58 protein-coding genes (1 of these 58 running past the window's edge) are annotated in these 54243 nt (G+C 73.4%); 14 read left to right on the top strand and 44 right to left on the bottom strand.

The window, feature by feature from the left end:
* Positions 1–30: 30 nt before the first annotated feature.
* The 3 genes from ACQP00_RS17540 to ACQP00_RS17530 all read right to left on the bottom strand — a co-directional run bounded on the left by ACQP00_RS17540 (position 31) and on the right by ACQP00_RS17530 (position 2719).
* Positions 31–501 carry a hypothetical protein gene (locus tag ACQP00_RS17540; protein ID WP_433220285.1) on the bottom strand — a complete coding sequence of 157 codons (471 nt, stop codon included), beginning with the start codon at positions 499–501 and terminating at the stop codon, positions 31–33.
* A 122-nt stretch (positions 502–623) separates the two neighbouring features.
* Positions 624–1853 carry an SLC13 family permease gene (locus tag ACQP00_RS17535; RefSeq protein ID WP_433220283.1) on the bottom strand — a complete coding sequence of 410 codons (1230 nt, stop codon included), beginning with the start codon at positions 1851–1853 and terminating at the stop codon, positions 624–626.
* Positions 1854–1906: 53 nt separating this feature from the next.
* Positions 1907–2719 (bottom strand): endonuclease/exonuclease/phosphatase family protein, encoded by an 813-nt coding sequence (locus ACQP00_RS17530; RefSeq protein WP_433220281.1) that lies wholly within the window; start codon positions 2717–2719, stop codon positions 1907–1909.
* 35 nt (positions 2720–2754) lie between these two features.
* Between ACQP00_RS17530 and ACQP00_RS17525 the strand changes: the two genes are divergently transcribed.
* Positions 2755–3402: a YdcF family protein gene (locus tag ACQP00_RS17525; protein ID WP_433220279.1), complete on the top strand. Its 648-nt coding sequence runs from the start codon at positions 2755–2757 to the stop codon at positions 3400–3402.
* Positions 3356–4027, top strand: coding sequence for a glycosyltransferase family 2 protein (locus tag ACQP00_RS17520; protein ID WP_433220277.1), 672 nt, complete (start codon positions 3356–3358; stop codon positions 4025–4027). The genes ACQP00_RS17525 and ACQP00_RS17520 overlap by 47 nt, the downstream gene beginning before the upstream one ends.
* Here ACQP00_RS17520 and ACQP00_RS17515 read toward each other — a convergent pair.
* Complete coding sequence (locus tag ACQP00_RS17515; RefSeq protein WP_433220275.1) at positions 4014–4580, bottom strand: TetR family transcriptional regulator; 567 nt, start codon at positions 4578–4580, stop codon at positions 4014–4016. The genes ACQP00_RS17520 and ACQP00_RS17515 overlap by 14 nt on opposite strands.
* A gap of 64 nt (positions 4581–4644) precedes the next feature.
* Between ACQP00_RS17515 and ACQP00_RS17510 the strand changes: the two genes are divergently transcribed.
* Positions 4645–5607, top strand: a complete 963-nt coding sequence (locus ACQP00_RS17510; protein ID WP_433220273.1) for an aldo/keto reductase — start codon at positions 4645–4647, stop codon at positions 5605–5607.
* A gap of 8 nt (positions 5608–5615) precedes the next feature.
* On the opposite strand, the gene ACQP00_RS17505 is transcribed toward ACQP00_RS17510, so the two are convergent.
* From ACQP00_RS17505 to ACQP00_RS17470, 8 genes are all read right to left on the bottom strand, one after another.
* Positions 5616–6389: a D-Ala-D-Ala carboxypeptidase family metallohydrolase gene (locus ACQP00_RS17505; protein ID WP_433220271.1), complete on the bottom strand. Its 774-nt coding sequence runs from the start codon at positions 6387–6389 to the stop codon at positions 5616–5618.
* 32 nt (positions 6390–6421) lie between these two features.
* Positions 6422–7336, bottom strand: a complete 915-nt coding sequence (locus tag ACQP00_RS17500; protein WP_433220270.1) for an anti-sigma factor RsbA family regulatory protein — start codon at positions 7334–7336, stop codon at positions 6422–6424.
* Positions 7333–8145 (bottom strand): MEDS domain-containing protein, encoded by an 813-nt coding sequence (locus ACQP00_RS17495; RefSeq protein ID WP_433220268.1) that lies wholly within the window; start codon positions 8143–8145, stop codon positions 7333–7335. The genes ACQP00_RS17500 and ACQP00_RS17495 overlap by 4 nt, the downstream gene beginning before the upstream one ends.
* Before the next feature lie 17 nt (positions 8146–8162).
* Positions 8163–10418 carry a putative bifunctional diguanylate cyclase/phosphodiesterase gene (locus tag ACQP00_RS17490; protein ID WP_433220267.1) on the bottom strand — a complete coding sequence of 752 codons (2256 nt, stop codon included), beginning with the start codon at positions 10416–10418 and terminating at the stop codon, positions 8163–8165.
* Positions 10419–10448: 30 nt separating this feature from the next.
* A complete protein-coding gene (locus ACQP00_RS17485) occupies positions 10449–11663 on the bottom strand; it encodes a cupin domain-containing protein (protein WP_433220265.1) in 1215 nt (404 codons plus the stop codon).
* Between the two features lie 77 nt (positions 11664–11740).
* Positions 11741–13183 (bottom strand): glutamate--tRNA ligase, encoded by a 1443-nt coding sequence (gene gltX, locus ACQP00_RS17480; RefSeq protein WP_433220263.1) that lies wholly within the window; start codon positions 13181–13183, stop codon positions 11741–11743.
* A gap of 14 nt (positions 13184–13197) precedes the next feature.
* Positions 13198–14187 (bottom strand): hypothetical protein, encoded by a 990-nt coding sequence (locus ACQP00_RS17475; RefSeq protein WP_433220262.1) that lies wholly within the window; start codon positions 14185–14187, stop codon positions 13198–13200.
* Positions 14188–14225: 38 nt separating this feature from the next.
* On the bottom strand, positions 14226–15611 hold the full coding sequence (locus ACQP00_RS17470) for a GH1 family beta-glucosidase (RefSeq protein ID WP_433220260.1): 1386 nt from the start codon (positions 15609–15611) through the stop codon (positions 14226–14228).
* Positions 15612–15703: 92 nt separating this feature from the next.
* On the opposite strand from ACQP00_RS17470, the gene ACQP00_RS17465 reads away from it, so the two are divergent.
* On the top strand, positions 15704–17611 hold the full coding sequence (locus ACQP00_RS17465) for a HAMP domain-containing protein (protein ID WP_433220258.1): 1908 nt from the start codon (positions 15704–15706) through the stop codon (positions 17609–17611).
* Here ACQP00_RS17465 and ACQP00_RS17460 read toward each other — a convergent pair.
* The 16 genes from ACQP00_RS17460 to ACQP00_RS17385 form a co-directional block, all read right to left on the bottom strand.
* A complete protein-coding gene (locus ACQP00_RS17460; protein WP_433220257.1) occupies positions 17570–18502 on the bottom strand; it encodes an HAAS signaling domain-containing protein in 933 nt (310 codons plus the stop codon). The genes ACQP00_RS17465 and ACQP00_RS17460 overlap by 42 nt on opposite strands.
* On the bottom strand, positions 18499–18843 hold the full coding sequence (locus ACQP00_RS17455) for a PadR family transcriptional regulator (protein ID WP_433220255.1): 345 nt from the start codon (positions 18841–18843) through the stop codon (positions 18499–18501). Before ACQP00_RS17455 ends, ACQP00_RS17460 begins: the two co-directional genes overlap by 4 nt.
* 36 nt (positions 18844–18879) lie before the next feature.
* Positions 18880–19242: a fluoride efflux transporter CrcB gene (crcB, locus tag ACQP00_RS17450; protein ID WP_433220253.1), complete on the bottom strand. Its 363-nt coding sequence runs from the start codon at positions 19240–19242 to the stop codon at positions 18880–18882.
* Complete coding sequence (locus ACQP00_RS17445; protein WP_433220251.1) at positions 19239–19688, bottom strand: fluoride efflux transporter FluC; 450 nt, start codon at positions 19686–19688, stop codon at positions 19239–19241. The genes crcB and ACQP00_RS17445 overlap by 4 nt, the downstream gene beginning before the upstream one ends.
* A gap of 85 nt (positions 19689–19773) precedes the next feature.
* Positions 19774–20805: an MSMEG_0565 family glycosyltransferase gene (locus tag ACQP00_RS17440; protein ID WP_433220249.1), complete on the bottom strand. Its 1032-nt coding sequence runs from the start codon at positions 20803–20805 to the stop codon at positions 19774–19776.
* Positions 20802–21623, bottom strand: coding sequence for a carbon-nitrogen hydrolase family protein (locus ACQP00_RS17435; protein WP_433220247.1), 822 nt, complete (start codon positions 21621–21623; stop codon positions 20802–20804). Before ACQP00_RS17435 ends, ACQP00_RS17440 begins: the two co-directional genes overlap by 4 nt.
* Positions 21620–22453: a carbon-nitrogen hydrolase family protein gene (locus ACQP00_RS17430; RefSeq protein WP_433220245.1), complete on the bottom strand. Its 834-nt coding sequence runs from the start codon at positions 22451–22453 to the stop codon at positions 21620–21622. The genes ACQP00_RS17435 and ACQP00_RS17430 overlap by 4 nt, the downstream gene beginning before the upstream one ends.
* Positions 22450–23823 carry an MSMEG_0567/sll0787 family protein gene (locus ACQP00_RS17425; protein WP_433220243.1) on the bottom strand — a complete coding sequence of 458 codons (1374 nt, stop codon included), beginning with the start codon at positions 23821–23823 and terminating at the stop codon, positions 22450–22452. Before ACQP00_RS17425 ends, ACQP00_RS17430 begins: the two co-directional genes overlap by 4 nt.
* Positions 23820–24872 carry an MSMEG_0568 family radical SAM protein gene (locus tag ACQP00_RS17420; protein WP_433220241.1) on the bottom strand — a complete coding sequence of 351 codons (1053 nt, stop codon included), beginning with the start codon at positions 24870–24872 and terminating at the stop codon, positions 23820–23822. The genes ACQP00_RS17425 and ACQP00_RS17420 overlap by 4 nt, the downstream gene beginning before the upstream one ends.
* A gap of 1 nt (position 24873) precedes the next feature.
* Positions 24874–25386: an MSMEG_0572/Sll0783 family nitrogen starvation response protein gene (locus ACQP00_RS17415; protein ID WP_433220239.1), complete on the bottom strand. Its 513-nt coding sequence runs from the start codon at positions 25384–25386 to the stop codon at positions 24874–24876.
* A gap of 32 nt (positions 25387–25418) precedes the next feature.
* Entirely contained in the window at positions 25419–26228 is an 810-nt protein-coding gene (locus tag ACQP00_RS17410; protein ID WP_433220237.1) for an amidohydrolase family protein, read from the bottom strand.
* Positions 26225–27523, bottom strand: a complete 1299-nt coding sequence (locus ACQP00_RS17405) for an MSMEG_0569 family flavin-dependent oxidoreductase (protein ID WP_433220235.1) — start codon at positions 27521–27523, stop codon at positions 26225–26227. Before ACQP00_RS17405 ends, ACQP00_RS17410 begins: the two co-directional genes overlap by 4 nt.
* Before the next feature lie 174 nt (positions 27524–27697).
* Positions 27698–28534 carry a hypothetical protein gene (locus ACQP00_RS17400; protein ID WP_433220234.1) on the bottom strand — a complete coding sequence of 279 codons (837 nt, stop codon included), beginning with the start codon at positions 28532–28534 and terminating at the stop codon, positions 27698–27700.
* Entirely contained in the window at positions 28531–29865 is a 1335-nt protein-coding gene (locus ACQP00_RS17395) for a hypothetical protein (protein WP_433220232.1), read from the bottom strand. Before ACQP00_RS17395 ends, ACQP00_RS17400 begins: the two co-directional genes overlap by 4 nt.
* Positions 29862–30152: a DUF6403 family protein gene (locus ACQP00_RS17390; protein WP_433220230.1), complete on the bottom strand. Its 291-nt coding sequence runs from the start codon at positions 30150–30152 to the stop codon at positions 29862–29864. The genes ACQP00_RS17395 and ACQP00_RS17390 overlap by 4 nt, the downstream gene beginning before the upstream one ends.
* Positions 30153–30201: 49 nt before the next feature.
* Positions 30202–31317 (bottom strand): magnesium transporter CorA family protein, encoded by a 1116-nt coding sequence (locus ACQP00_RS17385; RefSeq protein WP_433220228.1) that lies wholly within the window; start codon positions 31315–31317, stop codon positions 30202–30204.
* 92 nt (positions 31318–31409) lie between these two features.
* On the opposite strand from ACQP00_RS17385, the gene ACQP00_RS17380 reads away from it, so the two are divergent.
* Entirely contained in the window at positions 31410–32126 is a 717-nt protein-coding gene (locus ACQP00_RS17380; protein ID WP_433220226.1) for a VOC family protein, read from the top strand.
* A 2066-nt stretch (positions 32127–34192) separates the two neighbouring features.
* On the opposite strand, the gene ACQP00_RS17375 is transcribed toward ACQP00_RS17380, so the two are convergent.
* A complete protein-coding gene (locus ACQP00_RS17375; protein ID WP_433220224.1) occupies positions 34193–34558 on the bottom strand; it encodes an STAS domain-containing protein in 366 nt (121 codons plus the stop codon).
* 218 nt (positions 34559–34776) lie between these two features.
* On the opposite strand from ACQP00_RS17375, the gene ACQP00_RS17370 reads away from it, so the two are divergent.
* Genes ACQP00_RS17370 through ACQP00_RS17360 form a run of 3 tightly spaced genes read left to right on the top strand, consistent with a single transcriptional unit; the run spans position 34777 to position 37093 of the window.
* The gene (locus ACQP00_RS17370) at positions 34777–35751 is read left to right on the top strand and encodes an AraC family transcriptional regulator (protein ID WP_433220222.1); all 975 of its coding nucleotides are present in this window, start codon (positions 34777–34779) and stop codon (positions 35749–35751) included.
* 2 nt (positions 35752–35753) lie between these two features.
* Positions 35754–36701 carry a helix-turn-helix transcriptional regulator gene (locus ACQP00_RS17365; protein ID WP_433220220.1) on the top strand — a complete coding sequence of 316 codons (948 nt, stop codon included), beginning with the start codon at positions 35754–35756 and terminating at the stop codon, positions 36699–36701.
* Positions 36698–37093 carry a hypothetical protein gene (locus ACQP00_RS17360; RefSeq protein ID WP_433220218.1) on the top strand — a complete coding sequence of 132 codons (396 nt, stop codon included), beginning with the start codon at positions 36698–36700 and terminating at the stop codon, positions 37091–37093. The genes ACQP00_RS17365 and ACQP00_RS17360 overlap by 4 nt, the downstream gene beginning before the upstream one ends.
* 3 nt (positions 37094–37096) lie before the next feature.
* On the opposite strand, the gene ACQP00_RS17355 is transcribed toward ACQP00_RS17360, so the two are convergent.
* The 7 genes from ACQP00_RS17355 to ACQP00_RS17325 are packed head-to-tail and all read right to left on the bottom strand — an operon-like array spanning position 37097 to position 43001.
* Entirely contained in the window at positions 37097–38791 is a 1695-nt protein-coding gene (locus ACQP00_RS17355) for an Hsp70 family protein (protein ID WP_433220216.1), read from the bottom strand.
* Between the two features lie 14 nt (positions 38792–38805).
* Entirely contained in the window at positions 38806–39615 is an 810-nt protein-coding gene (locus tag ACQP00_RS17350) for a hypothetical protein (protein ID WP_433220214.1), read from the bottom strand.
* A gap of 57 nt (positions 39616–39672) precedes the next feature.
* The gene (locus tag ACQP00_RS17345) at positions 39673–39999 is read right to left on the bottom strand and encodes a hypothetical protein (protein WP_433220212.1); all 327 of its coding nucleotides are present in this window, start codon (positions 39997–39999) and stop codon (positions 39673–39675) included.
* A gap of 10 nt (positions 40000–40009) precedes the next feature.
* On the bottom strand, positions 40010–40522 hold the full coding sequence (locus ACQP00_RS17340; RefSeq protein ID WP_433220210.1) for a DUF1360 domain-containing protein: 513 nt from the start codon (positions 40520–40522) through the stop codon (positions 40010–40012).
* A gap of 45 nt (positions 40523–40567) precedes the next feature.
* Positions 40568–40963 carry an MmcQ/YjbR family DNA-binding protein gene (locus ACQP00_RS17335; RefSeq protein ID WP_433220208.1) on the bottom strand — a complete coding sequence of 132 codons (396 nt, stop codon included), beginning with the start codon at positions 40961–40963 and terminating at the stop codon, positions 40568–40570.
* Positions 40964–40972: 9 nt separating this feature from the next.
* A complete protein-coding gene (def, locus tag ACQP00_RS17330) occupies positions 40973–41494 on the bottom strand; it encodes a peptide deformylase (RefSeq protein WP_433220206.1) in 522 nt (173 codons plus the stop codon).
* A 10-nt stretch (positions 41495–41504) separates the two neighbouring features.
* Complete coding sequence (locus ACQP00_RS17325) at positions 41505–43001, bottom strand: long-chain-fatty-acid--CoA ligase (protein WP_433220204.1); 1497 nt, start codon at positions 42999–43001, stop codon at positions 41505–41507.
* A 75-nt stretch (positions 43002–43076) separates the two neighbouring features.
* Between ACQP00_RS17325 and ACQP00_RS17320 the strand changes: the two genes are divergently transcribed.
* Both ACQP00_RS17320 and ACQP00_RS17315 read left to right on the top strand, forming a co-directional pair.
* Complete coding sequence (locus tag ACQP00_RS17320; protein WP_433220202.1) at positions 43077–43841, top strand: alpha/beta fold hydrolase; 765 nt, start codon at positions 43077–43079, stop codon at positions 43839–43841.
* A 143-nt stretch (positions 43842–43984) separates the two neighbouring features.
* Positions 43985–44458, top strand: a complete 474-nt coding sequence (locus ACQP00_RS17315) for a hypothetical protein (protein ID WP_433220200.1) — start codon at positions 43985–43987, stop codon at positions 44456–44458.
* On the opposite strand, the gene ACQP00_RS17310 is transcribed toward ACQP00_RS17315, so the two are convergent.
* The 3 genes from ACQP00_RS17310 to ACQP00_RS17300 are packed head-to-tail and all read right to left on the bottom strand — an operon-like array spanning position 44445 to position 45797.
* Positions 44445–45311: a fructosamine kinase family protein gene (locus tag ACQP00_RS17310; RefSeq protein ID WP_433220199.1), complete on the bottom strand. Its 867-nt coding sequence runs from the start codon at positions 45309–45311 to the stop codon at positions 44445–44447. The genes ACQP00_RS17315 and ACQP00_RS17310 overlap by 14 nt on opposite strands.
* Complete coding sequence (locus tag ACQP00_RS17305) at positions 45308–45628, bottom strand: 2'-5' RNA ligase family protein (protein ID WP_433220197.1); 321 nt, start codon at positions 45626–45628, stop codon at positions 45308–45310. The genes ACQP00_RS17310 and ACQP00_RS17305 overlap by 4 nt, the downstream gene beginning before the upstream one ends.
* Positions 45597–45797 carry a hypothetical protein gene (locus ACQP00_RS17300; RefSeq protein WP_433220195.1) on the bottom strand — a complete coding sequence of 67 codons (201 nt, stop codon included), beginning with the start codon at positions 45795–45797 and terminating at the stop codon, positions 45597–45599. Before ACQP00_RS17300 ends, ACQP00_RS17305 begins: the two co-directional genes overlap by 32 nt.
* A gap of 29 nt (positions 45798–45826) precedes the next feature.
* Here ACQP00_RS17300 and ACQP00_RS17295 point away from each other — a divergent pair, with 29 nt between their 5' ends.
* Positions 45827–46108: a hypothetical protein gene (locus ACQP00_RS17295; RefSeq protein WP_433220193.1), complete on the top strand. Its 282-nt coding sequence runs from the start codon at positions 45827–45829 to the stop codon at positions 46106–46108.
* On the opposite strand, the gene ACQP00_RS17290 is transcribed toward ACQP00_RS17295, so the two are convergent.
* From ACQP00_RS17290 to ACQP00_RS17270, 5 genes are all read right to left on the bottom strand, one after another.
* Complete coding sequence (locus ACQP00_RS17290; protein WP_433220191.1) at positions 46074–46745, bottom strand: DUF6891 domain-containing protein; 672 nt, start codon at positions 46743–46745, stop codon at positions 46074–46076. The genes ACQP00_RS17295 and ACQP00_RS17290 overlap by 35 nt on opposite strands.
* 220 nt (positions 46746–46965) lie before the next feature.
* Positions 46966–47781: a carbohydrate ABC transporter permease gene (locus ACQP00_RS17285; RefSeq protein WP_433220189.1), complete on the bottom strand. Its 816-nt coding sequence runs from the start codon at positions 47779–47781 to the stop codon at positions 46966–46968.
* Positions 47781–48794, bottom strand: a complete 1014-nt coding sequence (locus ACQP00_RS17280; RefSeq protein WP_433220187.1) for a carbohydrate ABC transporter permease — start codon at positions 48792–48794, stop codon at positions 47781–47783. The genes ACQP00_RS17285 and ACQP00_RS17280 overlap by 1 nt, the downstream gene beginning before the upstream one ends.
* The gene (locus ACQP00_RS17275; RefSeq protein ID WP_433220185.1) at positions 48794–50014 is read right to left on the bottom strand and encodes an extracellular solute-binding protein; all 1221 of its coding nucleotides are present in this window, start codon (positions 50012–50014) and stop codon (positions 48794–48796) included. The genes ACQP00_RS17280 and ACQP00_RS17275 overlap by 1 nt, the downstream gene beginning before the upstream one ends.
* Before the next feature lie 19 nt (positions 50015–50033).
* On the bottom strand, positions 50034–51020 hold the full coding sequence (locus tag ACQP00_RS17270; RefSeq protein WP_433220184.1) for a LacI family DNA-binding transcriptional regulator: 987 nt from the start codon (positions 51018–51020) through the stop codon (positions 50034–50036).
* Between the two features lie 175 nt (positions 51021–51195).
* Here ACQP00_RS17270 and ACQP00_RS17265 point away from each other — a divergent pair, with 175 nt between their 5' ends.
* The 3 genes from ACQP00_RS17265 to ACQP00_RS17255 all read left to right on the top strand — a co-directional run.
* Positions 51196–53127, top strand: coding sequence for a glycogen debranching N-terminal domain-containing protein (locus ACQP00_RS17265; RefSeq protein WP_433220182.1), 1932 nt, complete (start codon positions 51196–51198; stop codon positions 53125–53127).
* Between the two features lie 19 nt (positions 53128–53146).
* A complete protein-coding gene (locus tag ACQP00_RS17260; RefSeq protein ID WP_433220180.1) occupies positions 53147–54121 on the top strand; it encodes a hypothetical protein in 975 nt (324 codons plus the stop codon).
* 80 nt (positions 54122–54201) lie between these two features.
* Positions 54202–54243: the start of a hypothetical protein gene (locus tag ACQP00_RS17255; RefSeq protein ID WP_433220178.1), read on the top strand. The gene runs 1389 nt beyond the window's last position; 42 of the gene's 1431 nt are visible here — the first part of the coding sequence; its start codon is at positions 54202–54204; its stop codon lies beyond the right edge, outside the window.

Here is a 54243-nt window from a genome sequence, read left to right as displayed (position 1 = left end):
AAACACCTCACAGATCGCACCCACACCGATCTACGTTGGTCGGCCAAACGGCTCCTCAACCAACGATGCAGGCAGTTCGTGGGGCACCATTACGGCCTGGCCGAACGCAGCTCGCAGGTCGGCATAATCAGCCCGTGCCGACCACACGATCCAGAAGCTGCTGTCCAACATGATGAACTGCAACTGCGGTGCACCACTGTCCTGGAACCCTACGAATTCACCATCCAGAATCTGCGCGTCCGTCCCAGCCAGCGCGGTCATCTGCGACCAGCTGATCGACAAGCCCTCCGACTGCCGTGACTGCGCCTCGATCTTCTCATGCCCCTGCTGCCACACCGCGCGGACATCACCGATGAAGTCGACCCAGAACAGTCGCCACCGCAGCGCGCCACCGTCGCCGACCAGGTGCATGAGGTCGCCAAGACCGATCAGCGCCTGGTCCACCCAGCACGGCACCCGAAGAGCCTGCACAGCCCCACCGGGCCTTTCCACCTCTGTCACCGCGACAGCTTGAGACCACGCACGCCGCGCGGCTGGGAGGCCGGGCGGCGTGTCACCCCAACACCGCGAAGGTTCGTGGTCAGAGCACTACGTTGGGGTGCGCCAGCGCCCGACATATTGCGCTAAAGCCCCGCGATCCGCAGCCCCGCCCACAACGCCGCCACCGCCGCGACCAGCCCCAACGGCACGGTCAACGCACCCAGCCGGAGAAACTGCGTGACCGACGGAGCCGCGTCCCGCGCATGCAGGATCTGCCGCCAGAGCAGGGTCGCCAGCGAGCCCACGTACGTCAGGTTCGGCCCCACGTTCACCCCGATCAGCACCGCCAGCAGCAGCCCCGGCGAGTGCTGCACCGCCGGGACCAGCACCAGCGTCGCCGGCAGGTTGTTCAGGACGTTGGCCAGCACCGCGGCCAGCGCCGCCACCGCCAGCAGGCCCAGGAACGTCGCGTCGCCCGGGGTCAGGGCGTCCACCAGGCGGCCCAGGCCGTGTTCGCGGACGGCGAGCACGACCACGCCCAGGCCGAGCACGAACGCGCAGAACGCCGGGTTCGCCGCCCGCACCACCGCGGGTACGCGCAGCTTCCGCACGATCGGCACCGCCAGGGCCAGCGAGCCGGCGACCGCGGCGAACGCCGGGTGCACGCCCAGCGGCTGGCCGACCGCGAAACCGGCCAGGGTCAGGACGAGCACGACCAGGGCGTACCGCGGCGCCTTGATCGGGTCCGCGGCCGGTGGGGGTGCGGCCACGGCGAGGTCGGAGGCGAAGAAGCGGCGCAGGACCAGGTACTCCACCCCGACCACGGCCAGCCACGGCGCCGCCATCAGGCCGGCGAAGGCGGCGAAGCCGAGGCCGCTGGCGGCGAAGGCGAGCAGGTTGGTGAGGTTCGAGACGGGCAGCAGCAGCGAGGCCGAGTTGGCCAGGTGGGTGCAGGCGTAGACGTGCGGCTCGGGCCGGGCGCGGATGCGCAGCGCGGCGGCGAAGACCACCGGGGTGAGCAGGACCACCGTGGCGTCGAGGCTCAGCACCGCCGTGACCAGTGCGGCGGCGGCGAACACGGCGCCGAGGAGGCGTTTGGGGCGGCCCTGGGAGTGCTGGGCGGCCAGGTCGCCGATGTACGCGAAGACGCCGTGCAGCTCAGCGAGGTACGACAGCAGCAGCACGGCGGCCAGGAAGCCCACGGTCGGGCCCAGCTCGCGCACCTCACCCCAGGCGTCGCCCCACGTGACCAGGCCGAACAGCACCGCGAGGAGCCCCGCGGGGACCGCCGCCACGGCCTCGGGCAGGCCGAACGGGCGCGCCACGGCGAAGCCCAGCACGGCGATCAGGAGGACGACGGCGACGACCAGCACGGCGGCAGCCTACGGCCATGATCGGCGGCACGCAGCGCAGGTGGCGGCAAACCTCACGGAGCGGGAAACAGGGTGACGAGCAGGCCGGGGTGGTCGGTCGCCTGCTGCAGGTCGAGGGCGGTGCTGCCGACGAGCGTGTGGTCGGGCGTGGCGATCACGTACTGCACGGCCCCGTCGTCCGCGCGCACGTACGCGCCGTCGGGGACGCAGCCCTGGGCCCGGTCGAGCAGGTTGAAGTCGCCCGCGGCCACCGTCGGGGCGTAGCCGGCCCGCGTGTGCAGGGCGGGGATGGCGGTGCCGAACAGGTACCGGCACTGCGCGACCGCCACCGCCGGCACCGTGTTGGCCAGGTGCGTCGTGCACGCCTGGTACGCACCGCGGGCGTGCACGCAGACCCACGCGCGCTCCTCGGGGTCGTTGGTGTCCTGGTCGGGGTAGAGCCCGCCGTTGATCACGGTCGGCCGGCGCGGACCGGCGACGCGGGCGAGCAGGCCGATGCCGTACCGCTGCCCGTTCACGCACGCGTAGGCCCCGCCGCCGGTGCGCCGGTCGCCGGCGGCCTGGAACGCGCGCACGATCGTGTCGCCGGGGAAGATCTCCTGCAGCACGGCGCCGAGGGCGTCGACGTCGCCGTCGCAGATCTCGTTGAGGGTGACCACGTCGGGCCGGTTCGCGCGCATCGTGGCCGCGGCCACCGGGATCGCCCGGCCGCTGTAGCAGCCCGCGTACCCGCTGTCGCACAGGTTGAGCTGCAGCACCCGCAGCGGCACCCGGGACGCCTCGCCCGGCGTGGGGGCGGCCCCGAGCACGGCGGCGGCGACGCAGGCCAGCATCGCCACGGTGCGCCGCACCACGCGCCCCCTCATGCCGCGGAGTCTATCGATCGGGTTACCGTCGCGTCATGCCCTCGTACGCCGCCACGCTGCTCGTCTTCGGCCGCGGCGTCGTCGAACGGGACAACCGGTACGAGCTCACCGCCGACAGCCTCGCGCGGGTGGCGGCGGCCGTCGCGCACACGGCGACGGCGGGCGCACCCGATCGGATCGTGTTCACCGGCGGCTGGGCCGGCGCCTCCGAGGGCGCGCCGGAGCCACCGCCGGGCAGCCGCGAGGGCGACCTGATGCTGCGGGCGGCCGAGGAGGCGGGCCTGGCCGAAACCACCAAGTTGTACGCCGAGACCCGCTCGACCAGCACCCTCGAGAACCTGCTCAACCTGGTCCAGGACGGGCTCGTCGGCGGCCCGTACTCGGCCCGGGAGCCGCTCGGCCTCGTCTCCCACGCCTGGCATCTGCCGCGGGTCCGGTTCCTGGCCGGCAAGATCCTCCGGCTGCGCGGCGCGGCGCTGCTCGACGTGCCGGCCGACGGGCCGTGGCAGTCGGAGCGCCTGCTGCGGCTCGGCGCGCGGCTGTGCTTCCTGGGCGCCTCCCGCGACACCACCCTGCGCCGCCGGGAACGGCTCCTCGTCGCGTTCATGCGGCGGGCCGGCGGGGTATCGACGAGGGATGATCCTGCTGCTGCCGGTGTACCGCCCGAGCTTCCACCTGCCTGAGCTGCTCACCGCCGTCGGTGGCGAGACGCCGGCGGTCGTGGTCGACGACGGCAGCGGTCCACAGGCGACCGCCGTGCTGGACGCGGCCCGCGCGCTGGGCGCGACCGTGCTGCACCACCCGGCCAACCGCGGCAAGGGTGCGGCCCTCAAGACCGGCTTCGCGCACCTCGCGGAGCACCGGCCGGACGAGGTCGTGGTGTGCGCCGACGCCGACGGCCAGCACAGCGCCGCGGACATCGCGCGCGTCGCGGGGCACACCGGGGTCACCGGGCACATCGCGCTGGGTGTCCGGACGTTCGATTCGGGGGTACCGCTGCGAAGTCGTTTCGGCAACGGCCTGACCGCCGCGCTGTTCCGGGCGGCAACCGGCCGAAGCCTGCGCGACACGCAGACGGGCCTGCGCGCGTTCCCGCCCGGCCTGCTGCCGTGGCTGTGCTCGGTCCCGGGCGAGGGCTTCGACTACGAGATGCGGGTCCTCATCGACGCCGTGCGGGCCGGCCATCCGCTCGACGAGGTCGAGGTGGCCACCACCTACCTCAACGGCAACGCGTCCTCGCACTTCGACCCGCTCGGAGATTCCGCCCAGGTGTACCGTCCGCTGCTCGAAGGGCTCATCCGGCGCTGACCCCCGCGAACGCCAGGTCGAGCACGTCGCCGAAGGCGCCGGTGCCGTCCCAGCCCGCGTAGGCGGCGTCGAGGCAGGACAGCGCGGCGAACACCACGGCCTGCGCGGGCACGTCGCCGCCCGGCCCGTCGCCGAGCCGCGCGCGCATGATCGGGGTGAGCAGCCGCGACCACATCAGGTGCTTCTCCAGGTGCCGGGCCCGCAGCGCGGCGGAGCCGTTGACCACCCGCATGACCCGCACCGTGCGCTCCGCGTTGGCCTGCGACAGCTCCACGATCGGCTGCAGGGCGGCCCGCATCGCCCGCCACGGGGACTCCCCCGCCGGCCGGGCGGCCAGGGTCTCGGCGACCAGGTGCCCGGCGGCCGCCGAGTCGCCGATGACGGCGTCCTCCTTGGCCGGGAAGTACCGGTGGAAGCTGCGCCCCGAGATGCCGGCCGCCGCGGCCACGTCGTCCACGCTGGTGGCGTCGAAGCCGCGGGCGTCGAACAGCTCGAGCGCGCGCTCGGCGATCGCCGCGCGCACCGCCGCCCGGGTCTGTTCCCGCAATCCCACGTGATCAGGGTAACCCGCCGCCAAACTTGTCAGCCACTGACAGATTCGGCGTAGGCTGACAGTCATGCAGACACGCACACTGGGCCGGCAGGGGCTGACCGTCTCCGCGATCGGGTACGGCGCGATGGGCATCCACCTCGCCTACGGCCCCGGCGACGAGCAGGAGGGCATCGCCACCATCCGGCGGGCCCACGAGCTGGGCGTCACGTTCTTCGACACGGCCGAGCTCTACGGCTGGGGCGAGAACGAGAAGACGGTCGGGCGGGCCGTCAAGGACTTCCGCGACGAGATCGTGATCGCGACCAAGTTCGGCTTCACCCGCGACTTCGGCTTCGACAGCCGCCCGGAGCACATCCGCGAGGTCATCGACAACAGCCTGCGGTACCTCGGGGTGGACCACATCGACCTCATGTACCAGCACCGCGTGGACCCGACCGTGCCGATCGAGGACGTCGCCGGGACGGTCAAGGAATACATCGACGCGGGCAAGGTGAAATACTTCGGGCTGAGCGAGGCCGGCCCGGAGACGATCCGCAAGGCGCACGCCGTGCAGCCGGTCTCGGCCCTGCAGACCGAGTACTCCCTGTTCGAGCGGGACGTCGAGGCGATCTTCCCGACCCTGACCGAGCTCGGCATCGGCTTCGTGCCCTACTCGCCGCTCGGCCGCGGGTTCCTGACCGGCACCGCGAAGCCGGCCGACCAGTACGACCCGAGCGACATGCGCCGCACCGACCCGCGCTGGCAGCCGGGCAACTACGAGAAGAACCTCGAGGCCGTCGAGCGCCTCACCAAGCTGGCCTCGTCCAAGGGCGCGACCGTCTCCCAGCTCGCGCTGGCCTGGCTGCTGACCCGGGGCGAGCAGGTGGTGCCGATCCCGGGCACCCGCAGCGTGGCCCGGGTCGAGGAGAACACGGCCGCCGCGGACCTGACGCTGAGCCAGGAGGACCTCGCCGCGATCGACGAGATCCTCCCCACCGGTGGTTTCGGCGCCCGCTACGCCGGCGGCCGCACCCCCACCTGGGTGTAACGCAGCACTCAGTCGTCGCCGAGCGGGTCGAGGCCGCCGACCAGGCCGGACACGCCGCAGTTCGGGGCCGACCAGAAGCGGGACGGGCGGCCGTCGACGTGGGTGTGGTCGTTGTGGTCGGGGTAGCCGGGTCCGAGGATGCCGGCGAACCCGTGGTTACGGGCCTCCTGGGCGAGCTGGCACAGCGTCCGGGAGCCCGACACCAGGTCGGCGGCGTCACCGTACAGGTGGCGGCTGCTGGACGCACCGCCGACCGCGGCGTTGCACGAGGTGCTGCGGAACCCGCTGGTGACCGTGATGGGCACGTCGCCCAGGGCGTGCCGCAGGGCCTGCAGCTTCCACATCGTGACCAGGGCGTTGGCCTTGGCCGTGGCGGCGGAGACGTTGCCGCCGGCCCAGGTGCTGTTGCAGCGGTTGAGCTCGCCGTAGGCGAAGTTGACGGGCGTGCAGTCGTCGTCCTGCAGGGCGTAGATCTTGGCGAAGGTCTGCGGGCCGGCGATGCCGTCCGCGCTCAGGCCGTACGCGCTCTGGAAGCGCTGGACGGCGGCTTTCGTGCCGGGCCCGAACTGCCCGTCGAGGGCCAGCACGCCACCGGAGCCGGGGTAGCCGGACACGCGGATCTGCAGCTGGCGAACGGCCTCGCCGGACGAGCCCTGGGCGAGCGAGCCGCTCCAGGTGTAGCAGCCGTCGGCGAGTGCGGGGGTGGCGGACACGGCCAGGACCGTGCCGGTGGTGCCGAGTGCGAGCATGACCGCGGCGGCCAGGCGTCCCAATCCAAGCATGCGTGGAAGTATTCAGATGTATCGATCAAACGTCAATGTCCCATGTGGACACGAATGGTGGTGCCGGAGGGGTCGGTGCGCACCTGGACGAGGTCGCACATCTGGTGGGTCAGCAGCAGCCCGCGGCCCCGCTCGCTGGTCGGGTCGACCGGGAGCCGGCCCGCGAGGGGGTCGAGCAGGTGGCCGCCGTCGGTGACCTGGCAGACCAGGGTCTCGCCGTCGGTCCACAGGTGCAGGGTGCCGCCGCCGCTGGTGTGCCGCAGCGTGTTGGTGGCCAGTTCGGTGACGACGAACTCCAGGTCGGCCGCCCGCTCCCCCGGCAGCCCGGCGGCCGCGGCGTGCTCGGCGACCGCGCGGCGCAGCAGCCGCAGGCCGCCCACCGCGTCGTAGGCCATCGCGGCCGCGTGGGCCGGCGCGGGCAGCGGCCGGTTGTGCTCGGCCAGGGCGGCCGTCGGGGCGAAGCCGGCGCCGGACTCCCCGACCCCGGCCCCGGTCAGGTGCGGGTGGGTGCGCCGGGCGTCGTCGACGTCGGAGGCGTGCAGACCCGAGATGTCGTACGGGCAGAGCGCCGTCCCGTCCACGCCCGCCAGGGCCGCGTTGACCAGCGCCTCGTGCACGATGACGGCGGAGCGCTCGGCCCCGGTCCGCCCGACCCACATCGGCTGGCCGAGCAGGGCGGGACGGCGGCCCGGGTGGCGGGCGCAGTAGTCGAGCAGCGCCGGAATGATCCGCCCCGGGTTGCGCGAGGTGGCCTCGGCGTCCCAGAACGTCACGTCGCCGCCCGGTCCGACGCCGTCCCGAATCCGCTCCAGGTCGGCCCCGCGGACGGCGACGAGCACCGGGCGGTCCTCGTCGCGGGCGGCCCGCACGTACGTCACGGCGGTGTCGAGGTACTCGGCGGCGCTCGCGTACAGCAGCGCGGTGTGGGCGAACCGGGTGTCCGTCATGCGAACTCCACCGGTCCCAGGTCGCACATGGCCACGATCCGCCGCAGGGTCGGGCCGGCGCCGACGAGACGCAGCCCGCCGGGGACCGTGCCGGCCGCGCGCACCAGCGTCCGCAGCGCGCCGAGGTCGGCGAACTCCAGCCCGGCCACGTCGACGACGAGGGGCGCCGCGTCGGCCCGGGCGGCGAGGCCGGCGAGCACCGGCTCGAGGCAGCCGCCGTTGGAGGCGTCGATCTCGCCGGTGAGCCGCAGCCCGAGCGGCTCGTCGGTGGTGGCGACCCGGGCCAGGGGCCGGTCGCCCTCGCCGCCGGGGTGCGCGGTGTCGGGGTGCACCCGGCCGATCGCGCCGAGCACCGCGGGCTCGAACCGGCGGACGTCATAGAGACAGAGCCCGATCGCATCGGTACCGGCGTACAGGGTGTTGATCTCCCGCTCGTACGCGAGCAGCTTCTCGTCGGCCAGGTGCCCGCGCGACCAGACCATGTCGCCGGCGAAGCGGACGCCGGTCCAGCCGTCTTGGCGGGCCGCGTCGATGATCTCGGCCAGCATCGCGATCCAGGCGCCGGCGTCGAACGGGCGGCTCCGGTCGACCGGCTCGGAGGTGAACTGGCCGGTGCGGCGGGCCTCGGCGGTGCCGGGAAGGTCGGGCTCGGCCGCGTCTGCGCGATAGTGCACGATCTTCTGCCCGGCGCGCAGGCCGCCCTGGACGTATCCGGTCAGCGCCGCCCGGTGGCCGGCGTCGTCGGCGTATCGCCAGCACACGTGGTCGCCCGGGGTCAGCTTGGCGGCGGCGAGTGCGTGCGCCCTCATGCCGCCAGGATAATCGCTCAGACCCGGAGGCTCGACCGAGGCATCGACGGCTGCGGGCGCGCGAACAGGTAGCCCTGGGCCTGCCCGCAGTGCAGCGCGCGCAGCCGGGCCGCCTGCCCCTCGTCCTCGACGCCCTCGGCGACGCAGGTCAGGCCCAGGCCGTGGGCGAGCCCGACGATGGCTTCGACGAGCACCGCGGAGCCGTCCACGCCGTCCAGGTCGCGCACGAACGAGCGGTCGATCTTGATGATGTCGACGGGCAGGCGGCGCAGGTAGGACAGGGAGGAGTACCCGACGCCGAAGTCGTCCAGGGCCACCCGGACCCCGAGCCGGCGCAGCTCGCCGAGGCTCCGGGCGGCCGCGTCCAGGTTGTCCACCAGGGCCGTCTCGGTGACCTCGATCACCAGGGCGTCGGCGGGCAGGCCGGCCGCGGTCAGCTCCCGGCGGACGTCGGCGGCCAGGGTACCCGCGGCCAGGTACTCGGCCGAGACGTTGACGTGCACGTGGTGGTCGGGCTCGACGGCCCGGTGCGCGGCCAGCGCGGTGACCGCCTCGGCGAGCACCCAGCGGTCGACGGCCGGCAGCAGCCCGGCGGCGCGGGCGGCCGGCAGGAACTGGTCCGGGGCGACGAGGCCGAGGCGCGGATGCTGCCAGCGCACCAGGGCCTCCGCGCCGACGGTACCGCCGGCGGCGAGGTCGACGATCGGCTGGTACACGAGACGCAGCTGACCGCCGGGGACCGCCGCGCGCAGGTCCTCCTCCAGCATCCGCCGCTGCTGCAGGCGGGCCGCGAGCTCGTCGTCGAAGATCCGGTAGCCGCCCTTGTCGAGCTCCTTGGCCTGGTAGAGGGCGGCGTCGGCGTCGCGCAGGAGGGTCTCGCCGTCGCCGCCGGAGCGGGCCCCGGCCACGCCGATGCTGGCCCGCAGCTCGACGTGGCCGTCGGTGAGGCGCACCGGGGCCGAGAACCGGGCGAGGATGTCGCGGGCTAGGGCGGTACCGCTGCCGGCACTGGAAATCAGGACGGCGAACTCGTCGCCGCCGAGCCGGGCCGGGGTCGCCCCGTCGCCCAGGGGAACGGTCGCCGCCCGAAGCCGCCGCGCGGTCTCCCGCAGCAGTTCGTCGCCGGCCGCGTGCCCGCGCGTGTCGTTGACCGCCTTGAAGCCGTCGAGGTCGACCAGCAGCAGGGTCGCGCCCGGGCCGGCGGTGTCGAGCGCGGCCTGCAGCCCGGCCCGGTTCGGCAGCCCGGTCAGCGGGTCGTGCACCGCGTCGTGCGCGAACCGGGCCCGCTCCCGGTCCAGATCGCGGGCCAGGGCGGCGTTCGAGCGCAGCGCGAGGAACTGGCGGCCGAGTACACCGAAAAGCATGACGACGGCCGCAATCACCACCTCGGGGTCCAGCCGGCCGCGGGTCGCCGTGTGCGCGACGACGGCGACCAGGCCCGCCACCGGCAGGTACGGCAGCGCCGAACCCGACGTCGCCGTGGCCTCGGCCCGGGCTACCGCCTCGGTGTGCTCCGGCAGCGGCAGGAGCGGGGCGACGGCCAGCAGCGCGACCGCGAGCACGTAGCCGCCGCGGGTCCACGGCTCGTACCAGTCGCCGTTGTCCGCCGCCCAGGCCGCGACCTCGACCAGCAGGGTGGCGGTGAGCACGACCACGCCGCCGCTCATCACGGTGAGCGCGTTGCCGCGACGGACCGGCTGCCCGGCCAGCACGGTGAAGCCCGTGGACAGCACGGCGATCGCGCCGAGCGGGTAGGCCAGGTCGACCATCGCGCCCACGGAGTCGCCGGTGACCCGGGTCAGCGGGCCCAGGATGAGCAGCCAGGCGATGCCGAAGAAGGCGCTGACCGCGACCAGCCCGTCGAGCGTCATCCGGGCCTTGCCGGCGGCGGTGCGGGGCGCGGTCGGCACGCTGACCATCGCGATGACGGCGAGGGCGAGCGCGCAGAAGTTGGTGATGTCGGCGAGGTTGCTGTGGACACCGGCGGTACCGGTGAGGAGCGTGGGAACGCCGACCGTCCACTCGCCGCAGGCCCAGCAGGCCAGCCCGGCGGCGGTGAGCCACCAGACGCGGGGCACCCGGCCGCGCCGGCGCCAGGCGTAGCCGGCGTGCCAGGCGGCGCCGCCCGCGGTCAGCACCATCATGCAGACGCTGTAGATGCGCAGCATGGTGGCGCCACCGAGATGCAGACCGGCCTCGGCCGCGGCGAGCAGCACGATCCCGGCCACGACGGCGAGCCGGGTCCGATTCACGTGCGTCAGATCGGCGCGCACCCGGCCCAGCTGAGGCGCGGTGCCTGTGAGTTAGGCCAACACGAGCGCGGCCTCGCGCAGCAGCCGGCGGGCGAGGACCTTCCGGTCGTCGTCGTCGAGTCCCGGGAGGTCACCGATGCGGTGCGGGCGGCCGTCCAGCACGGTGCGCAACGCGTCGGCGCAGGACTCGGGCAGGTGCAAAGTCCGGTCCGGCAGGTGTACCGCGACCCGCCCGCCCGCGGGATCGTCCAGCCGGAACGGCAGCCCGGGCCGGACCGTGACCAGGACATCCGGGCCGAGGCCGGACAGGGCGGCGGCCTGGGCGACCGGGCGCAGCGGGGCCGGCCGGGCACCCGCCCACGCGTCCCGGCGCAGCTCGGCCGCGAGGTCCTCGGGCGTGAGCGTGTCGAGCCACTCGTGCAGGGCGGCGACCGTCTCGGCCAGGGCCGGGGCGACGGACTTGGCGTCGGCCGGGTCGAGGCCCATCGGCAGCCCGGCCCGCAGCGCCGGCGCGGTCACGGCGAGGCGGGCGAGCGCGTCGACGAGCGTGAGCCGGGTCGGGGCGTGGATGCCGACGGTCAGGTGCAGCGACCACTCCCCCTCGGTCGTCGCCGCGTGCACCCACCCGCGGGGCAGGTACAGCGCGTCGCCGGGGGCGAGGACCGCATCGATCGCGGGCTCGGCGCCGGCGGCCGCGGCGACCTCCTCGGCCACGCCGCCCCACGGCTGGCGGGGCACCGGCGCGTCGAGCACGGGCGCGTGCACCCGCCACCGCTTGCGCCCGCTGACCTGCAGGACGAACACGCCGTGGGTGTCGTAGTGGGGGTCGAAGCCGCGGCTGTCGGGCGGGGTGAGGTACGCGTTGATCTGGACCGGCGTGCCGAGCTCCTGGCGCAGCAGGGTGGCGAACGCGACCAGCGGGGGCCACATGCGGTGCAGGCCCTGCAGGACCAGGGTGGCCCCGTCGGCCAGCAGGGCGAGGACCTTCTCGTCGTGGACCTGGTCGGCCACCTCGGCCCCGGCCCCGCCGCTGCCGGTGTAGCGGGCGGCCGGGATGACGTGGCCGTCCTTGGCCATCCGCACGAACGGGGTGCGCAGGGCCCGGCCGCCGAGCAGCTCGTCGACGCCGTCGAGGGAGAGCAGGTCGCGATAGTCGCCGTGGGCGGGGGTCAGCAGGGGGCGGCGGTCCCAGTACCGCTCGGCGAACTCCGCCTTGGCGACCGGAACGCACCGCGCCAGCGACGATCCGATGGCATCCTCGATCATCGCGGTCTCCTCCTGGGCACGTCCGGACGGGGTGACTCGGGGTTACCCACGCCGGACGGTCCCAATCGGATCGTTGCTCAGCCCTCGATGGACGCCGCCGCCTGGCGCAGGCGGGCGGCGGTGCGCTCGGCGCCGAGGGCCACCATCGTGTCGTCCAGCGGCGGCGAGACGGGCTTGCCGACGAGGGCCAGGCGGGCCGTCATGAACGAGCGGCGCCGGTTGGACCCGGACTCGGCCACGACGCGGTCGAGGGTGGCGGTGATCTGCTCCTTCTCGAACGGGTCGAGCTGCTCGAGGTTCTTCGCGAACGCCTCCAGCACCGCGCGCGCGTCGTCGGCGGGCAGGCCGTGCTTGGCCAGGTCGGCCGGCTGGACCGTCACCGTGTCGGCCGCGAGCCACTCCAGCTGCTCCGGCAGCTCGGCGAGCTTCTTGGTCCGTTCCCGCAACGGTACGACCAGTGAGCGCACGTCCTCGCTCGTCAACCCGGCCGGCAGGAACGGCTCGGCGGCCCGAAGGAACGCGTCGTCGTCCAGGGTGCGCAGGTAGTGACCGTTGAGCCAGTTCAGCTTGTCGATGTCGAAGACCGGCCCGACCGGGTTGACGCGGGCGAAGTCGAAGGACTCCACCATCTCGTCGAACGTGAAGATCTCCCGCCCGTCCGGCATCGAGTAGCCCATGAGAGCCAGGAAGTTGACGAGCGCCTCCGGGAGGTACCCCTCCTCCTGGAACCACTTGAGCCGCGCCGCCGGGTTCTTGCGCTTGGAGATCTTCGAGCGGTCGATGTTGCGCAGCAGCGGCATGTGCGCGTAGATCGGCGGGGTCCAGCCGAGCCAGCCGTACAGCAGGATGTGCTTGGCCGTGGAGCTGATCCACTCCTCGCCGCGGATGACGTGGGTGACGCCCATCGCGTTGTCGTCGACGACCACGGCCAGGTGGTAGGTCGGGAACCCGTCGGCCTTCAGGATGACCTGGTCGTCCGGCTCCGGCGGGGTGATCTTGCCGCGGATGAGATCCTCGAACGAGATCTTGGCGTCGGCCGGCACCAGCATGCGGATCACCGGCACGTCGGTGAACCCGGGCAGCTCGGCGCGCTCCTCGCGGGTCTTGCCGTAGCACATCCGGTCGTACCCGGTGGGGATCTTCAGCTGCTGCTGGCGGGTGCGCATCTGGGTGAGCCGCTCCGACGAGCACCAGCACTGGTAGGCGTGTCCGTCGGCGACGAGGCGCTCGGCGACTTCGCGGTAGCTGGGCAGCCGCTCGGACTGCCGGTAGGGCGCGGCGGGCCCGCCGACGTCCGGCCCCTGGTCCCAGGCGAACCCGAGCCAGTGCAGGGTGTCGAAGACCTGCTCCTCGCTGCCCTCGATGTAGCGCGTGCGGTCGGTGTCCTCGATGCGCAGGATGAACTCGCCGCCGTGCTTGCGCGCGAACGCCTCGTTGAACAGCGCGGCGTACGCGGTCCCGACGTGCGGATCCCCGGTCGGCGACGGGGCGATGCGGGTGCGTACCTCGGAAGTGCTCACCGTCCGAATTTAGCCTACGGCCGGTCCTGGCCTGCCCTCGGGCCGTTACGGGCGGCGAGCCCGTGGAAGAGCCGCTTCGGCTCCCAGTGCCCGTCATCGAAGGTCCGCACCACCGCGTACGAGGCCAGGTCGAGATCCCGCACCGGGTCGTCCGCGCGGTACGGAAGCTGGGGCGCCGCAAACGTGAACACGAACGCCCCCGCGGCGCCTTCGGCGTCCAGGATGCGCAGCAGGTCGAGCACTTCGCGGGCCTGGAGCTCCTCGTCACGCTCGTAGTGCCCGTTGAGCGTCTCGCCGTCCGGCCCGAGGATCGCCCACGCCATGGCCCCGCGCTCCTCGGCCCCGCGGTAGGCGCAGCACCCGACCTCGGTCGCGTAGACGGGCTTCCCGTACGCGAGGTGCCTCCGGAACCGCTCCCCGAAGTCGTCCCGGTTCCGCTTCCCCCGGTAGGTGTCCACACAGACGAAGTCGAACGGCGCCCAGTCCACCTTCTCGATGGGCGCGGAGGCGTAGGACACCCGCCCGTCGAACACGGCCCGCACTTCCCGCGCGGCCTTGCCGAGGAACGCGTTGAGCGGCTTGTTGTGCGCCCCGAGCAGCCGCATGCGGAGCAACTGCTGCGGTCTGAGCCGTTCCGCGAGCGTGTCGCCCTTGAGAATCCCCCGCATGAACAACGTCAACTCACACCCGACGAGGAACACGATCCGCCGGCTGCCGAGCTCCTCCGCCGCCCGCGCCAGCGCAACGGCGTTGGCGAGGGTCTCGTCGGCGTCGGCGTCGTGCACCTGGGGCGACAGCCAGACCTCGAGCCCCAGCTCCAGCGCGATCTCCGTGGCCGCGAGCAACCGCTGACTGTCCGTCCCGGAGACGCGGACGGCATCGCAGTGCAGCTCGTCGCGGATGACCGTGAGATCCCGGCGGGTCTCGTCGAGGTCGAACGCCACCCGCGACAGGTACCGCCCGGTCCGCGTCCCGACGTCGTAGTTGATCCCCCGGAGCGCCATGCGTCAACCTTAGTTGACACGATGCGCACGGGCAACGGTCAGGCGTCGATGGCGTTGCCGGCGATGACCTTCTTGTACCAGTCGGCGCTGGCCTTGTGGGTGCGGCGTTGTGAGGCGAAGTCGACGTTCACCAGGCCCCAGCGCTGGGTGTACCCCTCCGCCCATTCGAAGTTGTCCATCAGCGACCAGACGTGGAAACTCTCCAGCTTCACGTTCGACTGGATCGCGCGGTGGGCGGCCGCGAAGTGGTTGCGCAGGAACGTGATCCGGTCGTCGTCGCGCAGCGGGTTCGTGGTGGCCATGCCGTTCTCGGTCACCGTCAGCGGGACGTCGCCGTAGTCGCGTTTGATGCGGGTCAGCAGGTCGTACAGGCCGTCGGGGGAGATTTCCTGCCACGTGGCCTGGGACGTGGGGTGGACGAAGACTCTGGCGCCCGTACCGGTGACGTGGGTTGTTCCGTAGTAGTTGACCCCCAGCACGTCGTTCTGGGCGCTGATGACGGCCAGGTCGCCGCCCCGGATCGCCTTGCGGATCGGGGCGTCCGGGGCCTGGGACGCCAGCCAGTCCTGGGGGTAGCGGCCCTTGAACAGCGGGTCCAGCCAGCGGCGGTTCTCCTCGCCGTCCGATACCGCGGCCTGGTGGGCGGCCGCGGCCGAAGCATCGGCCGGGTACGTCGGGGACAGGCTCAGGGCCGCGCCGATGCGGGACTTCGACGTGGTGGCGCGCAGGGCCTGCACCGCGAGGCCGTGGCCCAGCAGCAGGTGGTGGCCGACGACGTTGGCCAGGTTGCGGTCGCGCTTGCCGGGGGCGTGCGTTCCCGCGGTGTACCCGACGTCGACCACGGTCTTCGGCTCGTTCAGCGTCAGCCAGGTCGGGACGCGGTCGCCCAGGGCCTTGAACATCACGGCGGCGTAGTCGGCGAACCACTTGGCGCAGTCGCGGTTCTCCCAGCCGCCGCCCTGGTCCTGCAGGGCCTGCGGGGTGTCCCAGTGGAACAGGGTGACGACCGGGGCGATGTCGCGCTCCAGCAGGCCGTCGACCAGGCGCTGGTAGAAGTCCAGGCCCTTGGCGTTCACGGTGCCGCGGCCGGTGGGCAGGACGCGGGGCCAGGAGACCGAGAAGCGGTACGACTGCAGGCCCAGATCCCGCATCAGGTCGAGGTCCTGGACGTAGCGGTGGTAGTGGTCGGCGGCCACGTCGCCGGTGTCCCCGTTGCGGATGCGGCCGGGCTGGTGGGCGAAGACGTCCCAGACCGAGGGGCCACGGCCGTCGTCCCGCGCCGCGCCCTCGATCTGGTATGCCGACGTTGCGGCGCCCCAGGCGAAGGACGAGGGGAAGGCCGTGCGCGGGGAGTCGAGCAGGCCCCGGGTGGAGACGGCGACGGTACCGGCGGCGGAGAGCTGCAAGAGGTGGCGGCGACGCATGCGGCGAACCTAGCTCGCCCCGTACATACCTACAAGAATCGCCCCAATCACCTCGTATCCGGGGAAGTCAGACGCTTATGCAAGGGGGACTCATGGCCCGGCTCGTCGGCGGGTTGCTGCTGTACCTGCTGGCGATGGGCGGGGTGGCCACCGTCGTGCTCGCCGCCGTCGCCGAGCAGCGGACGGCGGACAGGTACACGGCGCGGGCCGAGTGGCTCGACGAGGCGGCCGGCGGGGTGGAGCAGATGCTGCTGGACCTCGACCGCACCGAGCGGGGCTATCTCGTCACCCACGACGAGCGGATGCTGGCGGACTGGGCGCAGCAGCGGGACCGGCTCACCGGCGGGATCACCGTGCTGCACGGGCACATGCGCGACCCGGCCCAGGCCGAGCAGATCCGCACGCTCACCCGCGACAGCGACGCCTACCTGCGCGACCACGCGGCGCACCGGACGGACCCGGCCGCCGTGCGGGAGGGTGACCGGACCGTCGCCCACCTGCGGGCCGAGCTCGACGGGCTGGCCAATGCGGACAAGGACCGGGCGGCCGAGCACGAGCACGACGCCCGCTCGCTCGCCCGGGTCGCGGCGGTGGCGGTGGTCGCCGGCACCGTGGCGTCCGTCGTGGTGGGGGCGGGCCTCATCGCGTACCTCCACCGCTCCGTCGTCCGCCCCGTCCGGCGGGCCGCGGCGATGGCGGGCCGGCTCGCCGACGGCGACCTGGACGCCAGCGTGCCGGAGGACGGGGCCGGCGAGGTCGGCCGCCTGTCCCGGGTGTTCAACACGATGAGCGGCTCGATGCGGCACAGCGTCGCCCAGCTGATGCGGTACGGCCGCATGCAGGCCTCCCTCCGCCGGATCGCCACCGGGATCGCCCAGGGTGCCCGCCCCGCCGAGACCCTGAACGCGGTCGCGGCCGAACTGGGCCGGCTCGTCGGCACCGACGAGGTGCACATCGTGCGATACGACGACGGCGGGACCGGTCGCGCGGCCGTGCGGGCGGACCGGGTGCCGCGGGGCACGGTGGTCGCCGCCTGGGGCACCGGCCACGTCGGCCTGCCGGTCGGCGCGACCATCCCGCTCGACGGCGACAGCGTCACGGCCCGGGTGCGGCGCACCGGCCGGGCCGCCCGGATGGACGACTACGCGGGCGTCGACGGCTCGCTCGCCCATCACCTGCACGCGCATCACGCCCGGGCCGCCGTCGGGGCGCCGGTGCGGGTCGACGGGCGGCTGTGGGGGGTGGTCGCGGCCACCGTGACCAGCGACCGGCCGCTGCCGCCCGACGCCGAGCAGCGGCTGGCCGACTCGACCGAGCTCATCGCGACCACGATCGCCACCGCGCAGGCGCGCGCGGACCTGTCGCGCTCCCGGGCCCGGGTGGTGGTCGCGGCCGACCAGGCCCGCCGGCAGATCGAGCGGAACCTGCACGACGGGGTCCAGCAGCACCTGGTGACGATCGCGATGGGGCTGCGGGCGACCGAGGAGGAGGTCCCGGCCGAGCTGCCGCGGGTGCGCCGCGGGCTGTCGACCGCCATCGAGCGGCTCACCGCGGTGCTCGACGACCTGCGGGAGATCTCCCGCGGCATCCACCCGCCGATCCTCACCGACAGCGGGCTGGGCCCGGCGCTCAAGGCCCTGGCCCGCCGCTGCCACCTGCCGGTGGAGCTGCGCATCGACCTGCCCGGGCGGCTGCCGGAGCCGGTGGAGGTGGCGGCGTACTACGTCGCCGCCGAGTCCTTCGCCAACGCGGCGAAGCACGCCGACGCGGAGCTGGTGCAGGCCGAGGCGCGGGTGGAGGGCGACCGGCTGCAGCTGTCGGTGCGCGACAACGGCGCCGGCGGGGCCGACCAGGCGCGCGGCTCGGGCCTGGTCGGCCTGACCGACCGCGTCCAGGCCCTGGGCGGCGCCATCACGATCACCAGCCCGCCGGGCGCCGGCACCAAGGTCGCCGCCGAATTACCCCTGGACCTCGCCGCCGCCCCGCCCACCGTGGTGTGAGGCCGCGAGGGCATGGGTGACACTCAGGCGGCGGACCCGCAGGCCGAGGTCGATCAGCGCACCGAGCACGGTCAGGGCGCACGCCTCCCGCATCAGCTCGTCCGTCGGGCCCGCGGTGAAGATCGGGGTGGCGATGATCCACGTCAGGCCGGCCGCGAGCGCCAGGCTGTACACGAGATCGGCGGTCTGCAGCGGTGCCCGCCAGCGGCCCAGCCAGGCGAGCACGATCTGCAGCGCGATGCCGCTGAGCAGCAGCGTCAGGAGCACCGGCCCGCGGTACCGCAGAAACGCCGGATCGTAGGCGAACGCGTCGTAGGCCGCCTGCGCCGCGCGTCCCCCGGTGACGATGCGCAGTGCGGCGGCGGGATCGAGGAGAACGACGGTACCCAAAAGATAGAAAGCCACGGCGAAGAGCCGGCCGGTGCGGTTGATCCGGTCGGTCGGCAGCGGACGGGGCCGCCAGCGCGCGGGATGCCGGCGGCGCCACCACGACCTGGCCGCGAACACCGCGAACAGCATCCCCAGCCAGGCGAACACGACCGGCCAGGCGTCGTCGGCGGCGCCGCGGAAGTCGCGGACCGGCTTGATCAGCTCACCCAGGAACGCGCCCAGCTGGATGATCACGGTGCCGCCCGCGGCCAGGGTGAGGAAGCGGCGGGTGTCCACGGGATCGATCAGGGCGACGGGGGTACCGTACCGGGCCGCCACCTCCGCCGGATGCCCGAACCGGCGCAGCAGGTCCGGCACGTCCGCCGCGTCGCCGGCCTCCTCGTGCAGCAGGGCCCGCAGCTCCAGGGCCACATCGTGGCGCTGGCCGCGCGGCAGGAGCGCGACGACGTCGGCGACGTAGCGTTCAATCAGGTCTTCGGTGGTCATGGCTTCGGTGGTCATGACGACGCTCCGCTCTCCAGCAGTTGCCCCATCGCATCGTTGAGCCCGCGCCAGGAGCCGGTCAGCCGCTCGTACAGCGTCAGCCCCTCGGCGCTGAGCTTGTAGTACCGCCGCGGCTTGCCCTCCGCGGTCCGCCACTCGCTGCTCAGCACGCCCTGCGCCTCCAACCGGCGCAGCAGCGGGTACAGCGTGCCCTCCTCGATCGGCAGGCCGCGCTCGCCGAGCGACTGGCGCAGCTCGTAGCCGTAGCGCAGCTCGCGCAGCTGGGAGAGCACCGCGAGCACGACGACGCCCCGGCGCAGCTCCTGCTCGAGCTTCTCGTAGACGTCCCCGCTTACCATGCGCCACACAGTACCATGCGGCACACAGCACGGAAACTACCCGGCGAACGCCGACGCCAGCAGGAACCCGAGCGCGGCGGCGCACAGCCCGGCCAGCAGGGAGGCGAGCACGTTCATCGCCGCGGCGAACCGGGCGCCGGTCCGGGCCAGCCGCAGCGTCTCGTAGCTGAACGTGGAGTACGTGGTCAGCGCCCCGCAGAAGCCGGTGCCGAGCAGCGCGCTCCAGAAAGCGGAAGCGGGCAGCCCGGCGAGCAGGCCCAGCAGCAGCGAGCCGAACACGTTGACGGTCAGCGTGCCCCAAGGGAACGCCGAGTCGTGCTTCGACTGTACGAAGCGGTCGGTCAGGTACCGCGCCGGTGCCCCGACCGCCGCCCCGAGCGCGATCAGCAGCAGCGTCACCGCGCCACCCGCCGGACCACGGCGGAGGTGAGCGCGCTGCCGGTCCACACGGCCAGGAGCGCGCCGACGAGGGTCGCGGCGAGATAGCCGAGCGCGGTCCAGGGCGCACCGGCCACCGCGGTCTGGTGGACGTCGACGACGTAGGTGGAGAACGTGGTGTACCCGCCGAGGATCCCGACCCCGGCGAACGGTCGCAGCAGCGGCCTGCCGGTCACCACCTCGGTGACGACGACCATGAGCGCGCCGATGAGCAGGCAGCCCGTCACGTTGATGACGAACGTCGACCACGGGAAGCCGCCGGGCGCGTGCGGCCAGGCCAGCGCGACGCCGTAGCGGGACAGGGCGCCGATGGCGCCGCCGGCCGAGATGGCGCCGAGCACGGGCCACGGGCTGGGGCGCAGCTCGGCCCGCTGGGCCGGCACATGGAGATCGACATCGGGGTCCACGGACACTCCTCCCGGTTGGCATGGGAGGGACCGTTGGCGTCGTCGCGGTTCACCCTGAGGGTCGGCGGGCCCCACCGCCGTGTGCTCAGTTTAGCGTCTCGTACAGCGCCAGGTGCCGCCGGGCCGCCGCCTCCCAGGTGTAGCCGAACGGCAGCGCCGAGCGGACCGGGCCGCCGCGGACCGCCTCGACCAGCGCCGCGCCCAGCGTCGCCGGGTCGTGGCCGTAGCGCACGGCGGCGCCGAACACCTCGCGCAGGACGGGCAGGTCGCGCACCACCACGGGCACCCCGGCGGCCAGGGCCTCCAGCGCGGCCAGCCCGAACCCCTCCTTGGTCGACGGGAACGCGAACGCGGCCGCCCCGGCGACCAGCGGCGGCAGCTCGTCGTGCGGGATCGGGCCGAGGACCTCCGGCACCACGCCGAGCGCGGCGGCGCGCTCCTCCCACGCGGCGCGGTAGTCGCGGTAGTCGAACAGCGTCTCGCCGCCCGCGATCACCAGCTTGAGCTCCGGCAGCGCCCGGCGGGCGGCGGCATACGCGGCCAGCAGGTCGATGGAGCCCTTGCGCGGCTCGATGCCGCCGACCGAGAGCACGTACCGGTCCGTGCGGGACGGGGTGGCGGCGGCGAAGCGGGCCGCGTCGACGCCGTTGGGGATGACGGTGGCGGCTAGGCCCCAGCCGGCCCGCAGCTCCGCGGCGACCGCGGCCGAGACGGTGACGTGCGCGTAGGGCCGGACGATCGCCCGCTCGTGACACGCGGCCAGCTCGGGGGTGGTGAACTGGTCGAGGTGGTGGACCGTGCGCACGCAGCGGTCGGCGGCGTTGGCGCTGATGCAGTCCTGGGCGTGCACGATGTCGTAGTCGCCGGGCCGGAACGCGTCCCGCAGCAGCGCGATCGACCGCAGGATGCGCGCGCCGACCGGCTCGCCGGGGACGTCGGGGAACGGCACGAGCTCCTGCCGTACACCCGGGGCGACTGGACGGAAGAATCCCCCGCCGCGGGCGAGGGTCCACACCGTCACCTCGGCCCCGGCGGCGGCGAGGGCCTCGGCCAGGGCGAGGGTGTGCACGACGCCGCCGCGGGGGCGGGTGGAGTAGGTCAGCAGCGCGATCCTCACCGCTTGTAGACCTCCGGCCGCAGCTCGTCGAGGTGGCGCAGGACCCGGCGGGCGTTCGCGATCTCGCCGGCCACGTCCAGCTCGGCGACGGCCAGCCCGGCCTTGGCCCAGGTGCGGGCGAGGATGTTGCCGGCCGGGCCGACGACCTTGGCCTGGCCGAGGAAGCGCATCCCGCCCGCGGCGCCGGTCTGGTTGGAGGAGACCACGACGATCTGGTTCTCCGCGGCGCGGGCGCAGTCGTAGAGGTCGAACAGGCGGGACTGGCGGTCCTGGGAGAGCTTCGGGGCGGCGTTGGTGATGCTGGCCGGCCAGGCGGAGAGGCAGGCGACGATCTGGGCCCCGTCGAGGGCGAGGGTGCGCGCCGACTCGGGGAAGGTCTTGTCGTAGTCGATGAGCATGCCGATCCGCCCGACGGGGGTGTCGAAGGCGGCGAAGGCGTCCCCGGCGCGGTACGCGATGTGCTCGGCCGCCGGCAGGTGCACCTTGCGATGCCGGCCGAGCACGCCGTCGCCGGTGAGGCACACCGCGGCGTTGTAGCGCTCCTCGCCGTCGGCCTCGCAGAACCCGACGCACACCACCATCTCCCGGGCCATGGCGGCGACCTGCTCGAAGATCGGGTCGTCGGGCTTGAGCGCGGGCGGCAGCGCCTCCGGGTCGGGCCGGCGCAGGTCGGCCAGGTAGCCACCGATCGCCGCGTCCGGGAGCACGAGCAGGTGCGCGCCCTCGGCCCGGGCGTCGGCGATGAGCTTGCCGATGCGGCCGAGGTCGTGGTCGAGGTCGCGGCCGAAATGGGCCGCGGCGGCGGCGATGCGGGTCACTGGCTCATCACGGGGGCACGGTACGCGTCCGGCCGCCGGTCCCGCAGGTGAGCCATCGACCGGCGGGCGGCCGCGAGGGCGCCGGCGACGTCGATGTCGGCGATCGCCATGCCGGCCGCGACGCCGGTCGTGGCCAGCACGTCCCCGCCCGGATCGACCACCTTCGCGCTGCACACGAACCGCAGCGACCCGAACCGCCCGGCCTGGTTCGCCGACAGCCACACCACCTGGTTCTCCAGCGCCCGGGCCCGGTCGAACAGGTCGAAGCGCCGCGTCCAGCGGTCCTCGGCCAGGTCGTCGGGCGCGTTGGTGCGGCTGCCCGGCCAGGCCGACACGCACACGATGATCTCCGCGCCGTCCAGGGCCAGGTCCCGGGCCGACTCCGGGAACGCCTTGTCGTAGCAGATCAGCAGCCCGAGCCGGCCGACCGGGGTGTCGAACGCGGTGAACGAGTCGCCGGAGTCGTAGCTGGCGTTCTCGCGCAGCGGCTGGTGCACCTTGCGGTGGTTGCCGAGCACGCGCCCGCCGCCGACGCACACGACGCTGTTGAACCGGGTCCCGTCGCCGCCGTCCTCGCAATACCCGGCGCACACCACCAGGTCCCCGGCGATGGCCGTCAGCCGCGCGATCTCCGGCCCGTCCAGGCGCAGCGCGGGCGGCTGGTCGGCGCCGCCGTCGAGGTGCGCGAGATAGCCGCCCAGACAAGCCTCAGGCAGAGCCAGCAGGTGTACTCCCTGTGCCCGCGCCGCCCCCGCCAGTTCCTCGACGCGCGCGAAATCGGCCTCCAGGTCCCGGTCGAACGCCGCCGCCACGGCCGCCATCCGAATCATGCCGCTCTCCCCATTCCCGTGACTCCACTGTGGACGGCCTCGGTCAGCTCCCCGTCGGGCCAGCGCAGCCGTACCCCGCTGCCGGGCACCAGCTCCCCGCACGCCGCCGTCACCGCCGGCCCGGCCGGTGCGGCTGGGCTGTCCCTTGTGGACTGCGTCGTCAGCATCGCGAAGCCGGGGAAGCAGGTCAGCCAGTCGCCCATGGTCGCGCCGGCCGGTCCGGGCACGGCGGCCACGTCGAGGACCGCACCGCAGCCGCTCGCCTCGGCCAGCATGCCGAGCGTCCCGGCGATCCCGGCCATCGACACGTCCTTGGCCGCGGCCGGGCGGGCCGCCGCCACGTAGCCGAGCATGGCCCGCAACTCCTCGCCCGTGCGCCGGCTGGTCGAGTCCCACTGCCGGCCGTGGTACCCGGGCCGCCAGTCCCCGCCGAGGTCCACCGTCAGCCGCACGGTCTGCCCGGGCCGTCCCCCGCCGCCGGGCACCGGGTGGGCCGCCCGCCCGATCGCCGTGGCGGCCAGCGCGGCCGGCACGCCGAGCTGGGTGTGGCCGCCGAGGATCGGCACCCCGTAGGCGTCCGCGGCCCGGCGCAGCCCGGCGAGGGTGCGCCCGACCGCCGCCGCGTCCCGGCCGGCGACCGTGTTGAGCAGCCCGACCGGGGTGGCCCCCATCGCGCTGAGGTCGTTGACGTTGACCAGGACCGCGCACCAGCCGGCCCAGTCCGGGTCGCGCTCCACCATGGACGGCAGGATCGCGTCGCAGGCGGCGATCAGGTCCGAGCCGGGCACGGGCGCGCCGTCGTCGCCGACGAAGCCGGCCCCGCCGGGCCGCAGCCCGTGCAGCAGTCCGCCGAGGGGCGCCTTGGTCGCGGCCGCGAGCGCGGCGATCCGCCCGATCGGCCACCGCATGAGCGTGTGCGGGCGCCCGGCCACGGTGACCGGCCGCACGGGGTGCCAGCCGAGCCGTTCGAACATCCGCTGCCACCGGGTCTGCACGGTCGCGTCGAACCGCAGCGCACCGTGGCGCTCGGCGTGCGCACAGGCCGCGCGGATGAGCGCGGGTCCGATCCGCTGCGCGCCGCGCACGCTCGCGTCGACGGCCAGGCGGCCCCCGACCCACCAGCCGATGTCCGGCCCGTCGGCGGCCGGCCCCAACCGGACCCCGCCGAGCAGCGCACCGTCCGGGCTGCGCGCTTCGAGCACGATCGTGCGCGGATCGTCGTCGCGGTCGTCCCGGTCCGAGCGAACGAACAGCCGCTGTTCGTCGACGAACACTCGGGTGCGCAACCGGGCGTGGTCGCGCACGTCGTCCGCCTCACGAATGAGCAGCGCCGGTGGCGCCCCGAGCAGCGCCGGCACGAGATCGGTCATGCGCCGGCCGCCTGCAGCACACCGCACGCCCCGCACGCCGCGCAGCCGGCCTTCTGGTCCGCGCCGAGCATGCCCGCCGCGCGCAGCAACCCGGCCACCCGCGCGGTCACCTCGCGCACGAGCGACGGTGCCGGGCCGGGCACCCCGTCGCGGCGGGCAAGCGTGCCGAGCATGGGCCGGAAGGGCACCACGAACGGATACACGCCGCGCCCGATCAGCCGTGCACAACCGGCCACGAGCTCGTCCGGGTCCTCGCCCAGGCCGATGAGCAGGTAGGTCGACACCTGGTTGCGGCCGAACACCGCGACCGCGCGGTCCCAGGCGGCCTCGTACTCGGCCATCGGCACCGCGCCCTTGCCCGGCATCCACCGCCGCCGCACCTCGTCGTCCAGCGACTCGGCGTGGATGCCGATCGACACCGCGCCGGCCGCCCACAGCTCGTCGATCGCGGCCAGGTCGCGGGGCGGCTCGATCTGCACCTGGATCGGCAGCCCGGGCACGGCTTCGAGCACCGCGCGCACGGCCTTGACCAGATTGCGGGCGCCGCGGTCCGGGCCGGCCGTGGTGCCGGTGGTCATCACCATCTGCCGGACGCCGTCGAGCCGGACCGCGGCCTCGGCCACCTCGGCGAGCTGGGCCGGGGTCTTCACCGCGGTCGTCGCGCCCGATCGCAGCGACTCCTCGATCGTGCAGAACCGGCAGCGTTCCCGCTCCGCGTAGCGGATGCAGGTCTGCACCACGGTCGTGGCCAGGACGTCGCGGCCGTGCAGGCGGGCGATCTGCTCGTACCGCACGCCGTCCGCCGTGACCAGGTCGTAGAACCGTGGCCGGTGCACCACGTCGAGCGACAGGCCGGTGTCGGCCTCGCCGAGCCAGACCCGGTTGCCGCGGACCTCGTAGGGGCTCGCCGGGTCGATCGGCAGCGCCGCGTTGCGCCCGTCGATGACCACGTGGCCGTCGTCGCTGGGGCCGGCCCCGGCCGGGCGGCGCACGGGGACTGTCGCCCGCACGCCGCGCACGGCCAGGTCGGAACGCACGTCGAGGGACATGTCAGAACATGTACGTCGAATTGATGATCGCGCCCTTGCGCGCGTAGTGGATGAGCGCGTCCTGCACGTCCAGCGGATGCGTCGGGATGACCCCCTCGATGAGGTCCTCCTCGCGGGCGCCGTGCAGGGACAGGCCGAAGCGGCAGCAGTACACCTTGCCGCCCTCGGCGATGAAGGTCTTCAGCGAGTTGTTGATGTTGTGCTCGCCCGGGAAGGCGGAGTTGCCGGTCGTCGGGAAGCCGCGGGTGGCCAGGCAGTTGAGCGAGCCCGGGCCGTAGAAGTAGATGGCCGACTCGAAGCCCTTGCGCAGCGCGCGGGTGGCCTGCAGCACGGCGACGAAGCTGACCGAGGACTCGTGCGCGATGCCGTGCACGAGCGTGAAGTAGCTCTGCCCCTCCTCGGCCTGGTAGTCGGGGAACACCTTGGTGCCGCCGTAGATGCTGGAGCCCTCGGCGAGCGCCGGGTGCGGGATCTCGTTGAGGCTCTTCTCTTCGAGCTCGGTCAGGTCGGGCATGTCGTGTTCTCCTTCAGCCGTAGCGCTTGTTCTCAGCCGTAGAGCTTGTCGAAGTTGGATTGGAAGACGAGGTCGGACAGTTCCGTGCCGGCGACGGCCGCGCGGAGCCGGGCGTGCTCGCCCGCGTGGTCGCCCCACGGCTCGTCGCTGGCGAACAGCACCCGGTCGTGGCCGAGGCCGCGCCGGTCGATCTCGGCGGCGAGCCAGCGCGGGGTGAACCCGATGGCCCAGGACAGGTCGGTGTAGACCCGCTTGCCGGCCGCGATCCAGTCGAAGAAGCGGCCACCCACGAGCTTGATGTGGCCGCTCATGCCGCCGCCGAAGTGCACCAGGTGGATCCGCACGTCGTCGCCGTACCGCTCGACGAGCTCGCCCACCCGGTCGATGTCGGACGCCGCACCGGGCGAGGTGTGCACGTGGACGACGAGGTCGTGGGCGCGGGCGGCGGCGAAGACCGGCTCCAGCCCGGCGTCGCCGGTGCTGCCGCCGAGCAGGAAGCTGAGCTTGAGCGCGCGGACCCCGGGCTCGGCGGCGAGGGTGAGCGCACGGGCGGTACGAGCGGCGTCACTGTCCTTCGCGGACACCCACAGTCCACATCGGATCCGCTCGTCCCGCTGGGCCGCCTCGACCACGAGCTCGTTGAACCCGAAGGCGACGTCGGGGTCGGGGACGCCGTAGTTGGGCAGCACCAGGGCGCGCTCGGTGCCCTCCCGGTCGAGGTCGGCGAGGAGCTCGTCGATGGTGGCGCGGGCGGTGGTGTCGGGGTTGACCGGCGGGCCGCCGTAGAACGGGTAGGCCGGCAGCACGCCCAGGTGCCGGTGCGCGTCGTGGATGCCCTTCACGCGGCCCATTCCAGGTCCGGGTAGGTCTCGGTGGGGGTGCCGGCGAGCCAGCTGACGCCCTCGGTGATCTGGCGGCGGCGGGTGGCCGTGATCCGGTCGGCGAGGTACTGCGCGTCGCGGGCCACGCCGGCGAACCGGCCCGAGCCCCACGTGTGCTGCCAGGGCAGGCCCAGGAAGTACAGGCCGGGACAGCTGGTGACGCCGCGCTCGTGGGTCGGGTAGCCGCGCCCGTCGAAGACCGGGACCTCGATCCAGCGGTGGTCGCGGTGGAAGCCGGTGCTCCACACGACGGCCGCGATCCCGTCGAGGCGCAGCTCGGCGTCCGTCTCTTGTGGACGCCAGACCGGCGTGTACCGCGGCTCGTCCGGCGCCTCGAGCCCGGTCCGCGCGATGTAGGCGTCGATGGCGTCCTTGATGCCCTCCGCGACCGCGTCCGCGTGGTCGAGGTTGGCCGCGAGGTCGTCGGCGAACGTCGCGCGGTCGCGCTCGACGGTGCGCAGCCGGCCGTACAGTCGCATGCCTTCCAGCGCGAAGCGCCGCAGGTCGATGTCGCGCCCGCCGTCGCGGCCGGTCATGTAGTGGTTCGCGCGGACCCGCACCTCGTCGGCGTCGCCGAACTCGTCGACGCCCCGGTCGTAGTGGCCCATCGCGTCGAGCCAGGCGAGGGTGTCCCGCCCGCGGTAGCGCCGGGCCGCGCGGGGTGCCCCGCCGACGGCCAGGTGCACGGGCCGCCCGGCGAGGTGCAGATCCTCGGCGATCTGGCAGCCGGACTGGCCGGTCCCGACGACGAGGACCGCACCTTCGGGCAGCTGCTCCGGGTTGCGGTACTGCGAGGAGTGCAGCTGCGCGATGTGCGCCGGCAGCCGTTCGGCGATCCGCGGCACGGCCGGGCGGTGGTACGGCCCGGTCGCCACCACGACCTGGTCCGCGGTGCACCGGCCGGCGCTCGTGCGCAGCTCGAACAGGCCCGCCGGGGTGCGCCGCAGCCGCTGCACGGCGACGCCCTCGCGCAGCGGCGGGTCGAAGCTGGCCGCGTACTTCTCCAGGAACGTCACCACCTCGGGCCCGGCCATGAAGCCGTCCGGGTCGTCCCCGGCGTAGGCGAATCCCGGCAGGCGGCACTGCCAGTTCGGCGTGACCAGGCAGAACGAGGACCAGCGGCGCTCCCGCCACTCGTGGCCGACCCGCTCCCGCTCGAACACGACGTGGTCGACGCCGAGCCGGCGCAGGTGCCAGCTCATCGCGAGGCCCGCCTGTCCCCCGCCGATGATCGCGACCGCCACGTGCTCGCCCATGCCGCCATCCCTTCACCGGGCCATCCGCCCAGGTGGGGCGGTTGGTGATGGCGGTCAGTCAAGGAATCGCGCGTTTCGGCGAGGTTTCATCCGGAACAACTCGCCGTGAGATGGTCCTCACCGGGCCGCGCGATTTCGGGCCCGTTTCGGGCGTGCGTGCTCGGTGTGGCGCTGTTAGCGCGCCAGCCTCGTGCCGAGGCGTTCGGCGCGGCGGGCCAGCCGGCTCCAGTCCTTGTTACCGCGGCGGTCGGCGGCGGCGACGTCCTCGACGAGGCGGGCGTAGTCGGCGGCGACCGAGCGGTCCTTCTGGCTGCGCCCGTCGGAGTCGATGATCTTCTGGGCGACCCCGGCCAGGGTGGCGGACAGGATCGTGCGGCTGTCGGCGACCTTGTCGCGCTCCTCCCGGCGGGCGGCGGTGACCCGTCCCGCGCGGCGGGCGCCGTAGTACACCACCGCCGAGCCGATGAGCACCGCGAGCACGGCCGCGATCGCCGCCAGGTAGCGCGGCAGCGACGGGCTGATGGTGCGCGCGTCGGCCGGTACCATGTCGGCCTTGACGAGTTTGTCGTAGTTGACCGCGACCACCTTGATCGCGTCGAGGGGCCGGTCGGCGAACGGGGCGATGCCGTCGCCGATGGTGGTCTCGGCCACCGCGGCGGCGCCGAAGTGCTCGTCGCCGGCGCCGGGCAGCCGCGAGCAGCCGTACTTGTCGAAGCCGTCCTCCTTGCGGCTCATCGCCAGCACCAGGGTGCCGGCGGCGGCGCGGTCCACGTCGTGGCACGCGTCGCGCAGGTCGGCGCCGGGGCGCAGCAGGATGACGACCAGGCGCCGGTTGCCGATGACCCGTTCGGCCGCGGCGACGTCGAGTCCGGTGCCGGGATCGGCGTACACCGAGTGCGCCCGCACCTGCCGGGCCACCTTGCCGTCCAGGATGCCGCCGCTCCACGCCGCCCAGCCCGCGAAGATCAGGCAGGCCACGACCGCGACGTTGAAGACGCTCGGTTGTTTCATCGCAGCAGCCCCCGCAGGTATTCGGCCGGGCGGTAGCCGGGCACGCCGACCGCCTGCCCGACCCGGTCCAGGTCCTGCTCGGCCTTGTCGAGCTCGAGGTCGAGCGCGAGGTCGGGCGCGTTGCCGGCCAGCAGCTCGCGGACCCCGCCGAGCCGCTTGACGGCCCGGGTCAGATCCGGGTCCGAGCCCTTGCCGGTGAGCCCCGAGACCTCGACCGCGAGGGAGCTCAGCGCGGCGAGCCGGGCGGCCGGGGCGGTGCCGCGCCGGGTCCGCTGCGGGGCCAGGCTCGTCGCCGACAGCACCAGGAAGCCGGCCACGCACAGGCCGAACAGCCACGGCAGCGCCGGAAGCGCCACCCGCAGGGGATCGAAGGGGCGGTACGGCAGCGGGCGGTCGAACACGCCCGAGTACCGCACGTCGGCGACCCAGCCCAGGTACGCGTAGAGGATGTTGTCCTGCGGGTACGCGTACGTGCTGATCCGCTCGTCGAAGCGGGCGTAGAACCCGGCCGCGGCGATGTCGGCGAACTCGGACTCGTGCGGCCCGTGGTACTCGATCCAGTTGCCGAGCATGAGCACGAGCGGCCGGTCGGGGAAGGCGCGGGCCAGGGCCGGGCCGTAGTCGGGGGCGGCGGCGTCGCGGGCCTGGGCCGGCAGCGCGGCGACGAGCGCGTCGTCGGTGCCGAACGCGGCGCGCAGGGCGTCCGGTGTCGGGCTGACGTTGCCGTACCGCCCGGTGGAGCGCAGCGCCGCCACGATCGGGTCGAGCTCGGCCGCGGTCGGCTCGCGCCACTGCCCGTCGGTCGACGGCGCCGGGCCCTCGGTGTCGTCGATGCCGTGCACGAGCGCCACGAGCTGCGCGGTGACGTCGTCGCGGGCGAACTGCGCGCGCCACTCGCCGAGCAGGCTGGAGCTGGCCTGGTACAGCCCGCCGGTCACCTCGGTGCCCATGACCCGGATGTCGGCGTTGTCGACCTCGCGGACCTCCTGCTGCTGGTCCTCGCTGAGCCCGGGCGGGGCGACGATGATCCGCACGTCCCGCCCGCCCGCCGCCGCGCGGACCGCGGCCTCGTCCCACTGCGCGATCGCGCCGGGCAGCCGGACGATCGGGTCGGCCGCCACCCGGGCCCGCATGTCCTCGACCGAGGGCAGCGTGGCGTCGGAGAGCTCGCCGGCCGAGCCCTCGGCGAGCTTGGCGGTGGGCGGCGACTGCCCGTACGTCACGTCGGCGCTCTGCCGCTGCGCGACGAGGAACCCGGTGACGCTCAGCGCGGCGATCGCGAGCAGGACCCAGCGGGCCGGCTGGGCGTACCGGCGGATCCGTTCGATCATGCGTGCTCCCGCCACAGCCGGTCGGCCTCGCGGGCGCACCGGGCCGCCTCGTGGGCCGCCTCGATGCCGCCGCGCCCGGCCGCGATCGACTCGGCCCGGGCGAGCAGTTCGCCGGCGGCCGGCACGTCCCGGTCGGCGGCGTCCCGGCCGACCACGGCGACGTCGATCGCGATCCGGGCGTCGGCCCAGGCCAGCGCGCGGGCGCGGGCGGCGGCCCGGGCCCGCGGAACGTAGGCGGCGGCGAATCCCGCACCGGCGAGGACCGCCGCACCGATCACCCAGAACACGACCTCGATGATCCATGATCACCGCAAGTTCCGCCTCTTGTGGGGCCGCTCACAGCCAGCGGTTCTTGCGCAGGTACCAGTAGAGCAGCGCGCCCAGGCCGAGCATGATCACGCAGCTGGTGACGAAGCCGCCGGTCCGGCCGAAGCCCGGGTACGGGATGTTCTGCCCGTAGAACCCGGTGACCGCGGTCGGCACGGCGATGATCGCGGCCCAGGCGGCCAGCCGCTTGGTGATCTCGTTGAGCTCGGCCGCCTGCTCGTTGAGCTGCGTGTCGGCGATCCGGTCCACGCGGTCGCGGGCGGCGTCGACGGACTCCACGGTGCGCAGGGCGTGGTCGTAGACGTCCTGGTAGTACGGCGTCAGGGTCTCGTCGCGCAGGTGGCTGTCGGCCCGGGAGAGCCGGCTGACCACCTCCTGCATGGGCGCCACGACCCGGCGCAGGGCGGCGAGACTGGCCCCGAGCTCGTAGGCCCGGCGGCGCACGTCGACGTCGGTCTGGGCCTGGAACAGGTGGGTCTGCAGCTCGTCGACGGCGTCGTCCAGTTGTTCCACGGCGTGGTAGTGCCCATCGACGACGACGTCGATCAGGCCGTACACGAGGGCGCTGATCTGGTTTCCGGCATCGACGAGATCGGCGTTCAGGTCCCACCGGGCGATCAGGGTGTCGATGTCGAATTCGTCCTTGCGCACCGTGACCAGCGCCCGGGGCGTGATGAACACCGCGATCTCGCCGGACGTGAGTGTGGTCCCGGTCTCGTCGACGCCGACCGCGTACATGTTGGCGAACAGGTGCGACCGGTAGCGATCCACCTTCGCGCGCTGGTGCGAGGTGATCGCGTCCTCGACCGCCAGCGGGTGCAGCCCGAACTCGTCGACGACGATCTGCAGGTCGGCCTGGTCGGGATCGTACAGGTCGAGCCACACCACGCAGTGCTCGTCCTTGGCCAGCCGGTCCGAGAGCTGCTCGGCCGGAAACCCCTCGTCGAGCAGCTCACCGTCGCGGTACAGCCGGGTGCGCGTCGGACACCGCGGCGGAACCGCTCTGGTCACACTGGGCGCGGACGGCCCCGGCGTCTGCGGGTCCCCGGCCGCCTCACACGGCTCCGCCACGAGCTCGTCGAGCGCCGCCAGGTCCTGCTGCGTGTCGGTGGTGTCACGGGCCATGACCCTCAGGTTTCCCCAACCCGGCGATGGCTAACGGCAACGCTTTTTTGTCGTACCTCGGGGGCATGATGTGGGGCGGAAGGGAGAGGGACATGATCGGCAAGCTGGAGATGGTCGTCCTGGACGCGGCCGACATCACGGGATTGGCGGCGTTCTACCAGGCACTGGCCGGCTGGTCCGAGCTCAGCGCGGAGGACGACTGGATCACGCTGGGCACACCGGACGGCTGGCGGGTCGCGTTCCAGGAGGCGCCGGACCACCGCCCGCCGGACTGGCCGGGACAGTCGCTGCCGCAGCAGGCCCACCTGGACCTGCGGGTGGCGGACCTGGAGGCCCGCACCGAGCAGGCCGTGTCCCTGGGCGCGCGGGTACTGCGGCGCAACGAGGCCTGGCACACGCTGGCCGACCCGGCGGGGCACCCGTTCGACCTGTGCCTGTCCCCGGACACGGCCGGCGTGTCGTTGATGGGCGTGATGCTGGACTGCCCGGACGCGCGGGAGCTGGCCCTGTTCTACTCCGCGGTCCTGGGCAAGCCGCTGACCTACGACGGGGAGGGCGCGTCGATGATCGGGGAGGACGGCGCCCAGCCGATCCTCTTCCAGCAGGTGCCGGAGTACCGCGCCCCTCGCTGGCCGGATCCGTCCCAGCCGCAGCAGTTCCACTTGGACATCGAGGTCGACGACCTGGACGCGGGGGAGGCGGCTGTAGTGGCTTTGGGCGCGGTCAGGCAGGCTAGTGCGGGCCGGTTCTTCCGGGTTTTCCTGGATCCGGCTGGGAAGCCGTTTTGCTTGACGGTGCAGCCTTCTTGACGGTTGGAGCGCTGCTGACTGCTGCGCGGGTGGGTCGCCGCGCGGAGGGGGGTGGGCGGCGCTGAGTGGTGCGTCGGTGGGGCGCCGCGCGGCTGGGCGCGGGCGCCGCTGAACTACGGCTTGCCGCCGCTTCGCCTCGCGGAGGATTCGCCTCGCGGTGGATTCGCCCACCCCCGTTCCGCTCCGTTCCATCCCGCCTCACCGTCGTTCGTTCCGCCTCGCCGTGGTCCGTTCCCCCTCGCCGTCGCTGTGTCTCCCTCGCCGTGGTTCGTGCCGCCTCGCCGTCATCGTTGCCTCTCGCCGTCGCCGTGTCCCGCTCGCCGCGGTCTGTTTCCCCTGGCCGTGGCCATTCCGGCTCGCCGTGCTTCGTTCCGGCTCGCCGTGGCCGTTCCGCCCGCCGTGTCCGTGCTGCCTCGCCGTGGCCGTCGCCGCGCCGCCTGTCGCCGCCCCGCCGCGGCCGCGCCGCCGTCGCCGCGCCGCCATGGCCGCGCCGCGCCGCCATGGCCGCGCCGCCCCGCCATGGCCGCGCCGCCCCGCCATGGCCGCGCCGCCCCGCCATGGCCGCGCCGCCCCGCCGTCGCCGTTGCCTCTCGCCGTCGCCGTGGACGCGCCGCCTCGCCGTGGTTCGTTCCGCCTCGCCGTCGCCGTTCCGCCGCGCCGCTATTTGTTCCGCCTCACGTGGTTCGTTTCGCCTCGCCGTGGCCGCGCGGCCTCATGTGGTTCGTTTCGCCTCGCCGTGGCCGCTCCGCCTCGCCGTGGCCGCGCGGCCTCACGTGGTTCGTTTCGCCTCGCCGTCGCCGTGCCGCCCCGCCGCCGTGCCGCCCCGCCGCCGTGCCGCCCCGCCGACGCCGCGCCGCCGACGCCGCCCCGCCGACGCCGCCCCGCCGACGCCGCCCCGCCGTCGCCGCCCCCTCCGTCGCTGTGGCCGCTTCGCCTCGCCGTGGTTCGTTTCGCCTCGCCGTGAATTCGCCTGGCGGTGGGTCGGCCAAGCCCGCGGTCAGGCCGCTCACGGTGCGCGAGGCCGGGATGCCGGTCGGGACTCCCGATGCCACCGTGCCGACCACGTGGCTGCGCTCGAGTTCAGGGGCGGCGCGGCCACGGCGGCCGCTTCGCCCTTGCCGCCGCTTCGCCTCGCCGTGGATTCGCCTCGCCGTGGCCGTCGCCGCCCCGCCTCGCCGTGGCCGTCGCCGCCCCGCCTCGCCGTGGCCGTCGCCGCCCCGCCTCGCCGTGGCCGTCGCCGCCTCGCCTCGCCGTGGCCGTCGCCGCCTCGCCCCGCCGTGGTCGCCCCGCCCGGCCCCGCCGCCGCCGAGCTGACTCGCCGCGCCGCCGTCGCCGCCGTGGCCCACCGCCTCGCCGTGGCCCCACCGCCTCGCCGCCTGGCCGTGATTCGTTCCGCCTCGCCGTCGCCGTGGGCGCGCCGCCTCACGTAGTTCGTTTCGCCTCGCCGTGGCCGCCCCTCCTCGCCGTGGCCGCGCCGCCTCGCGTGGTTCGTTTCGCCGCGCCGTCGCCGTGCCGCCCCGCCGTGGCCGCGCCGCCGTCGCCGCCCCGCCGTGGCCGTCGCCGCCCCGCCGTCGCCGTGGCCGCGCCGCCCCGCCGTCGCCGTGGCCGCGCCGCCCCGCTGTCGCCGTCGCCGCCCCGCCGTCGCCGTCGCCGCCCCGCCGTCGCCGTCGCCGCCCCGCCGTCGCCGTCGCCGCCCCGCCGTCGCCGTCGCCGCCCCGCCGTCACTGTGGCCGCTTCGCCTCGCCGTGGTTCGTTTCGCCTCGCCGTGGTTTGTTTCGCCTCGCCGTGGATTCGCCTCGCGGTGGGTCGGCCAAGCCTGCGGTCAGGCCGCTCACGGTGCGCGAGGCCGGGATGCCGGTCGGGATGCCCGATGCCACCGTGCCGACCACGTGGCTGCGCTCGGGTTCCGGAGGCCAGATCGCCCGCGCGGGGGTCAGGATCTGGACCGCGACCGTTGTGACGCCCAGGGCGGTGATCGCAGCCAGCAGCAACCCGGTCGACGGGGCGGCCGCGCATTATCGAATACCGGTAATCCGATAATCAGTAATTCAGCCCTGCAGCGAAGGTCAGTGGTCGAGGAGGCCGCGGGCCTGGGTTGGGGTTGGGTCGCACAGGGCGTGGCGGGTCCCGGTGGCGTCCAGGATGCGTGCCGGGAGGCCCCTCGGGTGGCGGACGCGGAAGCCGCGGCCGTACTCGGCGGCCAGGTCGCGGGCGTCCAGCAGGGCGCGCAGGATGGCCGGGTCGATCAGCGTGGCGTGGTCGATGTCCACCTCGACGGAATCGTAATCTCCTTCGATGGCTGTGCGAAGTGCGGCGGCCAGCTGTGGGCGGTTCAGGCGCTCCAGGCGGCCGCCGGCGACGACCAGGACGGTGCGGGACTGCGGGCGGTTGCGCGTGGTGATCCAGCCGGCCTTGTCGTCGCCCGTCGCCATGTCGCCCCCACCTCGTTGTGCGCACCGAAGGGCCTGCCCGCGCGGTGGGCCGCGTGGTCGGCGGCTCGGCGGTGGGATACAGCGTGGCCAAGTTCGCGTGGTGCTCACTACCGGCAGGAGCGAAGGATCGCCGGGTCGCTTAGCTTGGAAACGAAGGTGCGTTTTCCGGACAATAATGTCACTGAGCGGGTAACGTCCCGGTGATCTGGAGGTGGTCCGTGGAGTCGACCGCAGGTCAGCCCGGTCTGTTGGAGATCCGTACGCGTGAGCGTGAGGTCATCGCGGAGGCGCTGAACCACATCGTGACCCATCGTGCTCGCATCACGTTCGACGACGTGCACGACGTGGATCTGTCGATGCGGTCGCGGGAGCACGGTGAGCTGGGTGCGTTGCGGCTGCGGCTGGGCGGGGTGAGCTACTCGGCGGCCTCCGAGCCGGTCGGGTATCTGCTGGCCGGTGTCATCGAGGCGGGGGAAATCGCCGTGCGTGTCCGGGGGCGGGACTTCGCTTTGGGCCCCGACGACGGCATGCTGTTCCCGGTGGGTCACCCCTTCGTCGGCGAGTACGGCCGCTCGGCGCTCGGCGCGGTGAGTCTGCCGCTGCCGTACGTGGCGGAGCTGGCCGAGGCCGAGACCGGTCTGCCCGCCGCCGACCTGCGTTTCGAGGGGACCATGCCGGTGTCGGAGGCGATGCGGCGGTACTGGGCCGGCGCCGCCGGGTACCTGTGCCGCCAGCTCACCACGCCCGGGGTCGAGTTGCCGCCGCTGCTGGCCGAGCATCTGCGGCGGCTCGGGGCGGCGACGTTGCTGAGCGTCTTCCCGAACACCACGATGACCGTGGCGCGGACGCCGAACGACGGGCGGGTCGCGCCGGCGGTGGTGCGCCGGGCGGTCGAGTTCATGGAGGGCAACCCCGAGCGGCCGCTGACCGTGGCCGAGATCGCCACCGCGGCCGGGGTCGGGTCGCGGGGGCTGCAGGTCGCGTTCCGGCGGCATCTGGGGTGCACGCCCATGGAGTACCTCCGCCGGGTCCGTCTGGAACGGGTGCACCGCGAGCTGCGGGCGGCCGGTCCGGGCGACGGGGTGACGGTGCGTGAGACGGCGCGGCGGTGGGGGTTCGCCAACCCGGGGCGCTTCGCCGCGGAGTACCGTGCGCTCTACGGTCAGCCGCCGAGCCGGACGCTGCGGGTGTGAGCATGACGACGCTCTTCGAGACCACCGATGTCGACGCCGCGCACCAGATGCTCGTGTCGACCTACGGCGCGATGCGCTTCACCGTGTCCGGCGAGCGGCGGCACCGGTGCCGGGTTGCGCGGCACGCGGTGGGCCCGCTGGAGCTGCACCACAACACGTTCACGATGCGCTTCCACGTCGACGCCGATCCGATCGGCGTGGTGACCATGGGCCGCGTCATCGGGGGATCCTTCTCGTACCGCAGCCACGCCGGCGAGTCCGACAACGAACCCGGGGACATCTTCCTGCTGTCCCAGCCGGACGTGCCGTACCAGTCGATCAACATCGACGTCGACCTGGAGTTCGCGGTCATCGATCCGCCGCTGCTGGCCCAGGTGGCCGACACCGGCCCGGCGCACTCCGCCCTGCCGTTCCGGTTCACCGGCTTCCACCCGGTCTCGGCGCAGGCGGCCCGGCTCTGGGGCACCACGTACGACTACGTGCGCGACCACGTCGCCGGCACCCAGGCCGCCCGCGAGCCGCTGCTGGCCGGCAACGCGGCGCGGCTGCTGCTGGCCACGGCCCTGGCCACGTTCCCGAGCAACGTCAGCCACGAGCCGACGATCGAGGACCGCCACGACGCCCACCCGGTGACGCTGCGCCGGGCCGTCGCGTTCATCGACGCGAACGCGCACCGGGACATCAGCCCGGGCGACGTGGCGAGCGCCGCGCACGTCACCATCCGCACGCTCCAGCTCGCGTTCCGTCGCCACCTGGACACGACGCCGGGCGCGTACCTGCGGCGGGTCCGGCTTGAGCACGCCCACCGCGACCTGCTCGACGCGGACCCGGCGGCGACGACGGTCGGGGCGGTCGCCTCCCGCTGGGGCTTCGCCAGCCACAGCCGTTTCACCGCGCACTACCACGCCGTGTTCGGGCAGGCCCCGTCCGAGACGCTGCGCCGCCAATGATCGAAGCCGGCACCCGGACCAGCGAGGACGACGATCGCCGGCGGCGGATCCAGGGCCTGGTGACGATCGCGGTCTGGCAGGTCGCCGCGGTCGGGCTGCCGATCGCGCTCGGCGCGGTCCTGTTCGGGAGCAGCTTCTTCGTCAACGTCGAGGATCAGCTGGTCAAGCCCTGCGACGACCCGATGGAATGCGGCGACCTCGTCCCCGGAGCGGATCAGGTGCTCAAGTTCATGGTGCCGTTCGCGCTGGCGAGTGCGGTCGTGGCACTGCCGGTACAACTGCCGCTGTTGAAAAAAATGCATCCGATCGCGGCGGGATCGTTGGCGTCGTTCCTCGCCTGGGGCGTCTGCCTCGCCGGAGTGTGCCTGCTGGGCGCGGTGGCGGGCCGATGATCGTCAGCCGATGCGCTGGGACTCGGTCGACCAGTTGCCCAGGGTGCTGTTCAGGATCAGCTTGCCGGGCCCGCACACGAACGTCGCCGGCTCGAGTTCGATCGTCGAGGGGCCGCCGGCGTTGAACTTCCCGTCGCGCGTGAGGCGCCCGGTGGCCGTCGAGGACAGCACCGACCAGGTGATCTGCCCGTTCTTGACGCCCCAGTGCATGGTGACCTGGCCGCGCTGGACATCGACCCAGGTGGAGCCGAGGTAGTAGCCGGTGTTGGGCTGCGCCTGGTCGTAGTCGACCACCAGCGTGCCGTCGGCGCGGAACTCGTGCACCTGGCCGCCGGCCCCGCGGTACTGCACCGGCGTGCTGTCGATCAGCCCGGTCACCGCATTCGCCGTGGCCCGCCACCGCCCGAGCAGGCACGGCTCGATCTCCGGCGGGTAGCTGGGCGCCGGCGACCCGGACGGCGACGCTGATCCCGCCGGGACCGAGGGCGACGGCGCGGCCGTGGGCGTCGAGGGCTCCCGGGCCAGCGCGGCCGCGGCCACGGCGGCGGCCACCACGAGCCCGGCAATGCCGGCGACCAGCAGCCGGGTGCGCCGCGGGCGGCCCGGCGCGAGCGCGGGCAGCGGCACCGCGGCGGGCCAGTCACCGGAGGTGTCCACCGTGGACACCGCGCGCAGGCTGCCCTCCGCCACGGCGAGCTCCGGCTGGTCCAGGATCAGCGGCTCGACGCCGAAGGCCCGGTGCAGCGCGGCCGACACCGCCGGCATCCGGCTCGCCCCGCCGACGAGCAGGATCGTGCTCGGCGCCGCGCCGGCCTCGCGCAGCACCGCCCGGGTCGTGTCGACCGAGCGGGCCAGGACGGGCCCGGCGAGCGAGTCGAGTTCCTCCCGCCCCAGTGGTACGTCCACATCGACCCCCGGCACGTGCACGATCGTCCGCGCGGTGCGGGTCAGCGCCTCCTTGCCGCCGCGCACGTTGTCCCACAGTTGTGCCCGCGCGCGCCGGTCGGCCACCGACTCCGGGGCGTCCAGCCGGGCCCAGCCGTCCGGGTCCGGCACGGCGGCGCGCAGATGGGCCACGATCGCGGCGTCGATGTCGAGCCCGCCCGAGTCCGGTCGCCCCTGCGTCGCCAGGACGGTGAACGTGTCCCCGGTGCGGCGCACGGCGGTCGCGTCGAAGGTGCCGGCCCCGAAGTCGTACACCACGGTCGTACCGCCGTCCGCCAGCCGGTCCGCCGCGACGCCGGTGAGGTGGTACGCGGCGGCGACCGGTTCGGGCACGAGCAGTACACCTATGGGAGCCAGCGCCTGCCGGAGCACGGCCCGCCGCTCGCTCCCCCACGCGGCCGGATGCGTGACGACGACCTCGGCGGGCGGCTCGCCGGCGGCGCGGGTGGCCTCGTCGACGACCCGGCCCAGGACCGCCCCGAACAGCTCCGCGACCGGGAACTCGGCGTCGCCGAGCAGGACGGTGCCGTCGTCGACGCACCGTTTCGGGTACCGCTCGACCGAGCCCGGCGCCGCCACCGCCACGTGCAGCGCGTCCCGCCCGACCACGAGCCGCCCGGTGGCGTCGACGCCGACGGCCGAGGGCAGCAGGGGCGAGCCGTCGAAGAGCAGCGGCCGCGGCTCCCGGCCGGGCAGGGCGAGCACGGCGACGGTGCTGGAGGTCCCGAAGTCGATGCCGAGCCGGATCGCCACGCGTCGAAGTCTACTTACTCATAGATCGCCAGTGTCCACGTGCAGTCGTCCCCGGTGACGACGGTGAGGGTGCGCGCGCCGGCGCTGCCGCCCTGTTCGAACACGCCGCTGTCGTCGCTGCCGTGCTCGTCCACGATGTGCCGCCCGCCGAGCTTGTCGTCGGCGACCGCGAAGCTGCCGGCGGACGGGCACCGGTACCCCCACGCCAGCTGCCACGGCGTCTTGAGCGCCGGCGTGTCGAGGTTGTCGTTGCCGTGCCCGTCCTGGCGCCACACCGGCGTCCGCGCGTCCGCCCCGCCGCCCTCGCCCTGGGTGACGAAGTCGAGCTGGAACTTGCAGTGGCCCTCGCTGAGCACCTCGACCGGGTAGTGGTTCGTCCCCTCCGGCCCGGTGCCCCAGATGTGGATCAGGCCCTCGCCGGTCGGGGTGGTGGCCTCGACCGGGTTGCGGTCCATCTCGTCGTGCCCGTCGAGGTAGCCGTTGCTGCCGCCGGTGCCGACCTCGATGCGGAACACGACGTTGTTGAACACGTCGGTCTTCTGGCAGTCCCAGTACTTGAACTTCACCGCGTTGCCGGCGTTGCCCGGCTGGTAGTCCGGCGAGTTGTCGGACCACTCGAAGTTGCCGTACGGGTTGGGCTCGGTGACCGTCACGGTCTTGAGCGTCTTCGTGCCGAGCGAGGCGGCCGTCGTCGTGGGCGGCGGCCCGGCCGGCACGGTGGTCGGCGGGACGCTCTCCCGGGACGGCGCGGCCGGCTCACCGCCCCCGCAGGCGCTCAGAAACAGGACCGCGACCAGGACCGGGAGTCGATGAGCAGCACGCACGCCAAGATATTTGCATCCCGGCAAACGGAATGCATCCGCCGACCGGTCAGTGGTGGGCTAGCCCGCGACCTGGAGCGGGTGCACCGCCAGGTGGGTGCGCACCGGCGCCGCCCCGCCCGCCCACATGGTGGCCATCCGCTGCCAGATCTCCCCGACCGCGGGGTGCTCGTGCGCGTGCGCGGCGGCCTGCTCGCTCGCCCACTCGAAGATCTCCACGACCGGCACGCCGCCGTCGATGTCGGGCGAGCCCGCGAAGTACTGCGGCGGCCGGTTCGTCACCAGCTCCAGCTCGCGCAGGACGGGCCAGTGCCGGCCCAGCAGCTCCTGGAACTCGCCGTACGCATCGACGCGCACACGGTACGTGCTGATGATGGTCAGGTCCATGCCCCGCAGCCTAGTCGGCGGACGCCTGCTTCTTGGCCGCATCGTAGGCGAGGTGCAGGAAGTCGGACCCGGCCAGCGCGGCCGCCACGCCCATCCCGAAGCGGGTGAGCCGCGGCGCGAAGACCATCCCGGCCGCCAGCCCGCCCGCGACCCACACGCCGGTGCAGAACGGGCAGGTCAGCAGCTCCCCCACGGCGTGCCGCGCCCCGTGCCCACGGGGGCTCTCGTTGAGTTCGGACTCCCCCGCCGCCGCCTCGAACTGGGTGAACGGTGCCCGCAACGGGCTGGTGACCGCGTCCTTGGTGATCAGCCGCGAGATCTTGTGCGTGGCCAGCGCCATCAGCGCCACGTCCCCGGCCGCGGGGCGGGTGGGCAGCTCGCGCCCCATGAGCCGGGCCACCCCGGCCACGACCCCGGCGGCGCCGGCGAACGCGCCGAGCACGGTGGCGTACCCCCGCAGCGGCCGCTCGTCGGGTGCCTTGCGCGCATATGCCCGAGCCGTGCGCGAATCGATGTCCACCATGCACTGCCGCTACCCGGTGACCGGCCGGGGGAAACAGTTCGCGCGTCAGCGTCCGGCGAGATAGGCGTCGGCGAGGGGGCGCGGGGCGCGGGCCAGCCAGCCGTCCACAAGGGACTCCCGCAGGGCCTCCAGGTGTACTGCCGGCAGGGCGACGAGCACCGCGGCGTACCCGTCGAAATGGGGGATCGTGAAGAAGCCCGGGCGGTGCTCGGCCAGCACCGCCTCCTTCTCGCCGAGGTCGGCGCAGGTAATGGCCACGATCGGGCCCTCCGGCGGCGGGGTGTCGCCGAAGCGCTTGAGGTCCGCCTTACTGAACGGTCGTTCCCAGGCGAACGACTTGCCGCCGACCGTCCAGACCCGCGTGCCGCCGCGCTTGGCGAGGGACTCGACGGACTCGGGCAGGGCGAGCGCGATCGCCGCCACGTCGTCCAGGGTGACCATGGCCCGACGTTACCCGACGTCACCCAAGCCGGCCTCGTCGAGGATTTTCCGGCGGCGGCGGGATGACAGCAGGTCGACGTACACGACGCCGTCGAGGTGGTCGAGCTCGTGCTGCAGGCAGCGGGCGAAGTAGCCGGTGCCCCGCACGGTGAGCGGGTTGCCCTCGACGTCGAAGCCGGTGACCGTGGCCGTGGCGGAGCGGCGGAACTCGGTGTGCGGGCCGGGGACGGACAGGCAGCCCTCGGTGTCCTTGGTCGTCGCCGGGCGGCGGCCGGGCACCTTGAGCACCGGGTTCACGATGTGCCCGGTGTGCTGCTCGCCCTCGGCGTCCGGGCAGTCGTACACGAACACCCGCAGCGGCACGCCGATCTGGTTCGCGGCGAGTCCGACCCCGTCGGCCGCCCGCATCGAGGCGGTCATGTCGTCGACCAGCTTCGCCAGCTCGCGGTCGAACGTGGTCACCTCGGCGCACGGTGCGTGCAGCACCGGCTCCCCGTACAGCACGATCGCCCGCGCCCTGCCCTTACCCATTCGGCACAAGTTACACGGCGAAGCGCCGCCGCAGCTCGCGCTTGAGCACCTTGTGGCTCGGGCCGAGGGGCAGCGCATCGACGAAGCGGACCTGCCGCGGATACTTGTGGCGGCCCAGACGGTCCCGGGACCAGTCCATGAGTTCCTGTTCCGTCAGCGGTACCTCCTGATCCCGCACCACCACCGCACAGATCTCCTCGCCGTGCACGTCGTCCGGCACCCCGATCACCGCCACCTGCACGACACCGGGGTGACGGGCGAGCGCCTCCTCGACCTCCCGCGGGTACACGTTGAAGCCACCCCGGATGACGAGGTCCTTCTTGCGGTCGACGATCGTCACGAAGCCGTCCTCGGTCTTCGTGCCCAGGTCGCCGGAGCGGAACCAGCCGTCCACCACGGCCTGCCCGGTGTCGGCCGGCCGGTTGAGATAGCCGGCGAAGACGTTGTGCCCGCGGATCACGATCTCGCCCAGCTCACCCGGGGGCAGCAGCTCGATCCGCTCCTCGATCTCGGGCCGCGCGACCTCCACCTCGACGCCCCAGACGGCATGCCCGACGGTACCGGCGCGGGTCCCGAAATGCGGCTGGTTGGTGGTGGCGGTGGGCGAGGTCTCGGACAGGCCGTACCCCTCGAAAATGCTCGTGGCGAAGGCGGCGTTGAACTTCTCCAGCACCGGCAGCGGCAGCGCGGCCCCGCCCGAGATGCACAGGCGCAACTGCGGCAGATCGGAGCGCCCGGCCGCGGCGGCGAGCAGCGCGACGTACATCGTCGGCACCCCGTGGAAGACGGTGACTTTCTCGCGCACCATGAGGTCCAGCGCGGCCTCGCCGGTGAACCGGGCCAGCATCACAAGCGTCGCGCCCAGCCGGAACGCCCCGTTCATGCCGACCGTCTGCCCGAAGGTGTGGAACAGCGGCAGGCAGCCCAGCACCACGTCCGACGAGCGCGCGTCGTTCGCGTCGAACACGTTGACCATCGTGTTCATGACCAGGTTGAGGTGGGTCAGCACCGCGCCTTTCGGTTCCCCGGTTGTACCGCTTGTGTACAGCACGACCGCGGGGTCCTCCGGTGCGCACGAGGCGTACGAGCGCACCGGCTCCGCGCCCAGCAGTTCGCCGGGCGCGACGACCGGAATGCCGGCGATCTCGGCCGCCGCCGCCCCCATCGCCGCCTGGCTCGGGTGGCACACCAGCAGCCGGGCCCCGCTGTCCTTGAGCGTGTAGGCCGCCTCGTCAGCGGTCAGCAGCAGGTGTACGGGTACCACGACGGCACCCAGGGCGAGCACCCCGAAGTACACCCGCGGAAAATCCACCACATTGGGAATCTGCAGCGCGACCCGATCGCCGGGCGCCACCCCGAGCTCCCGAAGGGCGGCCGCGCAGGACCGCGCCTGCCGCCAGAGATCGTCATAGCTCACCCGCTGCTCCCCGTCGACCACGGCGATCTTCTGCGGGTACCGGCGGGCCGACTCGGCCAACACCGCGGCGAGGGACAAGGTCGCGCTCATGCGCTCTAAACTAACGCTGGAAGTTTTTCCCCGCCAGCTTCAATTTGCATCGCGACTGCACTAACCTCCACCGGCATGGAGCGGTTCCGCACCTCCGACGGGATCAGCATCGCCTTCCACCGCTGGGGCGCCGCCACCGCCGGCCTCCCGCCGGTCGTGCTGCACCACGGCTTCATCGTCGACGCCCTGACCAACTTCCAGTCCCCGGGCGTGGTGGCCGCCCTGCTCGCCGCCGGCCGCGAGGTCATCGCCCCGGACGCCCGCGGCCACGGCGCCTCGGGCAAACCGCACGACACCGCGGCGTACGGCGAGCAGCGCATGGCCCGCGACCTCACCCAGCTCCTCGACCACCTCCGCATCCGCGAACTGGACCTGGTCGGCTACTCGATGGGCGGCGTGGTCGCGGCCATCTTCGCCGCCCAGGACCGCCGCGTCCGCCGCCTGGTCCTGTCGGGCGTCGGGGCCGGCCTGGCCGAACTGGGCGGCCTGGACACCCGCGCCCTGCCCCCGCCGGAGGTGGCCGCGGTCCTGCTCACCGAGTCCCGCACCGCCATCGAATCCTCACCGGCGGCGGGCTTCCGCCAGCTCGCCGACGCGCTGGGCGCCGACCGCCTGGCCCTGACGGCACAGGTGCACGCGGCGAACCGTACGCCGATCGCCCTGCACGCCATCACCGCCCCGACCCTCGTCCTGGTCGGCGCGGACGACCCCCTGGCCGTCCGGCCGCAGGACCTGGCGGCGGCGATCCCGGGGGCACGGTGGCGGGTGGTGAGCGGCGACCACCTGACGACCTTGCGCTCCCCGGCCTACATGCCGGCGCTGCTGGACTTCCTGTCGTAGGGCCGTGCCCTTCCACGCCGCGGCCCGATCCGCGGACGACCTGGCGCTGCGGGCCAGGCGTTGACCGTTCGGACGCCGGCACGGACGCTGTCCATGGCGCCGATGATTGGTCGTCAGTTCGGCAAACGCGGTGGAGGGTCGGTATGTCGTCGGTGTTGTGGCCCGCGCTCATCTCCAGCGCGTCCGCCCTGGTCGGCGTGGCCATGGGCGGCCTCCTGACCGCCCGCGTGCAGCGCCGCCAGTGGGCGCGCGGACAGCAGATCGAGGCCTGCATCGCCGTCGTCGTCGAGTCGACGCGGGTGCACCTCGCCCTGCGGGGTCAGTGGAAGGACGCGGGCCGGGTCGACTGGGTGGCCTGGAACGAGGCCCTCGCGCGGATCAGCCTGGTCGCCGAGCCGGCCGTCGTCGAGGCGGCGGGTGACGTGGACGCCGCGTTCTGGGAGTGCAGCGACCGCATCGATCGGGCCGAGATGGCGGACGAGACGGCATGGCTGGCGGCGGCGGAGCGGATGGAGGCCGCCCGGCTCGCCTTCACGAACGTCGCCAAGCGCCACGTGCTGGGCGCGACGCAGCGGCTCGAGCGGCTGCCGATTCGGCGGCCGATCAGCGTGACCTGAACGGCACCAGGGTGGCGCGGACCAGGTCGGCGGTGCCCCACAGGTCGTCGTACTGGGCCAGCACGGCCAGATGCTGCCGCAGCTGGATGATCGGCATCCGCTCCGCCCAGCCCGCGTCGAGCCCGGTCAGCTCCGCATAGACCCCGAAACACCGCGCCGCCTCCGGGGGCGGGGCCGTGGTCCAGACGTGGGCCAGATCGACCTCCGCCCACATGTACGACACGGCCGGATCGATCAGCGCCGGCGCCCCGTCCGCCGTGGCCAGCACGTTCTGCGCCCACAGATCCCCATGCGTCAGGCACGCGGGCCGGGCCGGCAGCAGCGACGGCAGCCGGTCGCACAGCCGCTCCACCGCCACCCGGTCGGCGGTGGACAGGGCGGCCTCGACCCGCGGCTCGGCAAGCCAGCGCAGCAGCCGGTGCTCGGCGAAGAACGCGAACCCGTCAACGTTCCAGGCGTTGTGCTGCCGGCGCCGACCCAGCCAGTTGTCGCGGTGCCAGCCGAACCGCGGATGCACCGTCGACGTGTGCAGCCGCGCCAGCATGTGGGCGAAGCGCTCCCAGAACGACTCGCTCGCCGGGCGCGGTGACAGCGGCGACAGCACCAGCACGTCGGCGGCGGCCAGCAGCACCGCCGGGGTGGTCACGCCGCCGAGGTCGTGCAGGGCGGTCAGGCCCTCGGCCTCCGTGGCGAAGACGCCGGGGAGGTCGTCGAGCGCCTTGACGAAGACCGTCGAACCGTCGCCGCGGGTCGCGAGGGCCGCCTGCGCCGCCAGGCCGCCCGACACCGGCTCCACCGCGACGACGTCGTCCAGCCCCGCCCGGTGCAGGCGGTCCAGCAGGGGCGAGGTCATCGCGCCAGCATAGGCAGGTCCAGTTCGCGCGTGCGCGTCCCGTCCTCGTCGCGGCGGTACACGGTGAGCGCACGCGCCATCCCGGCGACCGGCAGGATCAGCTCACCCGCCGCCGCGAGGCCGCCAGCCCGGCCGATCGTCATGTGCGGCACGAACCGCGCCGGGCGGTGCATCCCGGGCAGTCCGAGCCCGTACACCGCCTCGTGCAGCCGCCGCACCTGGTCGTGTCCCGCGCCGAGGAGCAGGAACAGGTACTCGTCCTCCCACACCGCCGGTTCGGTCAGCTCAACCCGGAATGGCGCGCACGCGGCGAGCACCGGCCGCAGCGCGCCGGCGAGCGGAGCGAGCCGTCCCGGGCCAGGCGAATGGGAACGCGATCGTGATGTGCGCCGGCACCGCGGCCGCCAGCGGATCCCAGCGGCCGCGAAACTGTTCGATGCCCGCGATGTCCAGGTCGGGAAAGATCGCCAGGACGCGGGTGGCCATGTCAGGCGGGGCGCTCGACCACGGTCGTCATGGCGGGCACCATACGGGATCGGCACGAGCAGTACTGTCCCGTGCGTGGAGGAACGCGACTACCTCTCCGGCACCATCGCGCGGCTGCGGCCGCACCTCACCCCGAGGCCCACATCCTGACCGGGCTGGGCCGCCGCGACGAGGCGGTCGCCGTGCTGCGGGCGCACGTGACCGCGCCCTACGTCGCGCCCGTCCTGGCCGAGCTGCTCCTCGAGGCGGGAGCGGTCGACGACGCGCTGGCGGTGCTCAGCCGACCGTCGCGTACCACTGGGCGCCGGTGAGCAGGATGCGCGTGGACTGGCGGCGGTTCCACCGGACGGCCATGCCGTGCTCGCGCAGGACCGGGAACACCAGCCCGTCGAGGAGCTGTTCCAGATCGCGCTGGTACTGCGCCTCGCGCTCGGCGTCCGTCAGCCGCTCGTAGGCGGCCTCGTCGAAGTCCTCCGGCGGGAACACGCCGTAGCCGAGGTAGACCGCGCCGTCGGTGCTGGCGGCCAGGGACTCGGTGTCCTGCTGGTGGTACCAGACGTAGCCGAGCCAGTGCCGGGATTCGTCGCGCTCGTCGAGGATCTCGGCCGAGGCGCAGGTGCCGCAGCAGCTGAAGTTCTCGCGGGCGATCACCCCGCGGGCGTTGAGTTCGGCGAAGGCGCGGTTCAGGTTGCTCCGCACGGGGCCCCAGGCGCGCTGCTGGTCGCGGCGGGCGTCGAGGGCCCGCTCGTAGGCCGCGGAGACCTCCTCGCCGGTCAGGCCGTGGCGCTCGTCCTCGTCCAGGTACTCCACGAACTCGGCCGGGTCGTCGTAGCCGCGCACGATCCAGTCCCAGATCTCGCGCTCGAGGTCCGAACGCGCGGGTTCGGCGATGCGCTCCGGCACGAACCGCGCACCGGCGGGCCGATCGTTGTAGGTCCATTCGCTCACGACCGCGATCATGCCACGCCCGCACCAACTGACCTCGCTCGTCGAGATCCTGGAGGGGTTCCGCGATCGGGCCCGGCGGACCTGCTCCGCTGGACCGCCGCGCTCTCGTTCACGGTGGTGGTGGACGGGATCGTGCTGTGGCTGGAGGAGGGGACGCCGGACCGCGACGGGGAGGCCGCGGCCCGGCTGTGCGCCATCACGGCCGCACTGTCCACCTGGGTCAGCCCTTGACGCCCGAGGCGGCGACGCCCCGCACGAAGAAGCGCTGGAACACGATGAACACGATGGCCACCGGGATGATGGTGAGGATGGAGCCGGCCATCATCACCGGATAGTCGAAGCTCTGGCCGCCGGCCCCGCCGCGGCCCAAGGTGGACAGTCCGAACGGGAGTGTCCACAGTGACGGGCTGGCCCGGACCACGATGAGCGGCAGCAGGAACTCGTTCCACACGCCTTGGAACGACAGGATCGTCAGGGTCAGCAGCGCCGGGCGTGCGAGGGGCAGCACGATGTGCCAGTACGCGCCGAAGATGGAGGCGCCGTCGATCCGGGCCGCCTCCTCCAGTTCCCGCGGCAGGTCCATGAAGAACTGCCGCATCAGGAAGATGCCCATCGCGTCCACGGCCAGCGGCAGGATCAGCCCGGTGTACGAGTTGAGCAGCGTCAGCTCCTTGAGCACCAGGAACCGGGGCACCGTGAGCACGATCGGGGGCACCGCGAGGACCGACACGACGCCCGCGAAGATGATCGCGCGGCCGCGCCACTCGAGGCGGGCGAGGGCGTAGCCGGCCAGGGAGTCCAGGAACACCCGCAGCAGCGTGGCCACCACGGTCACCACGATCGAGTTGAACGTCCACAGGGGAAAGTCGCTGTGCAGCAGGACGTCGTTCCAGGCGCGGAAGTCCCAGGTGAGCGGCCACGGGGTCACCGGGTGGGCGGCGACCTCGGGCCGCGACTTGAACGACGTGGCCAGCGAGAGCACGAACGGATAGATGAAGATGATCGCGAAGAGCGTGAGCAGAGCCCGGCGTACCATCACCGCTCCTTGCGCAGGACCAGCCGCTGCAGGCCGGTGAAGACGAGAATGATGACGAACACGATGAAGGCGATCGCGGCCGCGCGGCCCATGGCGGAGTTCTGGAAGCCCTCGCGGTACACCAGATACGCCGGGGTCAGGGTGGTCTTCTGCGGGCCGCCGGAGGTCATCGCGTACACCTGGTCGAACACCTGCCAGGTGCCGATGAGGCCCAGGGTGATGACGAGGAACAGGGTCGGCTTGAGCATCGGCAGGGTCACCCGCCAGAACAGCTGGCGCCGGGTCGCCCCGTCGACCTGGGCCGCCTCCTCGATCTCGACCGGGATGTTCTGCAGCCCGGCGAGGAACATGAGCATGAAGGTGCCGGTGGTGGTCCAGGTGGCCAGGATCATGATGGAGCTCAGCGCCACGCTCGGCCCGGACAGCCAGTCCCACCACGACAGGTCGAGGAACTCGTGCCGCAGCGGGCCCGGCGGGGAGTCGACCCCGACGGTGCGCAGCAGCAAATGGATGAGCCCGTCGGAGTTGTCCAGCCAGACCAGCCCGACCTTGCCGGGCAGCAGCGCCGACAGCACCGTGTTGACCACGCCGCTGGGGCTGAACAGGAAGACGAAGATGAACGCCACGGCGATCGAGCTGGTGACCGACGGGAAGTAGAACGCGGCCCGGAAGAAGGTGCGCCCGCGCAGCAGCTTGGCGTTGACGACGATCGCCAGGACCAGCGCCAGGAAGGTCTGGGCGGGCACGACGCCGAGCACGTAGTACACATTGTTCCGGAGGCTCTTGGCGAAGTCGCCGCGCACCACACCGGTGTGGGTCAGCAGGTCCTGGTAGTTGTCCCCGCCGGCGGGGGTCGACGCGGACAGCGGGGCCAGGCCGCTCCAGTCGCGGAAGCTCACCCACAGCGCCAGCAGGATCGGCGCCACCATGAACACGCCGAGCAGGACGAGCGCGGGCGACACGAACAGCCAACCGGCCAGTCCCTGCCGCCCGCGAATGCCGTTCCGGCTCATTAGCCGAGCACCGATCCGCCGGCCTTCTGCGTGCTCGTCACCACGTCGTCGACGGACTTGTTGCCCTTCGCCAGGCCCTGGATGCCGTCGTTGAACGTGTCGATGACGGTGCTGAAGCCGGGCACGAACACCGACTTCTTGGCGTAGTCGGCGCCGGAGACGAACGCCTTGAGCTCCGGCTTGTCGGCCAGCCACTTGTCCGCGAGGGACTTGCGCGACGGCATCACCGGGAACTCCTTGGTGATGGTGAGCTGCTCGTCGGGCGAGGTGAGGAACTTGACCAGGTCGATCGCGGCCGCCTTGCTCTTGGACGCCTTGGCCACGCCGTAGCAGACCGAGAACGACATGGTGCCCTTGCCGGACGGGCCCGCGGGCAGCTCGGCGACGGCGTACTTGGTGTTCGGGAAGTCGTTCTTCATCGCCCCGACGATCCAGTTGCCCTCGATGGTCATCGAGGTCAGGCCCTTGCCGAACGCCTCGCCGCCCCAGCCGGCGCCGACCGCGGCGGGCGTGCCGAACGAGCCGGCCTTGTGGTTGTCGGTGAGGTACTGCAGCGCCGTCTTCATCTGCGGCGTGTCCATCGTCATCTTGCTGATGTCGTCGTTGGTCGGCCACGCGCCGGCCTGGGCGAAGAACGCGCCCCAGCGGTAGAACTCGGGTGCCAGTACCAGACCGGGATGACCGGGCTTGGTCAGCGCCTTCGCGGTGGTGGCGAGCTCGTCCCAGGTGGTGGGCGGCTTGAGCCCGGCGGCCTGGAAGTCGGCGGTGTTGTAGACCAGCTGCAGGGTGGAGAAGTCCTTGGGCGCGCAGTAGTAGGTGCCCTGGTAGGTGAACGACTGCTTCAGGGCGTCGTAGAAGTCGCCCGGGTTGTCGGTCTGGTCGCCGATCGCCTCCAGGGCGCCGCTCTTGCCCAGGTCCGGCAGCTTGTTGTCGTTGACGTAGAAGACGTCCGGCGGCTGGCCGCCCGCGAGCGCGGTGGTCAGCGCGGTGTCGTACTCGGGCAGCACCTTCAGGTCGACGGTGTTCTTGCCCTGTTTGTTGTAGTCGTCGATGGCCTTGCGCAGCACGGCGTCCTCGGCCGGGGAGGACGAGAAGGCGAACATGGTGAGCTTGGCGCCGGACGCGGCGCCCTGTTCGCCGCTGCCGTCGTCACCGCAGGCGGCGGTGGCCGAGAGCGTGCCGGCGAGCAGCAGGGCAAGTGCGGGTCTCAACATTCGCATCGGTTGCTCCTTGGGGGTGTCAGGGCGAGACGCTGGACCCCCGGACGATCAGCTCGGGGGGCAGCAGGCGGGCGGGCGTCGGGCCGTCCGCGGGCGGGGGGTTGAGCAGGGCGGCGATCATCGCGTGCCCGGCGGCCTCGATGGGCTGCCGGACGCTGGACAGGTCGAGGGCGGCGGCGGTGGGGCTGTCGTCGAAGCCGACGACGGCGAGCCGGGCCCCGCGGGCGCGGACGGTGCGCAGGATGCCGGCGGCGAGGGTGTCGGTGGCCGCGACGACGGCGGTCGGCGGGTCGGGGTCGTCGAGCAGCCGCGCACCGAGGGCGGCCCCGGTGGCCAGCGAGTCCTCGCCGCGCAGATCCGGCCCGAGGGGCAGGCCGAGCGCGGCACAAGCCTCGCGCCAGCCGTCGGCGCGCCGATCGGAAACCGCGAAGCCGCGGGGGTACCCCACGAAGGCGATCCGCCGATGCCCGCTCTCGGCGAGGTGCCTGGTCGCGGCGGTGGTGCCGGCCGAGTTGTCGACGTCGATCCAGGGATGGCCGTCGTCGTCGCCGGTGCGCCCGAACGCCGCGAACGGCACTCCGTGCGCCCGCAAGGCCGGCGGTCGCGGGTCGCCCGGGGACAGCCCGTAGAGCACGAGCGCGTCGATGGCGCCGGCCTTGTAGAGCGCGACGGCCCCGGTGACCTCGCCCTCGGCGTCGTCGGCGGTGTAGAGCAGCAGGTGGTGGTCCTCGGCGCGGCCGGCGTCGGCGAGGGCGTGCAGGAAGCGGTCGTGGATGCTGCCGAGCGCGTGCGGATGGACCGGCTCGAGGCGGTACCCGATCATCCGCGACGACGAGGCGCGCAGGCCCTGGGCGAGGCGGTTGGGGCGGTACCCGAGCTGGGCGATGGCCGCCTCGACCCGTGCGCGCGTCTCCGGCCGGACCCGCTCGGGCGCGTTGAGCACGTTGGACACGGTCTGCCGGGAGACCCCGGCCACCCTGGCCACGTCCTCGACGGTGGGCTGCACAATCGCTCCCGGATGTCGTATGGTGCGTCGTGTTGAACGTTCAAATCCGCCGAAGCCGGGCGTTTGAACGTTCAACACCGGATGTCGGCACCGTCTCACCCGCTCCCCGAGTTGTCAAGCGCTCGCTCCTCGAGTCGTCAAGATCCCGCTCCCCGAGTTCTCAAGAGGAGGCGGCATGCGCCAGCCGTACCTGCATGAGCACGTCACGTGCGTCGCCGCGCCCGCGACCTGGCTGTCCGGGCCGTCCGGCGAGCTCGCCGCCGACCCCGACGGCCTGTACGTCGAGGACCGTCGCGCCCTGTCGAGGCTCGCCGTCACCGTGGCCGGCCACGTCCCCGTCCCGATCGGCGCCCGGCGCGACGGTGCGGCCGCGGCCGAGTTCACCGCGGTGATCCGCGAGCTCGGCGATCCCGGCCCCGACCCGACGGTGACGCTGACCCGCCGCCGCGAGGCCGGACCGCGGGGCGGGACCGAGACCCTGGTGCTGGCCAACGCCTCGCACGTGACGCTGACCGTCGCCGTCGTGGTGCGCGCGGCGACCGACTTCGCCCGGATGGGCGCCGTCAAGGACGGCCGCACCGATGCGTTGTCCACAGTCGAGCTCGGCGGTTCGGTGACGTCTCCGGACGGCATGACCGTCGTTGTGGACAGTGCGCCGGCTCCGGACGGGCCCGGACTACGGTGGGACGTGACGCTTCCGCCTCGGCAGCGGTGGACGGCCCGGCTCACGTTCACCCGGTCCGATGTGGACGGTGCCGTCGGTGTCGATTTCCGGAGCGCTTTGGAGGTGGTGGCCGACGATCGCAGACTCGACGCGCTCGTGCGCACCGGGGTCGAGGACCTCGAGGCGCTGCGCCGCACCGACGGCCCCGACGTGTACTACACCGCCGGCAGCCCCTGGTACCTGACGCTGTTCGGGCGCGACTCGCTGTGGGCGGCCCGCCTGGCGCTGCCGATGGGCACCGAGGTCGCGGCCGGCACCCTGCGCGCCCTGGCCCGACGCCAGGGCGAGCGGCACGACCCCGACACCGACGAGGAGCCCGGCAAGATCCTGCACGAGGTTCGCCCGCCCGACGCCTCCTACCATCTGCCGCCCGTCTACTACGGCACCGTCGACGCGACCGCGCTCTGGGTGAGCACCCTCGCCGACGCCTGGCGCTGGGGCATGCCCGCCGCCGAGGTGCGGGAGCTGCTGCCCAACGTCGAGCGGGCGCTGGACTGGCTGGCGGGGCACGAGGGCTTCATCGCGTACCGGGCGAACGGCAAGGGCCTGACCAACCACGGCTGGAAGGACTCCGGCGACGGCGTCCAGCACGCCGACGGCCGCATCGCCTCGGGTCCGCTGGCGCTGAGCGAGGTGCAGGCGTACGCGTACCGCGCCGCGCTGGACGGCGCCGCCCTGCTCGACGCCTTCGACCGCCCCGGTGCCGCGCACTGGCGCGCGTGGGCCGCCGACCTCGCCGAGCGCTTCCGCAAGGCCTTCTGGTGCCCCGGCGGCTATCCGGCGATCGCCCTGGACGGCACGGGCGCGCAGGTGGACAGCGTGGCGTCCAACATGGGCCACCTGCTCGGCACGGGACTGCTCAACCCCGACGAGAGCCTGCTGGTGGCCGAACACGTCGCGGCCCTCGCCTCGCCCTTCGGGGTGCGGACGGTGTCGCCGGGCTCAGCGGGGTACAACATCCTGTCCTATCACCTGGGATCGGTCTGGCCCCACGACACGGCGATCGCCCTGCTCGGCCTCGTCCGCGACGGCCACCGCACGGTCGCCGCGGAGCTGGTGCGGGCGCTGCTGGCGGCCGGGGAGCGGTTCGAGTTCCGGCTGCCCGAGCTGTACGGCGGTGACGCCGTGGCCACCGCCTACCCCGCCTCGTGCCGCCCCCAGGCCTGGTCCGCCGCCGCCGGCCCGGCCCTGCTGGTGGCCCTGCTCGGCCTCGACGCGGACGTCCCGGCGGGCCGGATCACGCTGCGGCCCCTCGCACCGTCCCCGGTCGGCGCCTACCGCGTCCGGGGCCTGCGCATCGGCGGCACCGACCTGGACGTCTCAGTCACCGCCGACGGCGTAGCGACCGTCCATAGTGGACCACCGGGCATCATCCCGGGGTGACATCCTCTACCATGGGGTCATGCGACGTTCGGGGGCGATCGTGCTGGCTCTACTGGTGCTCGGCGTGGCGGGGTGCGCGCCGCGGTCCTCGCCGGAGGCCGGGTCCTCGCCCGCCGGCAGCGACTCGCCGGATCTTCCGTCGGGCTGGCGGTGGGAGTACTTCGGCGGCGTGCAGGCCGGCGTCCCCGGCGAGTGGCGCTGGGACAACGGCACCCAGCGGCTTCACCAATGGTGCGTCCCGGACAAAGCTCCCGGCCCGGCGGTCGGGCGGCCCGGGGTGAGCACCCTGGTCGGCTGCCCGGTCGGCGGTGACCCCGCGCCGGGCACGCTGGTCGCGAAGACCGGCTCGCTGCTCGCCTTCGACTGGACCACCGAGCCGGACGGCAAGGCGGAGGCGGGCGACCAGACGCTGGTACGCCTGGACCGGGTCCAGGTCACCGTCAACGCGCCGGCCGACCTGCGGGACCGCATCGTGGCGACGATCCGGCGGGTGACGACCGACAGCGCCGGCTGCCCGACGACGCATCCGGTCAGCGAGCGGCCGCAGCAACGCCCGGCCAAACCGCTGGACGTGACCAAGCTGCGCGACGTGACGAGCGTGTCGGCGTGCAAGTACCTGCTCGCCCGGGACTTCCTGCACGACCCATTGCGCCTGCTGGCGGCCCTGCGCCTGGACGGATCGGCGGCCGCCGAGGCGATCCGGGAGGTCGGACGGGCGCCCATCGGCGGGGGCCCGGACAGCCCCGGCGACTGCACGGCCGAATACTCGTACGGCGACGACGCCATCGTGCTGCGCGTGCGGTCAGCGGCCGGGGTGTCCGAGATCGTGCTGCGGTACTCCGGCTGCGACCACAACGGCTTCGACGACGGCGTGCACGTGCGGGCCTTGACCGCGGCGGCCGTCGCGCCGTTCATCGCCGGGCCCAACGCCGTGTTCAGCTTCTCCGGCGCGGCCAAGCGCCCGATCCTGCGCCCGGAGCCGTCAGCCTCCTGACCGGGGGGACGAGCGGTGTCGATGCGATGTGGTCTACTTGATCAGACCGCATCTACGGGGGTAAACGCGTGCGTCGATCGATGGGCTCTGTGCTGCTCGCTGGGCTGCTGCTGGCGGCGGCC

The sequence above is a fragment of the Dactylosporangium sp. CS-047395 genome (assembly GCF_050942185.1).
Lineage (GTDB): Bacteria > Actinomycetota > Actinomycetes > Mycobacteriales > Micromonosporaceae > Dactylosporangium.
This window is presented reverse-complemented; position numbering and strand designations above follow the sequence as displayed.

Coding starts and splice junctions, on each gene's coding strand:
- ACQP00_RS17420 (WP_433220241.1), bottom strand. CDS start 24,872: ATGTCCCTCGACGTGCGTTCCGACCTGGCCGTGCGCGGCGTGCGGGCG.
- ACQP00_RS17430 (WP_433220245.1), bottom strand. CDS start 22,453: ATGATTCGGATGGCGGCCGTGGCGGCGGCGTTCGACCGGGACCTGGAG.
- ACQP00_RS17500 (WP_433220270.1), bottom strand. CDS start 7,336: ATGACGGACACCCGGTTCGCCCACACCGCGCTGCTGTACGCGAGCGCC.
- ACQP00_RS17280 (WP_433220187.1), bottom strand. CDS start 48,794: ATGAGCCGGAACGGCATTCGCGGGCGGCAGGGACTGGCCGGTTGGCTG.
- ACQP00_RS17340 (WP_433220210.1), bottom strand. CDS start 40,522: ATGGTGGACATCGATTCGCGCACGGCTCGGGCATATGCGCGCAAGGCA.
- ACQP00_RS17510 (WP_433220273.1), top strand. CDS start 4,645: ATGCAGACACGCACACTGGGCCGGCAGGGGCTGACCGTCTCCGCGATC.
- ACQP00_RS17360 (WP_433220218.1), top strand. CDS start 36,698: ATGATCGAAGCCGGCACCCGGACCAGCGAGGACGACGATCGCCGGCGG.
- ACQP00_RS17320 (WP_433220202.1), top strand. CDS start 43,077: ATGGAGCGGTTCCGCACCTCCGACGGGATCAGCATCGCCTTCCACCGC.
- ACQP00_RS17310 (WP_433220199.1), bottom strand. CDS start 45,311: ATGACCTCGCCCCTGCTGGACCGCCTGCACCGGGCGGGGCTGGACGAC.
- ACQP00_RS17300 (WP_433220195.1), bottom strand. CDS start 45,797: ATGGCCACCCGCGTCCTGGCGATCTTTCCCGACCTGGACATCGCGGGC.
- ACQP00_RS17295 (WP_433220193.1), top strand. CDS start 45,827: ATGGCGGGCACCATACGGGATCGGCACGAGCAGTACTGTCCCGTGCGT.
- ACQP00_RS17325 (WP_433220204.1), bottom strand. CDS start 43,001: ATGAGCGCGACCTTGTCCCTCGCCGCGGTGTTGGCCGAGTCGGCCCGC.
- ACQP00_RS17385 (WP_433220228.1), bottom strand. CDS start 31,317: ATGGCCCGTGACACCACCGACACGCAGCAGGACCTGGCGGCGCTCGAC.
- ACQP00_RS17505 (WP_433220271.1), bottom strand. CDS start 6,389: ATGCTTGGATTGGGACGCCTGGCCGCCGCGGTCATGCTCGCACTCGGC.
- ACQP00_RS17285 (WP_433220189.1), bottom strand. CDS start 47,781: ATGGTACGCCGGGCTCTGCTCACGCTCTTCGCGATCATCTTCATCTAT.
- ACQP00_RS17375 (WP_433220224.1), bottom strand. CDS start 34,558: ATGGCGACGGGCGACGACAAGGCCGGCTGGATCACCACGCGCAACCGC.
- ACQP00_RS17470 (WP_433220260.1), bottom strand. CDS start 15,611: ATGCGTCGCCGCCACCTCTTGCAGCTCTCCGCCGCCGGTACCGTCGCC.
- ACQP00_RS17530 (WP_433220281.1), bottom strand. CDS start 2,719: ATGAGGGGGCGCGTGGTGCGGCGCACCGTGGCGATGCTGGCCTGCGTC.
- ACQP00_RS17260 (WP_433220180.1), top strand. CDS start 53,147: ATGCGACGTTCGGGGGCGATCGTGCTGGCTCTACTGGTGCTCGGCGTG.
- ACQP00_RS17415 (WP_433220239.1), bottom strand. CDS start 25,386: ATGCCCGACCTGACCGAGCTCGAAGAGAAGAGCCTCAACGAGATCCCG.
- ACQP00_RS17275 (WP_433220185.1), bottom strand. CDS start 50,014: ATGCGAATGTTGAGACCCGCACTTGCCCTGCTGCTCGCCGGCACGCTC.
- ACQP00_RS17485 (WP_433220265.1), bottom strand. CDS start 11,663: ATGATCGAGGATGCCATCGGATCGTCGCTGGCGCGGTGCGTTCCGGTC.
- ACQP00_RS17380 (WP_433220226.1), top strand. CDS start 31,410: ATGATCGGCAAGCTGGAGATGGTCGTCCTGGACGCGGCCGACATCACG.
- ACQP00_RS17520 (WP_433220277.1), top strand. CDS start 3,356: ATGATCCTGCTGCTGCCGGTGTACCGCCCGAGCTTCCACCTGCCTGAG.
- ACQP00_RS17335 (WP_433220208.1), bottom strand. CDS start 40,963: ATGGTCACCCTGGACGACGTGGCGGCGATCGCGCTCGCCCTGCCCGAG.
- ACQP00_RS17395 (WP_433220232.1), bottom strand. CDS start 29,865: ATGATCGAACGGATCCGCCGGTACGCCCAGCCGGCCCGCTGGGTCCTG.
- ACQP00_RS17345 (WP_433220212.1), bottom strand. CDS start 39,999: ATGGACCTGACCATCATCAGCACGTACCGTGTGCGCGTCGATGCGTAC.
- ACQP00_RS17425 (WP_433220243.1), bottom strand. CDS start 23,823: ATGACCGATCTCGTGCCGGCGCTGCTCGGGGCGCCACCGGCGCTGCTC.
- ACQP00_RS17405 (WP_433220235.1), bottom strand. CDS start 27,523: ATGGGCGAGCACGTGGCGGTCGCGATCATCGGCGGGGGACAGGCGGGC.
- ACQP00_RS17455 (WP_433220255.1), bottom strand. CDS start 18,843: ATGGTAAGCGGGGACGTCTACGAGAAGCTCGAGCAGGAGCTGCGCCGG.
- ACQP00_RS17465 (WP_433220258.1), top strand. CDS start 15,704: ATGGCCCGGCTCGTCGGCGGGTTGCTGCTGTACCTGCTGGCGATGGGC.
- ACQP00_RS17265 (WP_433220182.1), top strand. CDS start 51,196: ATGCGCCAGCCGTACCTGCATGAGCACGTCACGTGCGTCGCCGCGCCC.
- ACQP00_RS17525 (WP_433220279.1), top strand. CDS start 2,755: ATGCCCTCGTACGCCGCCACGCTGCTCGTCTTCGGCCGCGGCGTCGTC.
- ACQP00_RS17460 (WP_433220257.1), bottom strand. CDS start 18,502: ATGACCACCGAAGCCATGACCACCGAAGACCTGATTGAACGCTACGTC.
- ACQP00_RS17495 (WP_433220268.1), bottom strand. CDS start 8,145: ATGAGGGCGCACGCACTCGCCGCCGCCAAGCTGACCCCGGGCGACCAC.
- def (WP_433220206.1), bottom strand. CDS start 41,494: ATGGGTAAGGGCAGGGCGCGGGCGATCGTGCTGTACGGGGAGCCGGTG.
- ACQP00_RS17315 (WP_433220200.1), top strand. CDS start 43,985: ATGTCGTCGGTGTTGTGGCCCGCGCTCATCTCCAGCGCGTCCGCCCTG.
- ACQP00_RS17475 (WP_433220262.1), bottom strand. CDS start 14,187: ATGGCGCTCCGGGGGATCAACTACGACGTCGGGACGCGGACCGGGCGG.
- ACQP00_RS17400 (WP_433220234.1), bottom strand. CDS start 28,534: ATGAAACAACCGAGCGTCTTCAACGTCGCGGTCGTGGCCTGCCTGATC.
- ACQP00_RS17365 (WP_433220220.1), top strand. CDS start 35,754: ATGACGACGCTCTTCGAGACCACCGATGTCGACGCCGCGCACCAGATG.